This window comes from Brasilonema angustatum, assembly GCF_059505445.1.
This window is the reverse complement of record NZ_JCACKO010000136.1, coordinates 115,343-165,679: the sequence shown is the minus strand read 5'-3', so window position 1 is coordinate 165,679 and position 50,337 is coordinate 115,343. Positions and strand designations below refer to the sequence as shown.

The following is a 50,337-nucleotide window of genomic DNA, read 5'->3' as shown; positions in this document are numbered from 1 at the left end:
GCGGTGACTTGTTTTTGTGTCCGCGCTTCAGGCACTTATTCAATATAGCGAACCCGCTCTTGCCTGTCAACTATTTTCTGAAACTTTTTTTGAGAATTTTTTGCTGTCTTCTGGAAAGTATATATAGCAAGCACTGTAGGCTATAGTAATTCTGGAAGTTGAGAAGGGAACAATAAAACTATGAGTCATTTTGGTGTTTTGCCACCCAGGCTTGTTTTAGATAGGTTGTTGCACGATTGGTTGTTGGAAGATATCGGTCGGGGCGATCGCACAACCCAAGCCTTGATAACTAAGGAAGTACGACAAGCGAAGTGGATGGCGAAAGCATCTGGAGTTATAGCAGGTTTACCAATCGCGGCAAGAGTGTTTCAACTTTTAGATGAAAAAGTTAGCTTTATTCCTGTTGTAGCTGAGGGTAGTTCTTGTGAGGTGGGAGAAGTGGTGGCCCAAATCGATGGTCCGCTAGATGCCCTCCTGATGGGAGAACGCGTTGCTCTCAATATAGTTATGCGACTCAGTGGCGTCGCCAAGCTCACCCAAAACTATGTAGAGCAAATTGCTGATTTACCTGCAAAACTGGTGGACACGCGCAAAACCACTCCTGGGTTAAGGTTGTTGGAAAAGTACGCAACTACAGTAGGAGGGGCAGTCAATCACCGAATGGGATTAGATGATGCAGTTATGATTAAGGATAATCACATCGCAGCTGCTGGGGGAATTGGGAAGGCTATTGTTCAAATTCGCTCCTCAATTCCTTATCCCTTAACTATAGAAGTAGAAACGGAAAGTTTAGAGCAGGTACAAGAAGCTTTGCAGCATCGATCTGACATTATCATGTTGGACAATATGCCTGTTGATTTGATGCGTCAGGCTGTGGACATAATTCGTCAACACGATAGTCACGTTAAAATTGAAGCTTCTGGCAACATTACTTTAGACACTATTCGTGCTGTTGCTGAGACAGGAGTGGATTACATTTCTAGTAGTGCACCAATTACGAAATCCTCTTGGTTAGATTTAAGTATGAGGATTGAATGATTATCCGGTTGGCTCAAAGCATTGCAGTTTCAGCAAAAACCAGAATCACCAGGCAAGTCATTTTGTAGCAAGAGCACTCAGCAAGGTTAGTTTTTCGCACAAGCGCACCAGAAAGCAGCTAGATTATTATTCGTACAGATGAACCATTAGCTCAAGTTGTCGTTCCAGATAATTAAAAATTAACTATAGGAACTCTACGAGGAATCATTAGAGATAATGGTTTGATTATGGAAGAATTTGTATGTTTGTTGATAAATAAAAATTTCTGACAGGTTATCATAACTAAAAAAATAAATATGAAGGATACACAAGAACAGCTAAAACTTAAGTTACAGGAAGCTTTGGATGCAGCTTTTGGCAGTGATTACAGTAAGGTAGATCCAGTCTTGGTTGCTGCGAGCAATCCTAAATTTGGTGATTATCAAGCAAACGTAGCTTTAGCGCTAGCAAAGCAATTGGGACAGCAACCAAGGGCGATCGCACAACAAATTGTTGATAAACTTGATGTATCTGATATTTGCAAGCCACCAGAAGTTGCTGGTCCTGGCTTTATCAATTTGAAGCTAAAAACAGAATACCTAGAAGCACAACTCAAGGCAATTCAAGGAGATCCAAGGTTAGGAGTCGCACAAACTAACAATCCCAAGCGAGTTATTGTAGATTACCCCAGCCCAAACATCGCCAAAGAAATGCACGTAGGACATTTACGTCCAGCAGTGATTGGAGATTGTCTGTCTCGAATTGTAGAATTTGTTGGTCATAAAGTCGAGCGGATTAGCCATGTCGGAGATTGGGGAACGCCATTTGGAATGCTTATCGCTTATTTAGAAGAAGCGTACCCAGAAGCTTTAACCACTACTGAAACTTTAAATTTGGGTGACTTATCTTCATTTTACCGTCAAGCAAAGGCACGATTTGATGCAGATGCAAATTTCCAACAAGCAGCACGTCAGGCTGTGGTAAAACTACAGGCAGGAGATCAAAAGACACTACTAGCATGGAAGATAGTTTGTCAACTCTCCAGTCGAGCCTACCAAGTTATTTACGACTTATTGGAAATTGCTCCTTTTGTTGAACGAGGTGAATCGTTTTATAATGCTTTACTGCCTGAAGTCGTAGAGGAATTAGATAAAAAAGGTCTGCTAGTGGAAAATCAGGGTGCAAAGTGCGTTTTTTTGGAAGGCTTTACTAACAGGGAAGGTGAGCCTTTACCCTTGATTGTGCAAAAATCAGATGGAGGATATAACTACGCTGCTACAGATTTAGCGACAATTCGCTATCGAGTACAAGTAGATAAAGTGCAGCGGGTGATTTACCCAGTTGGTATAGAACAAATAAATCACTTCGCTCAGATTTTTCAGGTAGGAAGAAAGGCAGGCTGGATTACAGACGATGTAGAATTTGTGCATGCCCCATTTGGGTTGGTGCTAGGGGAAAATGGTCAAAAATTGAAAACTCGTTCTGGGGAAGCTGTGCGGTTGGGAGATTTATTAAATGGTGCGATCGCCCACGCCCGTGCAGATATAGAAAACAGAATAAAAGAAGAAGCGCGTCAAGAAACTGAAGAGTTTGTCAGCAATCTTGCACAGGTGATTGGCGTTAGTGCGGTTAAATACGCCGACTTAAGCCAAAATCGTACCAGCAACTACATTTTTAGCTACGACAAAATGCTAGCGCTTAAAGGCAACACTGCACCATATATGGTTTATGCTTATGTTAGAACTCAGGGCATTAGTCGTGAAGGTAATATTGATTTTGAAAAACTGGGAGCAGACGCTCCAATTGTTCTGCGGCAAGAAACAGAGTTAACTCTGGCGAAGCACTTGTTACAACTTGATGAAATTATCAGTGAAGTCGAAAAAGATTTACTACCAAATCGCTTGTGCGAGTATTTGTATCAACTGAGTGATAAGTTTAATAAGTTCTACGAAAATTGCCCTGTTCTCAAAGCCGAAGAACCTGTGCGGACATCGCGCCTAATACTGTGTGATTTAACGGCTAGAGCTCTGAAGTTGGGACTTTCATTGCTGGGAATCAGGGTTGTGGAAAGAATGTAGGTGGACTGAGTGCGATCGCTCTTTTTCTCCCCCCTATTCCCTTTTTCCACTCATTTGTGCAACAGTGGCTTTGTTGTTACACCTATGTATCTTGAAACAAAATTCTAAAACCCTCTTGAGCAAAATGCCTATCGTGGGTCAATACATCGATAATTCCTAATTGCTTCATCGTTTGCATAGAAATACAGTCTGTAAGGCTGTATTCTTTGTCAAGACGACTTTCGTACAACTCCAAACCCTGTAAAAAAGATTCACGAGTTTGTTGCATCACCTGAATATTAGGATTAGCAATGATATCTTTAATTAATTGAACGTTGCGTTGTCGCATTCGGTTTCCATAAGTGCACAGGAAGTTCAGCACTTCAGTCAAAACTTCATCTGTGGTCACAATTTGAACCAGTTCTAAGGTTCTGGTCATCTCTATCGCTTTTCCATGCCAATTATCTCTTGAATTTATTAATGCTACCCAATAGAAAGTATCTGCAAAAACAAGCTTCATTAGAATTTTTTCGGTGTTCCATAAAGATAATGGTCATGTTGTTCAGCTGCATCCGTCGGGAGTTGGCTTAGCTCCTCATCGCTCATATAATTTGTAAAACTTTCAACCATTTTTAGTATAGATTCACCTGTATTATTGTTTGAAGCATCAGCTTTTTTCATATAAATAGTGATTGCTTCTTGAAGTCGTGCAAACGCACTATCAAGAGAATTATCCTGAAATTGATATTCTTCTAGTTCCGGACAAGATATAAGGTATCCTGACTCGTTCTTTTCAATCACTATATTAACTTTCTCTGAGGACATTTTATTTGGCTCCTATTTTATCCGTTTAATATTGTTTGTTAATTATTTATTGCGCCAAAGATTCGCCCACTCTTTTACGATTTTCCTCCTTTCCTGGATAGGGTTGAGTTGTTTTTAATGCACCGTAAAATTCGCTAAGTCTTTTTTTGGGATTTGTATCAACTTTTTGAGTACGGAATTTGATAAATTCAATAAAATCAGCTACAAGTTCAAATTGTTCTTCACTAAGCTTGTCTATTTCTTGTTTAAGACTTTCTTTCGTTGTCATTGTTTTCTGGCTAGTTGCGTTTTCAGATTGTGTGAATATTTTAATTTTACATTTCTGCTTCTTCCACTGCGCCTAAAGCTTTGAGTGTAGCTTTCTCGGCTTCGGTTAAACCTTTAACGCCTGTGATATTCATATGCTCATATGGTCTATCTATCAGAGTTTTTAGGCACTCACCCGTGTTAACATCCCAAAGCTTTATTGTTTCATCCCAACTCCCACTTACAAGAGTTTGACCATTCGTGCTGAAAATGACTGAATTTACCCAATGTGTGTGTCCCTGCAAAATTTTCAGGCATTTCCCACTGTGAATATCCCATAATCTGACTGTTTTATCGTTACTTGCACTGGCAAAAGTCTTACCATCAGGACTAAAAGCAACGGAGGGTATCCAACTGGTATGTCCTTGCAAGGTAATTAGGCATTCACCACTGTGGATATCCCATAGCTTTACCATTTGGTCTTCACCACCAGTGGCTAAGGTTTTACCATCAGGGCTGATTGCTACTGAATTATTCCTAATGGTATGTCCTTGTAAGGTTTTGAGACACTCTCCTGTGTGGATGTCCCATAGCTTCACTGTTTTGTCATAACTTCCACTAGCTAAAAATTTACTGTTAGGACTGAATGCTACTGACCATAACCAGTCGGTATGTCCTTGCAAAGTTTTGAGACATTCTCCAGTATGGATATCCCATAGCTTTATTGTTCTGTCTGCACTGCCACTAGCTAGGGTTGTACCGTCAGGACTGAAAGCCACTGAATTTACGCATCTTCTAGATCCCTGCAAAGTTTTCAGGCATTTTCCTGTGCGGATATCCCATAGCTTTATTGTTTGGTCATAACCGCTACTGGCTAGGATTCTACCATCAGGACTGATTGCTACTGAATTTACTCGACTGGTATGTCCCTGCAAGGTTTTCAGGCATTCTCCTGTAGTCGTATCCCAAAGCTTTACTGTTGGGTCTTCACTGCTACTGGCTATGGTTGTACTATCTGAACTTATTGCTATTGACCTTATCGGACAAATAATACCCTGTAAGGTTTTCAAACATTCACCAGTGTTGATACTCCATTGCTTCACTGTTTGGTCATCGCTACCACTAATTAGAGTTGCACCGTCAGGACTGAATGTTACTGACCGTACCCAGTTGGTATGTCCCTGTAAAGTTTTTAAACACTCTCCAGTATGAATATTCCACAGCTTCACTGTTTTGTCATAACTGACACTAGCTAAGGTTGTACCATCAGGACTGATTGCTACTGAATTTACTCGACTGGTATGCCCCTGCAAAGTTTTCAGACATTCTCCTGTGCGGATATCCCAAAGCTTGACTGTTTGGTCATCACTGCTACTGGCTAAGGTTGTACCATCTGAACTTATTGCTACTGATCGTACCCAGTTGGTATGTCCCTGCAAGGTTTTGAAACATTCTCCTGTGCGGATATCCCAAAGCTTAACTGTTTGGTCATCACTGCTACTAGCTAAGGTTGTACCATCAGCACTAATAGCCACTGACTCTACCGAACCAGTATGCCCTTGCAAAGTTTTTAAGCATTTCCCAGTGTGAATATCCCAAAGCTTAACTGTTTGGTCATCACTGGCACTGGCTAGGATTGTACCATTGGGATTGATTGCTACTGAATTTACCCGATTGGTATGTCCCTGCAAGGTTTTTAGACATTTTCCCGTACGGATATCCCAAAGCTTCAATGTATCGTCAAAACTAGCACTGGCTAAAGTTACACCGTCGGAACTGAAGGCGACTGATCGTATCCAATCGGTATGCCCTTTACAGAGCAAAATTTTTTTACAATCTGCAACTTGCCACAAGCTAATCTCGCAATTAGCATCACCTGTAGCAAACAGCTTGCCATCAGGACTAAACGCCACACAAAAAACTGCACCGAAAACTTTGGGAAAAACAGATTTAACTAGATTCGCCTCAGCAAAATTGACACGACGCAGGCTAGCATTACTAAAATCAGCACCTTTAAGCACAGCACAGTTGAGGTCTTTATCTTCCAAAGCAGCTTTATGAACCTTCACCAACAGCGTCGCCGCATTTCCTCCGGTGTAATCCACTTGAGCTTCGGTTTTGCCGCGTGTCGCTTCAAGAATTTTGATCATTGGGTGATAGGGTGATGTGATGGAGGTATTAATATCCAGCATCGGCAAAAGCAGATCTATCACCGCTTTTGTTAAAGGCGCTTTCCCAAAACTCTCCCTCAACTTCTCGAACGACTCACCTGCAAATCTCCTCAATGGTGCACTTGGCAAAATCTTCCCCGCCTCATCCACCTGGCGACGAAAATAAGATGACCAAGTGTAATCAACTGGTGATGCATCATTATTTATATGTGACTGCGCCTGCGCCAATTCAATAAAATCATCAGCCAACGCCCCCAACTCAGCCGCAAACTTGTACGCGACAAAAAACTCTAACAGCGAACGATGCGCGGGAGTATAATCACCATCGGCATTACGAATCAGCATTGTCTGCCCCATCATGTCATAATGCCAGTGGTCTAAATCTTTCTCCTCCTGAACAACATCACCAAATAAGCGACGAATTCTATCGGGAAAAAGGCGATAATTTAAACTCATCTGGTCAGTAGACAGCATTTCCCAGGAAAGTTCAGATAAAAAGTAAAGCTTATCTGCCAAAGAAGTAAAAGTTCGCTCTGCTTTGATGTCTCGTTCCATCTTCCGCCGCACTGCATACAGATAAACCCGCGACATATCAACGGGCTTACCTGCTTCAATATCTGGCAATGCTTCCAAAATTAACTCTGTCATCACCGGACGACGTGCCAAGTCCAACAGTTGTGGATTGTCCATCACATGGTCAACTGTGGTAGATTCTGCTTGGAATGACAACACCTGCCGGATTTGCTCGTCGTTGAATTTTTCTAATTCCAGCACTTCAAACTGGGGCGTTTCACCTGTCAGGTTGGCGGTAGAAGCTTGCAATTCCGCGTTGAGTAAAGCACGTCCTTCTTTTGCTTCTGGAAAATGTTCGGTGCGACAAGTCAGGATAACTTTAGCACCGGGAACGACGACTTTCGCCAATTCCCAAAAGTTGTTGATCATTTGTTGGCGATCGCACTTTGCTGCCATTTCATCAAAGCCATCGAAAATCAGCAGCAACTTACCCATGCTGTTAAGCTGGTCAAACACCTCGCTATTTAAGCGAATATTATGTTGCGTAAAAAAGAAACCTGCCAGAACATTCTCAACATTGAGTGCTTTGGCATAGTCGCGCAGCGTAATTATCAGAGGAAGCCGAGGACGTTCAACGCCGCGTTTTTGCGCATCCCGATAACGTTGTAGTGCAATCCACGCATAATGAAAAGCAAACCAAGTTTTTCCAGTGCCAAATTCCCCTAAAATAGAGATATGCTCCTTAGCAGGGTCATCTAACCACACATCAAGATAACCATCAATCCAGCCGTCGCGTTCATCGTAACGACTGACTCCTATCCTGCGCTTGCTAAGTGAGTCAAATTCTTCTTTAGTACAAGCCAACGGCACATATTTTTTGTCGATTTCTCGTCGTTTAACTTCCGCTTCTAGCCAGTCGAGATAATCACCGAAGTCAGCATCCTGATCTATCAGTTCGTCAAAAGTATAACAATCAAGCTGGCGATTTTCTGGTTTCTCCACTTCATCACGCGCCGCCCGTGAAATTCGCCTTGCCGTTACCAACCAACCTTCATCAGTTCTTTGCGCCTCCACCGACTCACGCAAAGCCATGACATCACTCAATCCCGCCTCACCTTCAATTCCACGTACAAGAATCCGGTCATATCGATTACGTCGTGCCGGAACGTCAATAATCCACTCAAAATAATTGTCTTCCCAAACTTCATACTTTTCAAAGCGGTAGCCCAAGGTTTCAAACCAGCCTTGCATCTGCTGGGCTAAGGCTATGGCTTTACATTTCTTTTCATTTAGAGACGTTGCATTCGACGTCTTTACACTCTGTGCTGCTAACCGCGCCATCTCTGTTCTAATGCCTTCCAGTGTCGGCAACCTTTCGAGTTGTTCTTGGATACTCGCTATCCTTTTATGTAGAGAACCTATCTGCTGGTTCATCAAAACATCAGCAGGTGTCCGGCTGCGCTTGGCAACTTCGATAAAAACCGTGGCAAATGCGGCGATTTCTCGCCTGATGTTAATTCCCAAGGTTTTGATTTCATCACCCAAGGCATAGGTATCGAGAAAAACATCAACTTCAGACAGAAGAATTGAGGGGTTGTTGTGGTCTAGTGCTTTACGGAAAGCTTGTTTGATTTTTTCTTCGCGGAAAAGTTCCAGGAATGCCTTGGGTTTACCAACGCCGTATTCTACCAAGGTATAGGCGTAAACACCACTGAAATCAGCGGGAGGATGCTCAGGATCAAGGTTAAATTGCTTTAATAATTTGATGACTATTTCGTTACGCAGAAGCTTTTCTTTAATGATTGGGTTGGCAATACCAGTAATTGCGCTGATGAGCGAGTCAAGATTAATCGGTATCACAGGTACTTTTTGTAGAAAAGGGAAATTTTTATCTTGCTTACTTTTATGTTAACGCCTGGTCATTTCACTGTGGTTTAGTGCTCAAATATTTCATGGAAGAGCGATCGCCTCACTCTAAAATTGATTGCTACCAGGTCTTGATAAAGTTGCTCCAGATTGTCTATGGTAATTTTGCCATCCAACCATAGCTTCCTAATCACAGCTAAAGCAAAAAGACCTGGCGATTAGAAATCGCACGCCAGTTGCTACAACGGGGGGAACCCCCGCAACGCACTGGCTCGGCTACACAGGCGAAGTCCACCTACGTGGACTGATTCTAGCCTGCGGAGGCAGGCTTTGTTTGTGTAGCCCCAGACTTATAGTCTGAGGGCAATTTAAACATTTGGGATGCTCCCAGTTTGCTTCGGCGCAGTGGGAGGCTTTGCAGTTAGGTGAATCTCCAGCCATGTGACTTATCAGAGATTCTTTAAGCATTTTTGTAAGTAGAAAGTAACCGGATTTGCTCAACTTCTTGGAATTTTGTGTCAAATGTAGCGGTTTCAGTACAGCTTGCTTGCTTGTTTAACTTCACAATAAGATAGTCCGAGAAATCAGCTTTTCCCTTTTTCATGTCCTGTACCGATAACCAAGCCGTTTCTCTGTTTTCAAAGTCAAATGCATCCGTTCTCAGTATTTTTTCAAGAACGTCGATAATTTCACTTCTGCTGAGTTTATAGGAACTTTTGAGTACCCAAACGAGTTCACAAAGAACGATGTTGTTGATGAAACAGGTTTCACCACTTGCCTTAACGTGCTTGATGTACTCCGCCGCAAGTCTACCTTGTTCGATGTCATCTTGAACTAGATAACGAACTAGAACGTTAGTATCTAGTCCATTCATGACAAGTTATTAGCACATTGCTCAATTGCTTCATTCATTTCCTCGAAAGAGACTGGTTTCCTTTCTGGCTTATGGAGGATACCAGACAATTCCTCAACTTGAATATTCACCGGCTGAATGTAGACTTTGCCGTCTGGTTCAATAATGAAATTAATGCGATCGCCTGGACGCAAGTTTAGTTTCTCCCGAATTTCCTTTGGGATAGTTGTCTGACCTTTACTAGTAATTGTAGCAATGGACATGAATTTTCCTTACTTTTATAAAAATTCCTACTTTATTGTAAGGAATTAACTAGTTGACAGTCAACCAGAGGCGATAGCGTCCTTTGAGTGCGCCCCCTATGCCTGCGGCACGCTATGCTCATTGCGGGACTAGCGCTGCAGCAAAGCTGCAGATCGCGCGTAGCAAGAGACGCCTTCAGGCGTAACGCATCACTCTAAAATTGATTGCTATCTCAAGTGAATTAGCGTATTACATGAATAAGACAAAAGTTGGTTTGAGATAAGCAGTAATTCAGAAATTAATTACTTAAGATAAACTTGCTCCCTTATTTCCTTAAACTACTGAATCAATGAGCAAAGAAGCAGTCAAAGTAATCTTATGGGAAGAAAACCAAAAGGATTTTCTAAAAAAATTCTATGATCTAGAGTTTATTCCCAGAATAGGAGAGGAAATTTACCTAAAAAAGGAGAACTGGATAGTAACCAGAATTGAGCATGATATAGAAGTTAACGAGATTAATGTTTACATGGAATTAAAGAAAAAAGACAAGCAGCATAAAGGAACCAAAAGTTCTTCCCTTTGGCAGGAACAAATGCACCAAAACGATGGCCTCTAAAGGATGGTAGAGTTTTTTGTGCAGTATCCGGATGTACAAAAAATCTAGCTTTTGCGGTGGTCAGTTAGTTTTAGAAAAAACATCCGTAACCGCTACATAGCAAGCATTATCTCGGTGTTCTGCTAGAGCATCCTAGGGTGTTACGAATGCTTGCTATGTTATAAAATAAAATCCCTCACCATCAAAGGCGAGGGGCATAGAAGACGAGAGGAATTAAGAAACCCGATGGTTAGGGCGGGTAGTGATGTACTCACCTGCCTTTTATTAGGTGCAGAAAAATTAACTTATGCACATGCTTCTCACCTCTAGTGTTAGAGTGCTACTGCGTTATCGCTCGAAGAATACCTATTTGAATGAACCGCGTTAGCGCAGCGTGTCCGCAGGACATAGACGCGAAGCACACAAAGAAAGAAGAGAAGAAGAACGGTAATCTTATGGTAGGAAGGGAGTAATTGGGAGAAAGTTCTAAGGAAGCGCACTCCCTTAGTGCCCAAATTGTGATTCCAATTTCTTAAATTGTTGGTACTGTTTATCTTTGGATTCAACGTATTTATTTACTGCTGTTTTAGTTGCTAAAGCGTTTTCGCACTCCTTGCCACCTTCAATCAGTAGTCGTTGTTTCACACGCTTACGAATATCTGAAACAATCTTGCCATTAACCAGCCTGGTCTGCGCCCAATCTAAAATTGGTGATGGGTATAAACCATGCTCTATATACTTGCCTTCAAGAATTTCAGGTAAACTATATCCGAGTAACTTCGGTATCCAGTGGTAAATGAAGCGCAAATCTGAGTCTTTTTCTTCAATATTCTTATTGGGATTATATATGCGGAAAGTGTCACTGAGGGGATTAGTAATACCAGCTTGCATCTGCCATTGCCAATTGTTAATAGCTAAATCGCCATCTACCAAGCAGTTCATGTAATGTTTTGCTCCATGATGCCAAGAGATACCGCAATTAATAGTCAGGAAAGTAGCACACATCGCTCGCATGCGGAAATTCATCCAGCCCATTGCTTTAAGTTGACGCATACTCGCATCAAGCATTGGAAAACCAGTTATACCCTCTTGCCAAGCATGAAATAATTCTTGCTGCTGTTGAGTAAGTTCATCTAGTCGGTAATACTCATCAAACTCCGGATAAAAGTTTGTATGTGCTATTTCTGGATGAAAATACAACCGCTGCGTAAAACTATCGTGCCAACGCAGGCGATCGCGAAATGCTTTTAAGGAAAATTCTGCTTTGGGTGTATCCGCAAATTCTGTAGCTCGTGCCTTTGTACGCTGGTACACATTTCTCACAGAGATTGTACCAAATGTTAAATGAGGGGAAAGATGGGACGTTGCCTTCTGTTGTGCCGCCCACGGGCGGGAGAGTTTCCAATGATACCCATAAAATCTTTTGGTAAGAAATGAGTCTAAAGTTTTTTGCGCTTGCGTTTCTCCACCTTTGAAGTACACTTTCTTCGTTTCGTAAAAAGCGTGGTACTTGTGTTTGAGTTCAGTAAAAGTAAGTTGGGGTAGGTTGAAAGATATCTGTGGGGTGTTAATGTGAATAGGAGTTGGGTGAGATGTTTGTCTAACGTAGGTATAGTATTCGTCAAACCATTGGTCGCGGTGATCATCGTCGATTTGCACAAAGTTGTTTAGACCAATGTGGTAGTCAAGGTTAAGTTGTTGGTAGAAATTAACGATAGTGCTATCGCGTTCAATTCCGTATTCAACCTGTACATCACGGTTGAAGTAAAGTTTCGGTTTGTGTCCTTGCTGGATCAATTGTTGAGTCATTTCTTGCAGAATATTTACGGAGTCCCCTTCAAAGAAGTACAGATGACTACCTAAAGAGCGTAAATTTTGGTCAAGGTTCTCTAAAGATTCAAACAAAAATCTTACCCGTGCTTTACCCACGTCTGTCCATTTTTGATAAAACCACGGGTCGATTATAAAACAGGGCAATACGGGGGCGTCATTGGCTGATGCTTCTGCTACGCATTCATTATCAGTTAATCGTAAATCTCGTCGAAACCATATAATTTTCATGGTTCAATTGTACTATAATTTGAGCTTCAGCTAAGCTTACCTGCTATAGGAATCATATTTTATTTAGAAAAAAGAGTACGAGATAATACGGCTAAATATTGTCTTATATAAAAATATAATAAACCAGCATCTACAAGTAGCAATTGCGCGGAGCGCAGACGTCAAATGGCGTATCGCAGAATGACACTAAAAATTTACGGATAGTTTCCGGGTATATTATGTCTTTTTTGTAAAAAAGAAATATGTAATAACATTATACTTTTCTTAGGAGCTGTTCAAATGCCAATTGCAGAAAAATTTCCGCAATATCTAGAAGTGCCACAATATGTAGAAGTGTCACAATATCTAGAACCGATTCAAAAGTATTTAGAATCACATTTAGAGAGATTACAAAGCGAATATAAAATTAAAAGAGGGGAATTACCGCCACCGAATGAATTTTCTCAATTGACTGAAGCTATCGAGAGTGTAAAATCTCTTGGATTAATACAGGAAATCATCCATCAATATAGGGCTGAATTAGGCGAATAGCTGTAATTTCAACATTACAAGACAAGTGTAGTAAAAAATTATTACGCTTGTCTGCTGAGTTTGCCTCCTTTAAGTGGGAGGCTTTGCAGTTAGGTGAATCTCCAGAATGAAACGCGGTGAAGTCTTTTGCTTCATACACCAGAACTTTCCAGCACTTCCGACAAACTCTTCAGCATCCAATAACAAGAAGTCGCCCCTGGATCTTCATGTCCTATGCTGCGTTCTCCCAAATAACTCGCTCGTCCTTTTTTGGCAATCATCGGCGCAGTATATTTCACCCCCTGTTCTGCTGCTGCTACAGCACGTTGCATTGCTTCCAATGTACCCTCCCCCTGACTAACAGCTTCTTGAAAAGCGATAACTGCCGGAGTTAGGACATCTATCATCGTTTTGTCGCCAACTTGTGCTTTACCACGCCCAAGGACACCATCTAATCCTGCTTTGAGCATTTGAAGTACATTTTCAGCAGTGAGTTCTTCCTTTCCAGCTACGGCTGTACTTGCTCGTAGAAAGAAAGTCCCATAAAGAGGACCACTTGCACCGCCGATTGAGGAAATGAGAGTCATGCTCACCGTTTTCAAAATGCTACCGATGTCTTTATCTGCAACAGTCGGTAACTGAGCGATCGCCTTTTTGAAACCGCGATCCATATTGATCCCGTGATCAGCATCTCCAATCGCCGCATCTAATTCTGTCAAATAATCTTTATTTTGCTCTATCTGGGTTGCAAATGTTTGCAACCATCGTAAAATCTGCTGTTTTGTCACCATACATCAAACTCCCCATCGCAGACTTGGTGTTTTTACAGGTGCATCCCATAACCGAATCATCTCATCATCCAACTTTAGCAGTGTTATCGAACAACCTTGCATATCCAAAGAAGTGATATAAGGACCAATCAGGTTTCGCACAATCTGCAGTCCCTTCTTTTCGCAGATTTCAGCCAGTTTGCGGTAGATGATATAAAGTTCAGAAATCGGAGTACCCCCCATACTATTAACGAAAGCTAGTACTTTATCACCTTGCTGAAAAACCGGATCAATCAGTTCCACATCCATCCACTCGCCTTTTTCTTCATCCCACTCGCGCACTGTCCGGGTATAGGGTGCATCCTCGATAATTGATAGCGCCAGCATCTCAGTTATCTCATCGGCTGATTTGAGGTTAATGCGTTTGCGTCCTGGTTCACCGTGGATACCGATGCCCATTTCGATTTCGCGATCGCCTAATTCAAAGGTAGGTGTCATCCGCGCGGGTACTGTGCAGGAAGTCAGCGCCATTCCCATACTTCGACCATTTTTATTAATATAACGACATAAATCTGCAATCTTGTGCAAATCATACCCCTGCTGTGCCGCCGCACCACAAATTTTTTCTGCTAGGACTGTTGTGCCTACACCACGGCGTCCCTGAGTATAGAGGCTGTCCTTGACTGCCACATCATCATCAATCAGAATACTTAATACATGGATACTCTCGCTACGGGCTAACTCCGTTGCCATCTCAAAGTTCATCACATCGCCGCTGTAATTCTTGACGATATAAAGGATACCAGCCCCACCATCTACTCTCTTTGCAGCCTCCAACATTTGGTCTGGGGTAGGAGAAGTGAAAACCTCTCCTGGACAGGCGGCATCCAGCATTCCCATCCCCACAAATCCAGCGTGCATTGGCTCATGACCGCTCCCACCACCAGAAATAATTGCTACCTTACCTAGTATTGGTGCATCGGCTCGATAAACAAAAGCAGGCTCATAATGTACTTTAATCAAATCGGGGTGAGCCGCAGCCATACCCTCTAAATTTTCGCGTATAAAGTCTTCAGGTTTATTAATAAGCTTTTTCATAGTCTTGTCGCTCCTCATTTAGAAGTTACTAAAACCAAGAATAAAGCACTGTTGCTCCTTCGTCATTTCTGAGAGCTTTGTAAAGTTAAGTAAAACTTAATGATTGTTGTTAAGAAATGTTGCAAGTACTTGATCCCCTTGCTAGCGTATGCAAAGACAGTTGGTTCTGGTAGACACTTATATCTAAAAGAGGTGCCATCTATGCTACACGTAATTGTTGGCTTTTCACTGATTCACTGATTGTAGTGTTGTCCGAAAGGTATTTCTCTAACTGGTTTACACCAATTTTCCGGTAAGACAGCTAAGAGATATTTCTGTTGCTCGTTTGGCTACACTAAAGACGACTTGAGACAGTTGTTAATTTGCTTGATTGTTACATATTGCCAGTCCAACTCAAAGTTTACTGAAATCTGACTAAATATATACCCAAAGTTTTTCTCGAAGAATGCGGTAAGAGAAGCTTTCTTACTGCCAAGGATTTGGTTCAACCAGTTACCAGTTACCAGTTGTCAGCTATCAGTTACCAGTTATCAGTAGTTGTTGTCATTTGAAATTTTGATAACTGTTCACTGTTCACTGATTTAACTCACGAGGTTTTAGTGATGAATATTCAAGGAAAGACGGCTCTTGTTACCGGAGCCTCACGTGGTATTGGGCGAGCGATCGCCTTTGAATTAGCAAGACAAGGAATAAAACGCTTGTTGTTAGTTGCACGAGACAGTGCTTGTTTAGCTGAAGTAGCCTCTGAGATAGAGATGCTTGGTGTGGAGGCTATTACCCTACCTTTGGATTTGTCTGAAGTGGTGGAAGTGAATATTGCGATCGCCCAAGCTTGGCGAGATTATGGACCAATAGATCTACTTGTTAACTGTGCTGGAGTTGCCCACCAAACACCCTTCTTAAAGTCTCGACTACCAAATGTGCAGGTAGAGATTAACGTCAATTTAATCGGAATGTATACCATGACTCGTCTAGTTGCCCGACGCATGGTAGCACAAGGCTCAGGGACAATCGTTAACGTATCTAGCTTGATGGGCAAAGTGGCTGCACCAACAATGGCGACTTATTCAGCCACCAAGTTTGCAATTGTAGGATTTACTCAAGCCCTACGCGGTGAGCTAGCCAAACACAACATCCGAATTGTAGCCTTGTTACCATCCCTGACCGATACTGATATGGTGCGAGAATTAGAGTGGTTTCGCTGGGTAGTACCCATAACTCCCCAGAAAGTCGCTCAGGCATTGATTAAAGGACTACAAAGAAATTCACCTGAAATCTTAGTAGGATGGCAAAGTCATGTAGCCGTGTGGTGTAACCGCATTGCTCCTTGGCTATTGGAAAAAGTTTTATTGATGACGGTTCCCCAAGACAGACAACCGCGTTATCAAAGATTCAGAGACGCTAGAGCAACGTCACGTTGAGGTTTTTTATAGAGCTTCTGGCTTTGTTGTCATAGAGTCGGAACCCCCCTCAAGCGATCGCTCAACAGGATCTCTTGGGACTCAGCGTGGCACGAATGTGCTATAAATTCCACAGGTGTAGAGACGTTGATGCAACTTCTCTACATTAAGCTTTTAATCTGCCTTTTTATGCTCGTGATTTCGGTGTCCTTAATATTCTCTCAAAAATCAAATATTTCTATCGTTCTTACATAATTTAAGATTCATAAAAATATATAAAAATGTATTGTTAGGATGCTATTATTCAAAACAATAGTCTATCTCGAATAAACATCAGATAACGAAGTATGTGATGAGTGCGTACTAGAAATAGAAAAGCATTTTTAAAATCATTCAAATGAAAAAACAGACTTGCGTATCAATAGATTATTCTAGATAGACATAGATTAAACCCAGGTAGAACAAATGGAAAGTATCAAAGTAGAAGATTTAGATAACGAGCCAATTAGTTTTGATTTAACTGAAGAAGACTTGCAATCAATAAAAGGTGGTAGTACTACCACAGATAAAATCTCTAATGGGGAGAAAACCCACTTTCCAATTCGGATTGTCGCTATTCCTCCAAAACGTCCTTTCCAAATTCTCATTGTCGCTATTCCTAAGAGCTCATAGCCTTGAATCAAGTGGGAGTTAGTCACTCTTAAAGGAGACGATTTGCTGTTGGCATTGCTTAAGGAGAGTTATGAATATTGTCAGTGAGTTAGCGTTAAATTACCTCCAACGTTATGACTGCCAAATTTTTGGGGATTATAAAACTGTTCTCATTGAAGCGTGTGAGATTCACCCACCACCGCACGGCATGGCATGGTACGGTAATTTATATCGTCAGTTCGCCCGTAATCCTGAGTGGTTCACTAACTCCTTAATGGTGAATGCGGCTGAAGAAGGAACTGGATCAAAAGAAGTTTGGCAATTTTCGCAGGGGATCGAAAATCAGGAGTTTGCTGAGTTGGTTCGCAATCACTCCATTGATGAGTCGCGCCATTCCCTCATGTTTGTAGCGCTACTCAATATTCTGTTTCCTACACAAATAGAGGCGGATTTCCGAGCTAAGTTGCAAGCTTTTTCGCCTAAATACTATCACCACAAACATCCGCCCATAGAAACACCTTCTCCTGAGAAGACTATGGACGAATTATTGGTGATGGATGAAATTATCCAAATTAATTTTTTGGAAATACGGGCATTAATCTTGCAACTTTTGCTGCGCCCTGTACTGCAAGCCTATGCCACACCTGAGGATTTACCAAAGGTAACTCGGATGTCCGATTTGTTAATTTACGACGAAACGAAACATATTGAGTATTCTGCCTACTGCATTGGTAAATACATTGAGCAAGGTCATTCTTCTTGGGTGCGACAGATGATGATTGACCGCCAAAAAACCATCAACGAAATGTTTTTGGAGGATATAGAATTAGAAAATTCTGTTGGCACAACTGTTTTGAAAAGTAGCCGGTAAACGGTTCTTGTGACACCACAGTCGTCACCCCAACCGGGTTTTGGCTCTTACCAAAACCTCACCCTGCCCGATAGGGCAGGGTGAGGTTTTGTTAGCGTAGCGTCTCGTAGAGAGGGAGTTTTGAGTAATTTGATGCCCAACCTGCAATCATCCTCACGCCTGCTAATTGTGTTAATTCATTAACTTTGATTTTTTAAAAAACAGCCTTTCAATTAAAATCATTTTTATTACAGCGTTTTTCATCTATTTGAACCACAATCAATCGTTGGGGCGCAATGCCTTGCGCCCCTACAGTGTGGTCTATTTACCCTAAAATTGCTGTAACATACAACCATTTTAAATTTATGAAATATGATAGGCGTTCGCGTAGCGGCTGCTTTGCAGCATCGCACCCTGCGCGGCTCCCCTTGGTAGCATCGCTTAGCAGCTGCAATGGAGCATCGCGTAGCATTTGTCAAGCATATTCGCTCTTTTTAATCACTTTACCCCTATGCGCCATAGGGGGTTTGACTACTTCTATAAACAGCGTCACAGCCCAACAGGTGACTTCTGATGGAACTGTATCTACTACAGTTACCACTCCTGATGGCAAAAACTTCAATATCAATGATGGGACAACAAGGCAAGGAAACCTTTTTCACAGCTTCAAAGAATTTTCTGTACCTACAGGTGGTTCGGCTAACTTTAATAATGCAGCTGATGTGCGAAACATTATCGGTCGAGTGACAGGTGGTTCTATTTCTAATATTGATGGTGTGATTAGAGCACTAGGCAAGGCAAACTTATTTTTACTCAATCCTGCCGGGATTATTTTTGGACCAAATGCCAGTTTGAATATTGGTGGTTCCTTTTTGGGGACCACAGCGCACAGTTTCCTGTTTGACAATGGGTTTGAGTTTAGTGCAACTGATCCGCAAGCACCGCCGTTGTTAACTATAAATGTTCCGATTGGGTTGAGGTTTCGGGATAATCCGGGAAATATCACTAATCAGTCCAATCAGCCGACAATTGTTGATAATAATGGTAATCCTATTGGTCTTGCTGTTCCTTCTGGAAACTCTTTGGTATTAGTTGGTGGTGACATCAACTCAGATAATGGAAAAATCACAGTACCAGGCGGACGAGTGGAGTTAGGAGGATTAGCTGGAGTAGGAACAGTTGGACTAGATGTTAATGGTAATACTTTTAAACTTAATTTCCCTAATGGTAGTTTGCTGTCGAATATCACCCTGGCGAATGATGCACGAGTGGCTGTACGGGGGAATGGAGGAGGAGACATTGTAGTTAATGCAAATACTTTTAGTGCCACCAATGGTGGACGCTTGGTAGCTGGAACTGAGGGAGTGGAAAATGCAGGGGATATTACTGTTAATGCAAATAATTTTAATATCTCTGGTGTTGGGCTGAGTCAAAGAAGCGCTGGTGTAGCCAACCAGACAATTGCTGGTGCTTCTGGCAATGCAGGTAATATTTTCATCAACAGCAAATCTTATAACGCTTTATCGGGTGCAGCTGTGACCAATGATGTACTGGCAACATCACAAGGCAATGGTGGCAATATCAATATTACAACTGGCTCCTTCTCTTTAAGCGATGGCGCGCAATTGCTTGCCAGCACCTATGGACGAGGAAATGCAGGCAATGTGTCGGTGCGAGCGTCTGATGCTGTTGAGCTTGCAGGCAGTAACAGTTACATCCTCACCACTGTGGAAGCAGGAGGTGTGGGCAATGGTGGCAATATCAACATTAATGCTGCTTCACTTTCACTCAAGGATGGTGCTCAACTGATAACCCTAGTTCGCGAAAAATCTTCTACCCAGCCAGCTGGAAGGGGGAATGCAGGCAATGTCACAGTGAATGTTACAGGACCAGTGACGATTGCTGGAGTTGGTGGCGGATTTTCCAGTGGGATTTTCAGCTATGTGGACACGGGGACGACGGGTAATGGGGGTAACATTACTATTTCTTCTGGCTCCTTGTCTTTAAGGAATGGCGCTCAACTGACTGCCAACACATATGGAGAAGGAAACGCAGGCAATTTGTTTATTAAAGTCGATGAATTAGTAGAAGTAGTAGATACTAGGGGAAAAATTGAAGGGGACACTTTTGTGACCACTGATGTGGGACCAGGAGGCACGGGAAAAGGAGGAGATTTAACCATCAACACTAAGCGTTTGGTTGTCCAAAATTCACGAGTATCTGCTTCAACTTTTGGCAAGGGAATTGCTGGAAACCTCACAGTAAAGGCTTCTGATTCAGTAGAATTGAGCGGAGATATACCGATAATACCAGATAGTAGTACAGGTGCTCCTGGTGGTTTATTTGCTCAAGCTGACTTAGGAAGTCAAGAACCAGCAAGAGGAGGCACACTGACAGTTGAAACAAAGCATTTGAGTATTAGTAACGGTAGCAAAGTACAGACTGCGACTTTTGGAAGAGGAGATGCAGGAAATGTAATCATTCGTGCCTCGGATATTGATATTTTCAATACACCAGATGCGAATAATTTCTTTACTACGGGTATATTTTCGGGTATTCAATTAGATCCTAGGAATACAGAAGTCAATAGAGGTGCAGGGGGAAGCGTAACTATTGCAACTGAAACGTTAAAAGTAAGAAATGGAGGAAAGATAGATACATCTAGTTACGGTATAGGAAATGCAGGCAAATTAACAATTCGTGCTTCGGATTCAATAGAAATAATAGGTGTAGATAAATACACAGATCAAAGTTTGATAGGTGCACCTGTCACTAATGTAGGGGTAGGAAATGCTGGTGATGTATATCTTGAAACTCGACGCTTGCTTGTGCAAGATGGTGGGCGAATATCAGTTCGTACACTAGGAGAAGGACAAGGGGGCAATTTAGCAATTAAAGCAAATCAAATAGACGTTTCTGGGATAGGTATAGCCCAAAATCAAAACTATCCAGCAGAAATAGCTGCAGGAGTGGGCGGAAATAGCATAGGTAAAGGGGGAAACTTAACAATTGACGTAGGAAAGTTGAATGTGAGAAATGGCGGTATAGTCAGTGTAGGTACGGAAGGGTCGGGAGATGCAGGTAACCTAGGAATTACAGCGGATTCTATTCGACTGGACAATAAGGGAGCAATTAGTGCCAATACAACCGGCGGACAAGGTAACATTCTTATAAACTCTAAGGATTTGGTATTGCGTCGCAACAGTAACATCACTACCAACGCCACAGGAGAAAACGTTATTGGTGGCAACATCAATATTAATACCGGTGTCCTGGTTGGCTTTGACAATAGCGACATCACTGCTAACTCTGCTAATTCCCGTGGTGGTAATATTAAAATCAATAGCCGAGGTATTTTTGGCTTTCAGTCTCGCAATCCTACTTCCCCAAACACAAGTGATATCACCGCCACAGGGGTAAATAGCCAGTCGAGTGGTAATGTGCAAATTAATGTAGTTGATATTGACCCCACCCAAGGGTTATTTGAATTGACAGAAACTGTGGTTGATCCGGCACAGCAGGTTGCCCAAAATCCCTGCATAAAAGGTTTTGGTAGTACTTTCACCATAACCGGACGCGGGGGACTTCCAACTGATCCAAATAAAATCCTTAGTAGTGACAATGTGCGCGTTGATTTAATTAAACCTGTCGCCAGTACGGTAAGTTCAACAAGTACAACACAAAAGCAGCCATCTCAAAAGCCACCAGTCAAAGAGATAATACCAGCACAGGGTTGGATATATAACGAAAAAGGTGAGGTGGTCTTGGTAGCTTATGATCCTACCAAGACTGGTCCACAACGATCGCAGCCAGCACCTACTAGTAACTGTGCTGCGGTGAGATAGTAATGAACGCGAATCCAACGTAGGGTGAGGACTTTACCCACTTTCCTCGTTCCTTGGCTCTGCCAAGGAATGCATAACTTGAGGCTTCGCCTCAATATAATCATTCGGAGGCGCAGCCTCCTTTGAGGCATTCCCATACAGAGCATAGGAACGAGGGATCAAAAGGTTCAAGATGCCAAAACTTCACTGAGGACAACAACGGGTAAATCAACAATATGACGGAAGCCTTTATCGTTACTCAGAAATTGGGTACAATTTACAGACAAAGCTGTAGCAGCATGAATGGCATCGGGTGTTTTAAGATTAGTGGTTGCCCGGAGATTTGCAGTTTCTCTTAGCACAGGTTTCCTGATAGGAATTAATTGTATTTTTGATGAAAAAAGCAGTTGTTCATAGTCTGCAATGAGAGATGTATCTACATTTCTCAATGGCAAGACTAATACTTCCATAATTATGATTTCGCTGCTAACAATTTCAATTTCACCTAATTGAAATTTCAACCATAAGGGTTGGAGTAATGAATAATAATCAGGATGACCTTTTATAGTATAAATCAAGACTGATGTGTCTACATAGACAATACCAGATTTGGGAAGTACTAGCTTTCCCATGAATCTCGTTCCTCTTGCAGTTATCTATCTATATTCTCCGTAGTTCTAAACGGACGTTTACTACGGATTTGTTCTATTAACTCTAGAACAGAACTTCGTTTTGATGGTGGTTTGTCAGGCAAGAGGACAAAGATATCAACTGTGTCACCTTCTTTTGCTTCTGGAATTTGAATTTCTATTTTGTTTCCTGGTAAAACATGGGTTGTAATGTGTAAAGCAGGTTGCATAATTTATTTAACTTTATCCAGTTAGCACGTTTTCATAGATTTCCGCCATTATACCCAAGATTTGCAATGACCAGAGCACGGCTAGCCTTTGCCCCTACAAATAACACGGCAGTAGGGTGGGCACTCTACTCACCTTGCAATTGTCTTTGTGATTGATGTACAGTGCCCAACGCCAGTGCTGCAGGAGGGTTTCCCTCCTGCAGCACTGGCTCCCCTACAAATTAACTGGTTTTTTGAATTTTGTTCGCGCAGCCTGCCCGTTCGCGCAGCGTGTCCTCTGGATATAGGGCATATTTTGAATTTTGAATTACTTAAGGCTACCCACCTTTTACTCTTTACTTGACTGTGCTTGACTCGTAGCGTGCAATTTAAGAAAACTATCAAAAGCGTACCAACCTAACACATACCAAGGAATAGTTTCCAATTGCAATCCCTTTGTCAATAACTGCCGAATAGAAAACACACCCAGCCCCAAAGGAAAAAGCAAGCGCAAATCAACAGCATTATTCGTCGCTTGTCTAACTCGCTTATTCAAGTCAACAACCGCATTTGATACTTCTGCTGCTGCCTCAGATTTTCCTAATGCAACATCACCAAAAATAATTCCTAAATCACGTAATGTCGCGTAAAGATTGTCAAGACTTGCATCGTCACCATCATGATTGATGACGATACTGCCATTTTGAATATTAGTCCGTACTTGGTTAATATTAGGATTTGCTTGCAGCGCATTGGCAATCCGTTGCATGTCACCAGATTGACGGTGTGGCTGTGCAACTCTCAAACGCAGTCTTCCTGGAGTAGAACTGACAACCCGCGTAGATATTGGTTGAAAAGCTTTTTTTATAGATTTTTCTTCAATAACTTTTGGCATATCAGTGAGATTAATATAACCATTTTTTGACACGTAATTATCCTCCTAATTCAGGAATTCGTAATTCGTATAACAGGGAACAGGGAACAGGGAACAAGGAGTGGATGAGTCCGTTTCCTACCTGATAACTGATAACTGTCAAGAACTACGAATTTCCTTGGTGTTCCCTGGCTCAGCCAAGGAACACGAAATGAATCGAAAGCTATGCACCATTATCGAGCGTATGGTCAACAGGGGAACCCGCAACATCAACTGCTGGTAGCTGTCTTCCTTCAGCAAGTTCTGCTCTTGCTTCGGCTACCATATCCTCCCAACTTTCGCCAACTTCTGCAACGGCTCCCTTGCTTTTTTCAAAAAGAACAAGTCCGCCTTTGATGATTGATTTGGCAATGGGTTTACCAATACCTGTCACAATCGGAATAACGACAGGTGCGAGGAGTACTGCTCCAATACCGGCTATAATACCAGGTGCGCCAGCGTCTTCAACAAAATCAGTAATTTTAGGTGCCATGATTATTTTCCTCCTGTGAACGGGAAAAATTTGATAAAGTTGTTTAGTCTACTATCGTTAAGATAGCTATCATCTTATCTTGCTGATGGTAGAGCTTTTTGTTTGCGGTTTTTAAGAATTGGGCGCAAACCATTAACTCCGGCAACAACTGTTGAGCCATTGTTAACTACAGTTGCTGCTAGGGGGTTAAGACCAAACAAAACTGCGATCGCTAATGCTGCTACGTTAGGAACAGCAATAAGACCTGTGTTTTGCTGAATTATTTGCCTAGCATTGCGGGCAATTTCAATCGCCTCCAACAAACCATGCAAGTCATTCTGCATCAGCACTACGTCTGCTGTTTCGCGAGCGATTTCAGAACCATTGGCGAAGGAAACAGAAACATCAGCATAGGCTAAAGCTGGCGAATCATTGATTCCATCACCAACAAATGCAACTGTCTTACCTTGTTCGTGTAGCTCACGGACAACAGTTGCTTTCTGCTCAGGAAAAGCTTCTGCGTGGGTGTGCGTTGGAGGAATTCCCAATTGAGAGGCTACAGCGCTAGCAGTTCGTTTGTTATCCCCAGTCAGCATGTGGACTTCCACACCTTCGACTGTCAACAGCGCTGTGATAACTTCTCGGCTTTCTGAACGGAGTACGTCACTATACTCTATCATACCTTGAAGTTGACCATTGCTAGCAACATAAATGACTGAAGTTGCCTGCTTTTGATGTCCATTGAGATCCATCTCAACGCCTTCTTGACGCAGATACCGCTCACTACCCACGTAAACAGTTTCCCCGTCAATATCTGCACGGACACCTAGACCAAGTTGGTAGTCCCACTTACTACGGGAAAGCGTTTGTATTCCTTGTTCTTGAGCATAGCGGACGATCGCCTCCGCCACTGGGTGAGTCAGGCGCTGCTCAGCCGCTGCTGCAAGTTCCAGCACTCGTGTTGTTGATGTTGCAGGATTTCGACTTTCGACACCAACAACAGCCACTTCACCTTTCGTCAGTGTGCCTGTTTTATCAAACACAATCGTGTCAACTTCTGCAAGTTTTTCTAGTGCTCGTCCGCTACGAATCAGAACACCGTGCCGCGCTGAGTATGTTAGTGCTGCTAATACCGTTGTTGGTATTGAGACACGAATTCCCGTGCATAAATCGAGAGTGAAGATACTGGCTGCTCGTGCTGGGTTACGAGTTAGGGCAAATACTGCACTGCCAAGTAGCAAAGTTGGCACAACTGCTTTTTGAGCAATATTCAGAGCATAATTTTCCATACGGGTATCGTGGACGGGAGCTTCTTGCATTAACCGAATGCTCTGTCCAGCACAAGTATCATTACCTAGCCGTTCCGCCGAAATATAAATTCGTCCCTCGCGCATGAGAGTTGAGGCGTAAACGGTTTGTCCCTTTTTCTTCAAGACAGGCATAGACTCACCAGTGAGTTTCTGCTCATCCAGTAGCGCTTTACCTCGTAGAATAGTACCATCAACTGGAACTTGTTCGCCGGGGTAAACTATGACTGTATCGCCTCGCACCACATCTTGGATCGGAATTTGCACCTTTTCGCCATCGCGTTCCACCCAGACAAACTGTCCGAGAGAACTGAGTAGATCCAGAGTTTGTTGAGCTGAAGAACGAGCCGTGCGATCGCGTATATTCTCGCCAATTTCAATCAAACTCAACATCAGCGCAGGTGTGAGAAATTGACCCTGGACTGTGGTAATGGCAATAGCAATAAAATCTAGAAAGTCAATATTCAGTTTTCGCTCATCCCTGATTCCCTCCCAAGCTCGTTTAAAAACAGGTAATGTGGCAAGGGTTATGCTTCCTGCAACCATAACAGGCGGAATAGACCATCCTAGCGGTCCACTCAATACAGCTAAAGTCGTGGCCAAAGCCGAAAGTTGCATTCCTGGCCAAGGTTTTTCTTCTGCATCCGATGCAGGTTGTGGCTGGGAGGGTTTAACAACGACGACTTCACTAGCTGCTTGAATTAAATGATCCAGATGCGAATATATCTTAGTATCTGAAACTTTGCTGGATTTATAAGTCACTGTTAGTGACGCCGCTGCACGGTTAATACGAACACTTGCCACAAGGGTGTCAGCTTCTAATAACACTTGTAGACGCTGTGCATAATCCGCATCATAAAGCAAACGAGGTACTCGCAACCTCAGTCTTTCCGGGAGCCTATGCACAATAGTGTATGGAACTTCGCAAGACTTAACCAGTGGGTGTCCATTTGAGTGTCCATTACTCTCAACTCTAGAAATCCCATTTTTTGCTGTTACAGCTACTTGGGATACATCACTTCTGGAAGTTGGTAGTTGCACACTGAGTTTTGCCATTTCTTCTCTCTTATACAAAGTTTGTTCAAATCGGACTTTTAAAAATCTGCTGTTTTGAGATTAAGACAGGGTACTTCAGGCAGTTCAAAGACAACTGCCTTGAGACTTGGTGGGGCTTGAATTTGACTGCCTTATTTGCAAAAGTGAGTAAGAGTCTCTTCTGGTTGACTCATGGAAACTACACCATCGCTAGCAGCAGATTCAATTAGAGTGGATAAATATGATATGACCTGTTCCAAAAGGTTTAAAGAACGTTTTTTGGAATTGGGCAAAGTTCTGGACTTGTAGGTAATGACAATTGAGGCTGCGGCGCTATTCACGCGATGGCGCAGAACGCCCACCCCGAAGGCGCTATCGCCAGTGACAAAAGGATCTCCTTTAAGCAACGCCTCCAACCGTTGGACGTATTTTGAATCTTTGGCTATTCGAGGTATACGAAAACGTACTCGTCCTGGAATGGCATGAGCAATGCTATATGCTACTTTTGCTGGTTGCTTTGTTTTGTTGTCAGTCTTCTCAGGAGTATGATTGGACTGGTTTGACAACTTCGGTATCTTGTCTACTCCTTTTAATTGGGGGCTTGGGGATACTTTCGCTGTCTCTAATTTAGAGTCCAAAGATGTTTCCATCCTGACAAGTCCAGGATCAGATAAGACGTTTGCCCCCACAGGTTCATAACCATTCTCTTTTTCTTGTGCAACACTCGGACAACTAGCTGCTTGAGATACGAAGGATGAACTGGCTGGCTTTTCTTCTGGTTTGCCTGCAAACTCAATAATACTAGCCAAACACAGACGCATCTCCACATCTGGCACTCCAGGTTGGTAATCTATGACAATAGATCCTGCGTTCTTGTTAACTTTGTGACTTATAACCCGAGGATCACAAGCAAGCAAAGTTAGCAAGCGCTGCACATATGTGGGATCTACAGATATTTGAGGGACACAAAAGCCTACGCTACCAGAAGTTGCATAGACAATACTGTAAGCGATCACACAATTTGCCTTTGCTGTTGGATAACTAGTCTGTTGTTCTACGATCTGAGATTCTCTATATGATTGGGATGCTAATTGCGTTGTTAAACCAGCCATTTATGTCCTCCAGTATTCCTTGGTCTGAAACACGGTCTAATGGAAAGTTCGCCATGAAGGATAGAGCTGTATTCAAAGCTGGAGATTTAAAATCAGACCACAGACCAGCTGTTTCTACTATGGGTTGCTCTTTTAGCGTTGTTGATTTCGGAGGTTCTTGGCTGGGCTGATCAATTGGTTGTGTCAACGCTTGGTTTGTTTTTCTCTTTCTGGCGTTTGTTTGCGCAGTTGATTTGGCAAGTTCTTCGCCCTGTTGAGCAACTGGTTGTGTCAGCGCGTGGTTTGTTTTTCTCTTTCTAGCGTTTGTTTGCGCAGTTGATTTGGCAAGTTCTTCGCCCTGTTGAGCAACTGGTTGTGTCAGCGCGTGGTTTGTTTTTCTCTTTCTAGCGTTTGTTTGCGCAGTTGATTTGGCAGGTTCTTCGCTGTGTTGAGCAACTGGTTGTGTCAGCGCTTGCTCTTCTATATTTATGGGGTTTGTTGGCGCAATTGTCTTGTCTGCCAATAGCATCAAACCAACCCAATGAGATACTGGAATCTCTGATTTATAGGTAATAGCAATAGATGCAGCATCCGAACTGACGCGTACGTTTGTCACTTGGGGTTCTGTTTTGAGTAACCTTTCGAGTCGTCGTGCATAGGCGCGATCGCGTCCAATTCGAGGCACATTCAACCGAATACGTCCTGGAATCGCATGAACTACGCTGTAAGCAATTTCTGCTGGCTGTGCTGCTGGTTCAATAGATTTATCCTCCACTTTCGATAATGAAGGTTGGTCAGTTGTATTAGGTTTTATCGAAGACTTATTATCCTTTGGTTTTTGCGAAGAAGGGGCTGCACCTGTTTGTGATTTTGATTGGAGTTCGTCTATCACCCGACGAGTCGCATTTGCTGTCACATAGTAAACTGGAATCGATGCCAAACCACTGATTCCGAGTCCTCCAGTGACTGCCAATCCCGTGAATAAGGGAATAAACGAAATGCCTTGCTCTTTCCAAAAATTAGGAGATTTCCATGCCGCGAAAGGGTCTTTCAGACTTCCTGTCTGAGGCGAAGCTTGCAATGGATATATATTCAATTGCTGGAGTCGTTCCAACATTTGAGCCAAGGGCAGTTTCTTCTCATCAAAGTTAACAACTAAACTGCCTGTTTGCTCATTGACAAAGACTTCCCTCACCCCGTCTTGCTTTCGTAAGTGTTGAGAGATGGTTTCAAATATCGAGTTATTACTACCGTCAGTAGCGCGGATTCTAACACGTCCTGTTGTTGCATGAACAACTTGCAATTCAACTATGGGTGGCTGCATCAGTGACTCTGCACCAGATTTCTTAATAGTTTCACTTGATTCATCGCTTAATTGCTGAGACAAGAATAAATCCACAGGCTCTTTTTCCTGAGGACTTACTCTCTCGCTACTACTGAGAGTTTTGACCATTTACCCGATTACTGCGTCAAGCCAGATGGTTAACAATAGGTTAAGTGTACCTTAATTTCTTAGGTGAATATTCATTCTTCAGAATGATTTATAGTTAAGTATTGTTAACAAGTTGTTTCTGATATTGCTGTTCTGTGATTATATCCAGAGTACTTTCCAGCCTATCCAGAAAGATTATACCATCAAGGTGGTCATATTCATGTTGGAAAATACGAGCGACAAAATCAGTAAATTCCTGCTTTTGCGTTTTGCCATGTCGGTCTGTGTATTCCACTTCAATTTCTTGGTATCTGGGAACTAGCCCCCTAATTCCTGGAACACACAAACAACCTTCCCAGCCTTTGACTATCTCCGACGAATGGGCAATGATTTTGGGATTAATCATCGCAGTTGGTTCCATTTCTGGAGCATTGGGATATCTGGGATTGGGGCGAGAGGCAACAATAAATAAACGACAAGATTCGGCTACTTGAGGTGCAGCAATACCAACACCGTTAGCCTGAGCAACTGTCACTATGAGATCGTCAATCAGTTTTTGAATATGCTCATCGTTGATGTTTTCAACAAAGGAAGCTTTTTGACGTAGTATTGGCTGGCCTAGTTGAAGAACTGATAATAATTCACCCATGATAACTCTTAATAATAGCTTTCATCGAAAAAATTTATGAAAGAGAAAATATGAATCAGGAATATTTTTGAATTCATCATTCATACTTTATCATTTTTGCTCTATTATTATGGCGGGCGCATAAATAAACATACCATTCAAATGAGCGCGAAAAGCTTATAAGATGAGCTTCTTGTAAAAGTAAGTCGGTGCAAAAAAATCAAACTGTGTAAAGAAAAGTAAATAAGGCTCAAACTCTTTCTCTCCCTACTCCCTGCTCCCTGCTCCCTGCTTTATTCCAACAAGAATTATTTACGCCGACCTACTAAGTGCGTCCCCGTAGAGCATGTTTGAAATGAGCGAATAAGCGAATTCTGCTTTTCGCTGTACTAACTTCCACGTCGAACTGGTAAAGGTGCGGGTTGAATAGCTATTTGTGTTATTTGCCCATTACGTAGTACTTGCAATTCTAAAGAAGAGCCAATTTTACTCTTCTCGACTATCTTTTGCACTTGTTCTATTTTAGTGACTGGCTCGTTACTAATGCTTTGAATCACATCTCCTGTTTTCAGTCCAGCAGAGGCTGCGGGAGAACGGGGGACAACATCAATTAATAAAACTCCTTTATCTGTTGTCAAGTTAATGCCAAATTTGGAATTCACTTGTTCTTTAATATCTGGAGTCAAAGTCGCCATTGTAATACCTAAATAAGGATGTTCAACCTTACCTTTTGCTATTAATTGCTGAGCAATCCCCTGGGCGGTATTAATAGGAATGGCAAATCCTAACCCTTGAGCGCCGCGAATGATGGCTGTGTTCATCGCAATCACATCCCCGCGAGCATTTAACAGTGGTCCACCAGAGTTACCAGGGTTAATAGCAGCATCAGTTTGAATGAAATCAACACGTTTATCAGTAACACCAATGTCACTGCTAGAACGACCTATCGCGCTGATAATGCCAGATGTGACTGTATAGTCCAAACCAAGAGGATTACCGATCGCAATCACCGCTTCTCCTGGTTGTAATAATTCAGAGTTACCTATAGAAACAGTTGGCAGGTTATTTGCCTCTATTTTAATCACAGCGACATCTGTTACTGGGTCTTCACCCATTACGCGCCCCTTAAAAGAGCGACCATCTTTCAGTTTTACTGTCACGCTTTGAGCACCGTTAACCACATGGGAATTGGTCAAGATTTGACCGCCAGCGTTAATAATGAACCCAGAACCGCTACCCTGTTCGATTCTTTCTCTTGGCTGTGAGCTAAAAAACCGCCGAATAACTGGATCGTCAAATTCCTCAGGAACTTGAGAAACGATAGTCCTTGCAGCATCAATGCGAACAACTGCGGGTCCTACTTTTTGTACAACCCCAACCACAAAGTTAGGATTATTGGACGAGGAGACAACAGGTAAAATACTTGGGGGGGTGTTATCTGTTGTCTTTTGGACTGACGTTTGAGCCTGAGCATCTGTTTTTGTAGCATTAAGGGTACCAGCAGGGATGGAACAACCCCCAATAGACATCATTGCCCCACTACCAAGCAGCACGACCAAAATACCATTTATTGACCACCTTTGGGACAAATGCCCTTTTGGGGACACGGAAACGTGGAGACGGGGTGAGTGAGGTAGGGAGAAGGATGAGGAGAGAGCATCTCCCCTGCGGCTCTGTTTTCTTTGTTCTCTTCGCGGCTGAAAATCATAGTCTGTAGTCTTCATTTGTCTTTGTTTCTCCGTATGAATCTATGGGTGATAAAATCTTGGCTACCGGGGGTAGAGCAAGAATGATGACAACTCAACGGCTTGTTTCAGGTCTAAAATGTTGTTTGCACTTCCTTGTACTTGCTCATATCTTCATTATTATTGTGACCATTGCCGAGCATTGGTGGTAAATTATGGAAATGCCCATAGAAAATCTGTGGAGTCAGGTACTAGAACGCTTACAACTAGAGCTATCTCGTCCCACCTTTGAGACTTGGATCAAAACCGCGAGCGCTGAGCGATTGGAAAATAATTGCTTGGTAATTTTTACTGCTAACCCGTTTGCTCGTAATTGGTTACAAAAATATTACATAAAAACGATTGCTAATGTTGTACAAGATATTCTTGGTTATCCTGTAGATATTTATATCACCGTTACTCAAGGTGATGAAGTTTATCATGTTAAGGAACAAGAAGTTTCTTGGGGATCTCCGGTTCAAACCAGTCCAACAGATGCGCTGACTCAAAACCGACTAAAAACGACAGAATTAAACCTCAAGTATGTTTTCTCTCGATTTGTAGTTGGTGCGAACAATCGTATGGCTCATGCTGCAGCATTAGCTGTTGCTGAATATCCTGGAAGAGAGTTTAATCCTTTATTTTTGTGTGGTGGTGTGGGTTTAGGCAAAACTCACCTGATGCAGGCGATTGGTCACTATCGATGGGAAATTAGTCCAGATTCAAAAATATTTTACGTTTCTACTGAGCAATTTACGAATGATCTCATTGCTGCGATTCGTAACGACAGTATGCAAAGTTTCCGAGAGCATTACCGTGCTGCTGATGTCCTTTTAGTGGATGATATTCAGTTTATTGAAGGTAAAGAATATACTCAAGAAGAATTTTTCCATACTTTTAATACTTTACATGAAGCTGGTAAACAAGTCGTCTTAGCTTCTGACCGTCCTCCCAATCAAATTCCTGGCTTACAACAACGTCTGTGTTCTCGATTTTCTATGGGATTAATTGCTGATATCCAACCGCCAGATTTAGAAACGAGAATGGCTATTTTACAAAAAAAAGCTGAGTACGAAAATATTCGTCTTCCCAGGGACGTTGTTGAGTATATTGCTTCTCGCTATACTTCCAATATTCGAGAGTTGGAAGGAGCACTAATTCGTGCATTAGCGTATATTTCAATTTGGGGTTTACCAATGACGGTAGAAAATATTGCACCCGTTTTAGAACCACCAACGCAGAAGGTAGAAGCTACACCAGAAGCAATTTTATCAGTGATAGTTGAGGCTTTTGATGTATCAATAGAAGACCTTAAAGGAAACTCGCGGCGACGAGAGATTAGCTGGGCACGTCAAATAGGAATGTATCTTATGCGACAGCACACAGACCTGAGTTTACCAAGAATAGGAGAAGAATTTGGTGGAAAAGACCATACAACGGTCATGTACAGCTGTGAAAAGATTACCCAACTGCGACAAACAGATCAAAACTTAGTGAAAACACTGCGTCAATTGAGCGATCGCATTAACATGGCTAGCCGTCCCTACAAATCATCTTGATAAAAACAAACAAAATAAGTAAAAAAGCACGAACAAATCAAGCTATTACCAATGACCAATGACCAATGACTAATGACTGCCTTGACGAGTAAACTTTATTTGTACCAACCAACTTATTGTGTTTTCCACAAGAAACGCTTACCTCAAGTGTTAAGTTAAGTATAAAGAATCTTTAAAATAAAATTGCTTTGTGGAAAGTTTTTTATTTTTTGTGGAAAACTTTCCACAAATCTGTGGAAAACTTACTTAAGTATAAATACTCTGTGGAAAAACAGGGTTAGTTTTCCACAAGTTTTCCACATTTTCCACAGGTACGACGACTGAATAACTAAAAATAATAAAGTTGACCATGAAATTAGTTTGCACCCAAAGCGACCTTAGTACTAACCTCTCACTCACCAGCCGTGCTGTACCTTCACGCCCAACACATCCAGTACTTGCCAACGTACTACTACAAGCGGATGCTGAAACTAACCAAGTCAGCTTAACAGCATTTGATCTGAGTTTGGGTATCCGTACAAGTTTTAGCGCCGAAGTATTGCACTCTGGAGAAATTGCGATCCCCGCCAAGCTGCTTAATGACATCACTACTCGCCTTCCAGAAGGTGAAATTACTCTAGAAAATGAATCAACTTCTACAGATGATCCCTTAGCAGGGGAAGGCTCAATTGTGACTCTGATACCCAAAAGCGGGCGTTATCAAGTACGCGCAATGGGAGCACAAGAGTTTCCAGAACTCCCTGTTATTGAAAATACTCCAGCACTACATATTCCTGCTGGTGCATTAATTGAAGGATTACGAGGTTCTTTATTTGCAACTAGTGCAGATGAAACAAAACAAGTTCTTACCGGCGTACATTTAACAGTTCAACAAGACACACTGGAATTTGCAGCAACTGACGGACATCGTTTAGCTGTCGTACAGACGACTAATGAGAGTCCAGATACAAATACGGAAACTCGTTTAGAAGTGACAGTACCAGCTAGAGCTTTAAGGGAATTAGAACGGATGCTGGCTCACGCGAACTCAGAAGAGGAACCTGTAGCGTTGTATTTTGACCAAGGCCAAGTTATTTTTGAATGGCAAAATCAAAGACTGACAAGCCGTACTCTTGAAGGACAATATCCTGCTTACCGTCTACTCATTCCCCGACAATTTGAGCGAGAATTGGTTTTAGATAGGCGACAATTCTTGAGCGCTTTAGAACGAATTGCTGTATTCGCAGATCAAAAGAATAATGTTGTTAAGGTGAGCATGGATAGCGAAGAACAGGAGATTACTATATCCTGTGAAGCTCAAGATGTTGGCAATGGTAGAGAATCAATGTCAGCACAGATATTAGGAGAAGATATAGATATTGCTTTTAATATTAAATATTTGATGGAAGGTTTAAAAGCATTGCCATCTGTTGAAATTCATGTGCAGCTAAATGGAAACTTGACCCCAGTGATTTTCACTCCAGTTGGTGGTTTTAAGATGACTTATTTAGCGATGCCGGTTCAACTTAGGAATTAAATCAGTGAACAGTTAACAGTTAACAGTTAATAGTCAACAAGGGCGTATGGTGGAGGGATCGTTACTCAATGATGAAATTGATAACTCATAACTGTTAAAACCTTGGCGTTATTAGTGTCCTTCTCGTTCCTTGCCAGAGACAAGGAACGAGAAGGACAACAGAGCCTATTACACTGCAGCAAAACGGATTTTGAGATAGTCTCCGTCCATTTTTGCCCCTCCAGGTTGCAGTGCGGCCAAAGCTTGCGGTAAAACTAAATTTCGGCGATGATTACCAATTGTAATGTTTAATTCATCTCCACTTTTACTGAGTTGAACTTGATTTTTAGGAATGCCTGGTAAATATAATTCCAAACTGTATTGATTATTTTCTTGAACAACTCTAATTGTGGTTTCTTTGTAATAAACCTGAGTTGGATCTTCATCTTTATACAGTGTTTCTTTGAGACGTTCTAAAGCAGCCAAACCACACATCTCTTCAGAAAACAGTGGAACTTCCTTGACAGGTAACGGGTGGAAGTTTTCATGAATTTCGTGGCGATACTGCTTTTGATTCTCTTTCCAGCGTTGGAAAAAGGGGTCTTGTACTGCTTCGGGAATAATTCGATTTGCGACGACTAAATCTGTTGCAACGTTATATAAGCTCAAATACGCATGAGCACGAAGAGATTCTTTAATCACCATTTTTTCAGGATTGGTGACAAGGCGTACAGAGGTTTGAGTGTTATCTGTTAATACTTTTTCCAAAGCTTCTATTTGTTGATAGAATTCATAAGGTGCGTCCATCACCTCTTTGTCTGGTAAAGAAAAACCAGCAATTGGTTTAAAAAAAGGTTCAACCAAAGGTCTAAGTGCAACAGAAATGTTTTGAAAAGGTTTGTAAAAACGCCGCATATACCAACCACTAACTTCTGGTAAACTCAACAGACGTAGTGCGGTGCCAGTAGGGGCTGAGTCAATAATCAAAACATCAAACTCCCCCTCATCGTAATGGCGTTTCATTCTAACCAAGCCAAAAATCTCATCCATGCCTGGTAAAATAGCTAATTCCTCTGCCTGCACCCCCTCTAAACCGCGTGCTTGTAAAACTTGAGTAATGTAGCGCTTTACAGCACCCCAGTTTCCCTCTAGTTCTAATAGTGCATCCAGTTCCGCACCCCACAAATTGGCGCGAATTTGTTTCGGTGCGTGTCCCAGTTCTAGATCAAAACTGTCTGCCAGAGAATGAGCAGGATCTGTACTCAAAACAAGTGTACGATAACCCAGTTCTGCACAACGAAGTCCAGTGGCGGCGGCTACGGAGGTTTTTCCTACGCCGCCTTTGCCTGTCATTAGAATTACACGCATGGATAGTTTGGTCCAAGATGAGAAGTATTTACATTTATTTACATTATGAACTCTTTAAGGGAAATAAATGCTGTTTCAGTACATCTAGGCGCGAACAATGCCAATAATCTATGTGAGACACAATTAACCCTTGAGGGTTGAAACGCAATTCACTCCAGCCTGGGATAGAAATACGTGGCTTCCAAGGAAGGGGGGTATTCCAGCTGAGTGTCCACTCAGTTTTGATTGTGTCTCCCTCTGTGCGAATATCGTGCAAGTCCATTTTGGGATTTAAAAACCAAGTGTCGATGAATTTAATCATCTGCTTGTATCGTTCAACACCACGAAATTTGTTGAGCGGGTCTTGAAAATAAACATCTTGAGCGTAGACGCTGTATGTCTGATTATCAGGAAATCTTTGATAGTCTTGTTTGAGAATTTCAATGAGATCCATAATGAAATAATCCAAAAGACAAACTGAAAAAACTTAAAGAATGAATATCTTATATATCTTATAAAGAATAATCGATGCTCAACACATGAAGTCATTTCCACTGTTCTGCCAATTCATGCTTCCTTTCCACAGGTGCAAGATGTCAAGAACAGTAAATTTATGTATCAAGCAAAAAGAATCTAACTTCGGCAGCACAAGCCTTAAATGATGTTCAAAATAAGCTACAAGCAGCTACCAAGCAAGCAGAAGATGCTGAACAACAACTTACTCAGTATTCTTCAGGCGGGTTGAGTCAAGGCGAGTGCAGATCCTTTCGGGTGGTGAAACATTTGCTACTTCCTTATCAATGGCATTGGCACTCTCAGAAAAACTTTCGATGGGTGCAGAATTAGGTAGTTTGTTTTTTGATGAAGGATTTGGAACTCTGGATTGAGATACGCTCTTAAACGTTACCCAAATTCTGGAATCCTTACGACAACAAGACAAATTGATAGGAGTAATTACTCATGTTAAAGCACTCCGAGAGCGATTGCCCACACAAGTTAAGGTTCGCAAGTCTCCAGAGGGCTCCAAAATAGAAGTTGAGACATTTTAAAATTCATGTTTAAGTGTCAATGCTGATGAAATGAAGTTTCTAAAATTTTTACACAGAATTAGAATCAACTTCATTCCACAGCCGCTGTAACTGATAACGCCATGCAGCTAAAACTTCCTCTCTGGCTTGTGCACTTTGATCTAGTTCACCCATCAATCCTTCTGCATAAAAGCGTTCTAAGTTTTGCATAGTGGCTTCAAAAGACTGATTCTGCTGTTTAGCCGCTATAACAATCTGCCGAATGCGTTTTTCAATCAGCCGGTTAAAAACACTATCTAAACCATTTTGATAGAGAGAAATCAGTAGGGCGATCGCATCTGCAAAATCTTCTGGCGTTAAACTCTTGCAGTTGTGCTGAAATACCCCCCATAAAGCCCCTTCCTGCAAGGCATAACGTACATCCTGAGTTTCTTCAAAGTTTGCTTCTAAAAACTGTTCTACAAAAGGTAGAGCCTCAGAGATTGGCATAATGGGTAATAAAATGCGTAACCCGCTTTCATCATCCGATAGCAAAACTAGCAGTCGGAACTTGGGAGTTTGTACTTGCCAGTAACCTGGTGCAATAGCATTGACAGACGCTGCACTAAATAATTCTTTGAGCGTATCCGCGATTTGCGAGGGTGTCATAGTCTTTTTTTTTTGCTTCAGTTTCTAGCGTACCTTTTTCAGCTAGCAATATTATCTGCTTTACTCATAAGTCTTTCTTTTGACGTAGCTGTCTTTTCATTAATTGCTATTTTTTTATTTGATTGACTTAAGAGCTTAATTAATTCTTTAAATGTTTCTTATAAATTAAAAAAACTGAACCAATTGATCCTGGGTTTTCCACATAAATTTTATTATTATAGTATAGTCCTGGGGACATTCCTCCATCAAATAACATTCCTTCTTGAATCTTGCCTAAACAGTTATTACGAGCAATTCCTTCAAGAACATCATCAAACATATCTGGTAAAAGCTCTTGATTAAGTTGAGACACTTGAATATCGGAATTTGCCTTAATGTCATTAACTAGTAAAATGACATATCCTTTTTCAGATATAGCTACAAGAGAGCGATTTCTAGCTTGTTTACAAGCAAGTTCTCCTAAATCTTGACAAATATCTTTAAACCTGCCGTTACGATAAAATCTGCCATTGCCTCCCACTAAATTATAGTTAAGAATATGATCCCTTCTTCTTCCTACTTGAAGAGTTGCTTGACGCTGCCTTGGTTTAGCTGCTGATATACCGAAAGAAGAGCGTTTATTCTTAAAATCTCCTGAATATTCAACTCCCCGAGAAATATTTAAGCCTTGAGGTTTATTATTAGTATCGATGTAATCGGCATTAATTGCCGCAATTGGTAGTTGGCCGTTTAATTTTGCGTTTTCATTACTTACGAGTTCATGAAATAATTTTGGTATATATTCTTGACGAAATTTACCTTTATTGTCTTTTGCATAAAGCGGATGAGACAAACCCAAATTGACTTTAAAGTCTAAGGATTCTGATTTTGGGTGAAAAATAATGACATGGTTAATACCTTTTGTATATCTTTCGCCCTGATTATTGGTTTTGAAGAAAGCAATACTGAATTCAGAATTTTCTCCTAAACAAGTTTGGGAGGCTTCACTTGATGCATTGAAGTTAATATATTGACAGCCAGCTAAAAAACCAATAACGATTATAAATATAAAAAAGAAAATTCTTGTATTTTTATAAAAAAGACAAAACTTAGTCATCATAACTAAACAATATCATTATCATAGAAACAATGAAAAGCTCACATACATAATTTTTATATAGAAGAATTTAGTGAGCGAACTATCAGTTGATTAAGTATCATGGCAATTTATAATATCAGGACTAGCTCAATGATGAAAGAGGTGTTCGCGTAGCGGCTGCTTTGCAGCGTCGATCCTGCAAGAAAAAGGGATCTTCTCTCTCAAAAGGCGATTTCTAGCCCCTAAGAGGGGCGGCACTCTCGGACGGAAAGCTACGCTTAACGCTCTTGTGTTCGACAAAAGCTATATAGCAATCCATGCCGGAGTTGTGAAATTACTCGTTGAGGCAGGGAACGCTTAACGCTTAACAGGAAAGAATAAAGTACATTTGTACTTTATTTCTTACAAATGAAATAGGATTGCTATATATACCTCAAAACTTGTATAAACTTGCAAGCATATTTTACAGTACAAGGAGTTCCAGACATGATGGATTCTTTATTGCGGCGCTCACTTACAGAAAAACTTTCCTAGAAGATGAAACCGTTTGACTATATAGACGTGGGCATCTGGACTAGGCTAAGCTAATATACAGTATCTACTTATACCAATTCCCCATGATAGCTTGCGTGGCGTAGCCATATAGGACTCGTGTTTGATTTTTGACGAAGCTAGGTACACTTTTATTGCTTCTTAAGCGTTCCCTGTTCCCTGTTAAGCGTCTCTACTTTGTAATTCACCCTATGGCTAACGCCACGCCTTACGGTGAGACCAGCACTGGTCTGACCAAATCAAACCGGATTCCTATAGATGAGTTTAATGCTTCTTAATAACTTTGTCTGGAAAACTTACACACTGTAGTTGTTTGTCACCAAATATTAAGTAAAAGTTTACTCCAGAATTGGTATTACGAAACTCAGTTCATAATTAGATATAAGTTAAAATCTTTGCTAAAACAAAAATATTGTGAGCTACTGCATTAACCCCTGGTGTCAACAGCGCCAAAATCCTAATTATGTGGAGCGTTGTCAAAGCTGTGGGAATAGCTTATTTGTAAATGAGCGATATCAGTTAGTAAAACCGTTGCGCGAATTGCGCCAACAACAATATACTGAAGTCTTTGAGGTAGATGATCGGGGCACACGAAAAGTCCTAAAAGTTCTCAAAGAAGATGATCCGAAGTTGATCGAAATGTTGCAGCGAGAGGCAAGCGTCTTAAGCACTCTCAAGCACCCAGGAATTCCTAGAATCGACCCGGATGGATACTTTACCTTAACCTTAAACCTTGGCTACGGTTCTAGGATATTGCACTGTTTAGTGCTTGAGAAAATTGAGGGGCAAAATTTATGGCAGTGGTTAGAGCAAAATCAACCAATTTCTCAAAGGCAAGCTCTGGTTTGGTTGCAACAAGTTATAGAGATTCTAGCTTTAGTGCATGAGAACAAGCTTTTCCATCGGGATATCAAGCCATCTAACATCATGCTCAAACCTGATGGCCAACTTGTGTTAATTGACTTTGGTTCTGTTAAATATGGTACAAAAGCTTATTTAACTAGTATACGTAAGGGTTTTGAAGGTACGATTATATTGTCATCTGGTTATACGCCGCCAGAACAAATCAAAGGCAAAGCTGTCAAGCAATCAGATTTTTATGCACTAGGACGGACATTTGTCAACTTAATAACGGGCTACCCTCCAAGTGCATTTGCTGAGGATTCGACAACAGGTCAGTTGATTTGGCGAGATAGCGCTCCTGGGATCTCAAAGCCATTGGCAGATTTAATTGATTCCCTGATGGCTTTGTCTCCAAATCACAGACCTGAAAATACGCGGCTTATTTTGCAAAGACTAGAAAAGATTAGTCGCGAAACTGATGAATTGATGCAAGCTATAGAGTCATCAATTCATTCAAGTTTGTCACAACTGCCTCAACCGCTAAAATTTTTTACTGAACAAATTCTCAAAAATAAACTTCAGCGGTTGGCCAAGCAAAGTAGAATTCCTAAAATAGCTCTTTACGGGCGTTCTGGAGCGGGTAAATCATCTCTGATTAATGCCATTTTAGGACGGAGTGTTACCGAGATTGGTTTAGCCAAAGCAACAACACAAATTACTGAAATATACGATTATGAGCGCAATGGGTGGAAATTAAGATTTGTAGACTCACGTGGTGTAGGTGACTCACGCGATCATGCAGCCTTTGAACAAGCCATTAACGATGTCGTCCAAAACAAAGTAGACATCCTGTTATTTGTGATTCCAGCTGATGAGCGAGCATATGTGCCTAGCGATATTGATTTTCTCACTGAACTGAAATCAACGCACAAGCGAAAACATGGAATTGAACTACCAGTTATTTTGGTTTTAAATAAGATTGATCGAATTCAACCTACCTCAGAGTGGAATCCGCCCTACAACGTTTTTGACTCCCAAATTCGTGACACTAAATTCAAAACAGCCAGACAGCAAGCAAAGGAAGCAAATATTCGTGATTGCGTTATGGCGAGAATCACCGAGTACAAAACTCTGAGTTCAATTTATGTTTATATTTGTACTTTATGGGATGAATACGACGATAAACGGTACAACATAGAAGAACTCGCTCTACGAATATATAAGTGTATTCCTGACGAAGCCGGTAAACAGGGCTTTGGAGGAGCAACCGCTGCGATCGCACTCAAAAAAGCTGTTGCTCGGGACTATACATTTGTCGCAGCATGTTTGGCATTTCTTACTGGTTGGTTTCCTTTTGGTAACGAAAAGGGAGTATTGTCCATACAAAGTCGCTTGGTCAGTATGATTGCCCAAATTGCTACTAACGCAGATCAAAGCAATGAAGCGGAAAAATTATTAAGACAATTAGGTGTTCAACAAGCTGATATGAAATCACCTTTGTCTACGACATTGGCAATTGGTGAAGCGGCGATTCGCTACTTTATTGAGCAAGACAGCACTATTGAACAAGCCCAGCAGGCTTTTGTCCAAGAAAAAGAACGACGAGAACCAGAATTTCAAGAAGCACTCAAGGGAGGAACTAACAAAGTAGTGAGCAAACTGCGAGAGATAGATCAAGAACTGTATGAGCGCTACGGCTTGCCACGTATGTATGAGGATGATAAGGATGATATATTGTGAAACTTGACAGAATATGAAATTAGACAAACCAAAACTCAAAGAATTAAAGTGCAAAAAAAGCTGGCTGTCACTGAATTGGAAATTCAGCTTACCCTTGGCAGCTATCATTGTGCTGATTTTGAATTACGCTGCAGTTGCCCAAACTTCCACATCCCCAGTACAACCCTCTCTAAACTTACAAGTGGCTGTGGACACGGTATGGGTGCTGTTCACTGCCTGTTTAGTGTTCTTTATGAATGCTGGCTTTGCAATGTTGGAAACAGGCTTGTGTCGCCACAAGAATGCCGTCAATATATTAGCTCAAAACTTCATTATATTTGCACTGGCAACAGTGGCTTTCTGGGTAATTGGCTGTGCGCTTATGTTTGGGGACAACACAAACCCATTGTTTGGAACAAAAGGTTGGTTTTTTGATGGAACAGACCAACAGATGTTTAAATCCCTCAAGTCTGATGTACCTCAGTCAGCTCTATTTTTCTTTCAACTCGTTTTTGCAGGCACCGCAGGAACTATTTTTACTGGAGCGGTTGCTGAACGGATTAAGTTTATTGCATTTTTTATCTTTGGCTTTTTACTGATTGCTATTTCCTACCCAATTACTGGTCACTGGATTTGGGGAGGTGGTTGGCTAGCCAAATTAGGCTTCTACGATTTTGCTGGTTCGACTGTGGTTCATTCGGTTGGTGGTTGGGCGGCTTTAGTGGGAGCTTGGCTGTTGGGACCACGGTTGTACAAACTTGAATCACGTGGTGCACCGATTTATCGCTATCTAAAAAACGGTAGCAACATTGCCATGCCTGGGCATAATCAGAGTATGGCTACTCTGGGGGGCTTTATTCTTTGGTTGGGTTGGTTTGGCTTTAATGCAGGCTCAACGCTCAAAGCTGATCCTGGTGCGATCGCTCATATTTTCCTCACAACCAACATGGCAGCTGCAACGGGTGGTATTGCAGCAACCCTGATTTCCTGGAGGCGCTTTGGTAAACCTGAACTTAGCATGATCCTCAATGGAGTCTTGGCAGGTTTGGTATCCATTACAGCTTCCTCTGCCTTCGTTAGCATTCGCAGTGCGTTTTGGATTGGTCTGATTGCAGGAATCCTTGTGTTCTTCTCAGTACTTTTTATAGACGCAAACTTAAAAATTGATGACCCAGTGGGTGCTATCTCAGTTCACCTTGTCAATGGTATCTGGGGAACATTAGCTGTGGGCTTATTTAGCGTCGGTATAGAAGATAAACTACGCAGTAATGCTGTGCTATTCGCGCCTGGTCCAAAACCAGGATTATTCTATGGTGGGGGTTTAGAACAATTATTGATTCAGTTACTTGGTATTATCTCAGTGGGTATTTTCACGTTTGTGTTCTCCTGGCTTGCTTGGTCGGGAATTCAAGCTATAGTTGGTCTGCGAGTTTCAGCCCAAGCAGAACTTGATGGTTTGGATATTAGTGAGCATGACATGGATGGTTACCACGGATTTGAGAAAAAACAGGTATAGCAAATCTTCACTGCTTACTCAGGTATCTTACTTCCTCTATACATTAAAGGATTGGAAAATTTACCAGGCTTATTAGTAAGTTTTGATACAGATTCTTGCAATTTTGTCTGATTCGAGTCTGTGCTCTGAGACTCCTCATCTTTGAGTACAGCGTTCAACTTCTCTACAGTGCGATTGATATCTACAAGTAGCATCCCTTCTGGAATATTACTGGCAATGACTAGTAAGAAAACATCAGGGCTACAGGTGGTTAAAATCACATAACCGTCTGCACCTTTAACCGAAATCTGCTCAATCCCCTCCCATTGCACTTCCTTACGGGTGCGGTTAGCCAAATAAATCATTGTTCCCGCCATAATCAATGCGGAATCATCATTCATCCCAATTGTTGTGATCGGCTTACCCTCAGAATTCACGAGTGCTGTACCCTGAAAGCCCATCATACTACTAGCAAATTTTTTTAAAATTGCCTTAATCTCATCTATATTCATGATTCGCTATATGTTTTGTTCTGCTAGAGGATATCACTTATTTGATGATAACCTAGCAAATTTTCGGAGATTGATCGTTACTCCACGGCGATCGCTAATGAGGATAGGACACAAGAGTTAGGAGTGATCAGTTCAAAACTTATAACTCCTAACTAATAGCTATTATTAGCTATTATTTCAATCACCAAGTTGGGTCACTAAACAAATTTATCGTCAACTCTTCGCGTCTTGGCGGTACTGCTGTAATGCAGGCACGAATGGTGTGTCCATCCTCAACTTCCACACTGCAAGCGTGACATGATCCCATTAGACACCCAGTGGGAATAAACACACCCGCTCGGTCTGCTACGTCGAGCAGGGGTTCTCCCACTTCAGCATCAACTGTAACATCATCTGGTAGGAAGCGGACGCGAACAGTCATGAAAACTACCCTCAAGGTAAAAACGGTGTTAAGTCCAAATGGCGTTCAACTTCAGCAGCGACAGAGTCTAAAATATGCTCTCTTTGTTCCCGGTAATTGGCAACTCCTGTTGGCAAAGATTTTAAACCCCGCTGTTGACGTAGACGATTTAACCAAGCACGTCTCCAAGGACCATTGTCAAAAATACCGTGGAGATAAGTACCCCAGACCGATAAGCAATTATCCACCAAACCTAAATTAGCATCATCGAATAAAGTATGGTAGTTTTCGGTTTCTGTTGGAGGAATTTCTATACGCGATCGCCCTTGATGAATTTCAAATCCGATCACAGGTAAGCCCATTTGTGGAAAATGCGAGTTGACTTGGCGTTGACGAGCGACTTTCTGTCCTGTGATCACAGTTTTTATCGGTAATAACCCTAATCCTTGATATCTGCCTGCTTGTCCTTCAAGTCCCTCTGGATCGGCTATCATCTGACCTAATATTTGGTACCCACCACAGATACCCAAAACTGTACCGCCTGCTGCTGCATAGTGTTGAATTGCTTCTGCCATACCACTTTTTTGCAGCAATATCAAGTCAGGAATTGTTGTTTTTGTACCAGGAATAATCAGTGCATCAGGATGTCCCAATTCTTGCTTGGGACTAATATATTTTACCCCTACTGTAGGTTCTGATTCTAGTGGATCAAAGTCAGTAAAGTTAGAAATTCTCGGTAAGCGAATCACACTAATACTGAGTTCAGTTTGTATCTTTTGTACTCTCCGTTCTAACAGGTCGAGGGAATCTTCCGCAGGATATAACTCTTCCAAGTAAGGGATAACACCGACAACAGGAATACCAGTGCGTTCTTCCAACCATTTTATTCCGGGTTCTAGGAGCGATCGCTGTCCACGGAATTTATTAATTACAATACCGCGAATTAAAGCACGTTCTTCTGGTTCGAGTAACTCCAGGGTTCCTATGATATGGGCAAAAGCACCACCTCTATCAATATCAACAACCAATAGAGTTGATGCATTCAAGTATTTTGCTACCCGCATATTGGTTAAATCTCGGTGCTTGATGTTAATCTCCGCAGGGCTACCAGCACCTTCGCAAACCAACAAATCAAATTCTGTACTCAAATGCTGTAGAGATTCTTCAATTGCCCGCCACCCTAGCTCAAAATATTGTTCGTAGTACTCTACAGCGCCGACTCTACCCATAGGTTTTCCCTTGATTATGACTTGAGAAGTCATATCTCCTTGTGGTTTGAGTAAAATAGGATTCATTTCTACCCAAGGAATAACTCCCGCAGCCCAAGCTTGTACCGCCTGGGCGTAGCCAATTTCTCCACCATTTGCGGTCACATAAGCATTTAAAGCCATATTTTGACCTTTGAAGGGAGCCACTCGCCAGCCACGACGCGATAGTATACGACAAATAGCTGCCGTTAACAGTGATTTCCCGGCGTGGGATGTTGTTCCCACTATCATAATTGCTTTCATTTCAAACCTCCAGGAGACCCCCGCTTAATTCGGTATATAAATGAGAACCGCTATATACTCTTAATTCTAAAAGGGTAACCTAAACCAACGAATAACAGCATTGTATAGGTTATCACTCAATGTAGGAGCCCGCCAAGATTTTGTTTGAAATTGTTCTACTATCTGACGACCAACAGGAGTGAGGCGAAAACTATCTGTAATTCCTTGACCATCTACTTCGCGCCGCAGAACACCCACTTGGATCAGCCACACAAGTGCATTATCTGCTACTAACTCGGAGATAGAATGTTTAGTGTAGCCATTTTGCACACCAGCACTAGCAGTCATTTCACTTAATGCTACTCGACGAGAGCGCATTGTTTCAAACAAGCAAGGATTGAAGGGAGAACACACTAAGGCTCGTTCGGCTCGTTCTAGGGTGCTGCGAGAATAAGTAAAGGTTTTCTGGTTTTGAGAATCAATACGAGGCATTTTGTAACTTTGAATACTTTTTAGCTTGGAATCTCAAACTGCTAAAACATGAGAAAACATGAGCTAGTAAAATCTTACTTCATGGTTTGACATCTCCCCTCCTGAGAAAAGAAGGGAGTTGAGTTTTTAATAGGACTTACGCACCATTTGCCACCAAACCGATTTCTCCGTTCGTATTTGCTTGCGAAACATAGGATTTTTGGTATGAACCGGGTTTGTTTGCGTAAGTCCTGTTTAATAAGCCCATACGCTTCTATGCATGAATCTCACAGCTTCTATGTGTGAGTGTTTTAAAAAATATTAGCAAATAGTTAACAATAGCATAAACTATCCAAGTCAACACAGGCAGGTGCGTTAACATCCTATTAATGTAAATCACATTACACAAAGCTTATGGAACCAGATTCTCTACCAACTGAGGTGATTCTGACGCATTCGCGTCAGTCCCTCGGGAGTATGAAACTTGATTGGGCACCACAACCTGGAAATTATCTTGACTTTGAAGGCAAAACATATGCAGTTTTAGAGCGCCGCCACCGTTATCAATTCAAGGCAGGGCGCTATCGTTTGCAAAAAATTGCTTTATACGTACAGTCCGCTATAAGACCAAGTGAAAAAAGTCTTGTAGCAGGACGCTGGGTGATCGGCGATGCCACCTGCCGCTACAATGCTTGTTCAGAAATCATGCGCTGTGCGGTTAACCCAGATGGACCATGTGAAACATGCCGCTACTACGAGAGTGCTTAGTGCTGAGAAAAATAAAGGAAATTTGGAAACAATCACTCATCACTCATCACTCAGCATTCCCAAATACCTCTGTCACAGCTAAACGCGAACCATTAACAAAATCCCATCCTGACTGGGGACGTTTGCCTGCACTTTGAACTTCTCGCAAGAGCAATAAACCCTTTCCAGTTTGGACAATTGCTCCCATCCCCTTGATGATGCTTACAACTTCCCCTGGACTACCCGATACAGTTGACAAATTAGGTAATTGATGCATTATGTCTTGGAGATCTGCTGGTAGTTCATAACCATCAGCATCATCAAGGGGAGCAGTGGCAGTAATTTTCAGTGGTTGGTTGCGGAAGGTAGTGATACAGTCTGGAAAAAACCCTCTGATTTGATTGTGTAATTGTATAGCGCTCTTTGACCAATCTAATTGATAATCCTCTTTCTTAATCAAAGGCGCATAAGTCGCTTGAGAATTATCTTGAGGAATTGGCTGAATTTCCTGGTGTTCCAGCTTGCACAAAGTCTCTACCAACAAATCTGCACCCAAAACCGCAAGTTTTTCTGCCAAATTATGAGCATTATCTAGTAATTCTATCGGTGTTGTGGCTTTGAGAAGCATTGCACCAGTATCCATTCCTGCATCCATTAACATTGTTGTGATACCGGTTGCAATCTCGCTGTTATACAAACACCACTGAATCGGAGCAGCACCTCGATACTTAGGTAAAATTGAGCCATGCACATTAACACAACCCAATTTAGGCATATCTAAAATTTCTTGAGAGAGAATTTGCCCATAGGCAACGACGACAAACACATCAGCGTCTGAGTCTTTGAGTTTCGTTAAAGTTTCAATGTCTTTTTTCACCCGCTGAGGTTGCCATACAGGGACATTAGCAGAGGTGGCGACAGCTTTTACTGGTGAGGGTATCAGTTGATTTCCACGTCCCCGACGTTTATCAGGCTGTGTTACAACTGCCAAGACATCAAATTCTGGATGATTCAGTAGTTTTTCCAGAGTTGGTACAGCAAAACTAGGAGTGCCAAAGAATACGATTTTCATCAGTAATCAGTTATTAGGAGGCAGTGCTCGAAAACGGGTTCGGTCAGGCTACTGGACATGTGCGAAGGGAAACGCTTTGCCGACTTAAAACACAAGCGCGTCACCTGCCCTTCATTAGGAGCCACTGCGTTATATCGTACTCCAACTGACTTGATATCCTGTTTTTTCCTAGAGTTGTTAAGATAATAGGACTTACGCACTGTACAAACAGACAGAACTTACGCAACGAGATCCAGCAGTTTGGGAGGGTGTAAGGGGGTAAGGGTTTAGGGGTGTAAGGGTTTGAAACACCTACACCCGTGGCTTCCCTATACCCCTATACCCTTGCCCAAACCCGCTTATTTCTCGTTTTCATGCGTAAGTCCTAAGAGAAAATAATGTGGATTAACTAAAGTACAACCTTAATGACGTTTTTCTTTAAAAGAATTTACAAAATCCTCACAAAATCCTCATATTTCATATATATGTTGGAAATGACAATTCTCATTAAGCCGAAATCATGCCTCTTAAAAAAAGTTCAAACCGAAGATTTGACTCAATCCACATAATCAATTTTTTGACAATGCGTAAGTCCTAGATAATTCATCAAGCGTTGTATTCTTTTCATCTTCGATCATTTTTGCGATCACCCTTTATGCTTTAATGGGTCAATTAACATTTGTGTATCCCTACCCCAAAAATATTGGGGAATTCTCTAAGATGTTGTACAAGCGATTTACGGAGCGGGTTTATCAGTCGTCCTAATTTGTTGGTTTTGTTAAACCTCTTAAGATCCGCCTGAGTGATGGTTTCCAATTTTTTGGTTTACTACCGTTCCGAAAAATCCTGTAGGCAGAACGGGTACTACTAATGACTCAGTTTTGTAAAAGTATGCGAAATTTGAGTAAACTATATCGTTAAAACTGCTAGTTCCTTGTTATACATATAATGATAGCTTGCTCTATTGCTGCATCCCTGTCTGCTCCTCACACAGCAACCGCCCTCTAGGAAGTCAACAAATGCTTAAACACCTTATGCTGTCTGGATGGTTCCGTGCGCAACCATTCGTTAAGTACCTCATTTTTGTGATGCTGATCGCGCCCTTGACTGCAGCATCAGAACACATGACTTCGGCACAACAAATACAAGTCGCTAAAGTTCCTTCTGTAACAACACAGCCAGACTCTGTAGCGGTTCACTCCCTGTTAAAGGCAACGGCTGCAGTTGATCAAGCTAACTTCATTTCAGTACCAAAAGCAGCGCCAATCAACTCCTTTACAGAAAAATCTGACTCTATAGCAAAGTCTGTAGGTGCGGTTTCTCAACCGCAAACACAAATAATAGATGAACAAACAAATCAGATTGATACTTTAACAGTAAAAGATAGTTCTGGATCAGTTGAGAAGCCCGATAATAATTCATTGGTACTAGTTGATCTAGCGTCACCACCAAAAGAATCTGAGTCGGCATCAAACGAGATGGCAGCTAGTCAACACAATTTAGTGCAACGATTGAAAGCCTCTAAAGTTATAGCGTTGGCAACAAACAATGTGTCTGCATCTGGGGAAGTGCTTGCTGCTAAAACATTGGAAACAGTTAAGATTGACCCTTTCAAAAAAGGACAACAAAAGTCAACAGCAGTGCCTGTTGTAGAACAACCAGGAGAACAAGCTCAAGGCGCACAGCAAGATCCTATAGGAAGTCCTCATCCTATTCCTTGGACTTGGATACAGGCGACTCAAGATGCTATTAGTTCTAGAGGTGTTGCTGGAGTGCGTTACTACCGCAGTATGCCTGTTATTTCTGCAGATGGTAGATATGCTATGTACAGCCGGGTACAACTGGAAGTCAAACCACAAATGTACAATAGCCGCGTGACTAGCGTTCTATTTGTAGAAGATAGGCAAACTAAGAACTTGCGAGTGGTTAGCTCAACTGCTCCCATTAACGATCCCCTATTAAAGGTTCAGGTTTCTTCACCAAGTGATTCACAAGGAACTATTGCGGTATTGGTTCCTGTTAGCTGGTCACAAAAAGGCGATCGCTTTTTAGCACGCAAGTTTGAAGGAGCGATGAACACTTCTGATGTCACAGATTATGCAGTCATATGGGATCGGGAACAAAATCGCTCTGAGAATGTCACTCCTTCACAAGAACAATACAAACACGACATAGCTGTGTTGTTAGGTTGGAGTAAAACTCACCCTGACCAAGTGGTATTTCGTGCCGGCGAATTGGGTGAAGAACAATGGCCCTTGATGACAGTTGCTTACGATGGCAAAACTACAGCTGCTACAACTACAGAGCAGCCAGTTATTTATGGTCAAAGGATAACAGACGTCTGGGCTGGTCCACAAGTCGCCTACAGATAGATCATATTTGTCCAGTTGCCCATAACTAGGACTAACACAGAGAAAATCAAACCTTTAATTTAGCGACTGAGTGAAAATATTCGGGTTCAAGAGCAATAATTCAATCACTTCAGTCGCTTAACTAGTTTTTACAAATTGTAATCTGAGCCTGAGAAAGAGCAGAAATCTAGAATAGAAAATCTCTACTTTGACAGGCTCAACCTTCAAAAATGATAAAAAAAGTTAAGAAGCAGGTGGATAAAACTTCTGCATTTTATTTGCCAATTTAATAAGCACCTGTTTTGTTCAGAACAACTTGAACAGTTTTGAACAAAATTTTCACATCTAGCCAGATTGACCAATTTTCAATGTAAGATAGATCTAACTTGACTGCGTCTTCAAAGTTATCGATATTGGAACGTCCAGAAATTTGCCACCATCCAGTAATACCGGGCAACACTTCTTGACGGATATAGTGTCCTGTTTTGAATTTTTCTACATCTCTTAGAGGAAGAGGACGCGGACCAACCAAACTCATTTGTCCGAGTAAAACATTAAAAA

Annotated in this window: 44 protein-coding genes (1 of these 44 running past the window's edge); 15 read left to right on the top strand and 29 right to left on the bottom strand. The window is 41.8% G+C overall.

Going from position 1 to position 50,337, the window contains the following annotated elements:
- Positions 1 to 180: 180 nt before the first annotated feature.
- Together nadC and argS are read left to right on the top strand one after the other, a co-directional pair.
- On the top strand, positions 181 to 1,038 hold the full coding sequence (nadC, locus tag AC5JM2_RS25490) for a carboxylating nicotinate-nucleotide diphosphorylase (RefSeq protein WP_495837611.1): 858 nt from the start codon (positions 181 to 183) through the stop codon (positions 1,036 to 1,038).
- Between the two features lie 296 nt (positions 1,039 to 1,334).
- Complete coding sequence (argS, locus tag AC5JM2_RS25485; protein WP_495837610.1) at positions 1,335 to 3,095, top strand: arginine--tRNA ligase; 1,761 nt, start codon at positions 1,335 to 1,337, stop codon at positions 3,093 to 3,095.
- A gap of 82 nt (positions 3,096 to 3,177) precedes the next feature.
- Here the strand turns inward: argS and AC5JM2_RS25480 are convergent, their stop codons facing one another.
- The 6 genes from AC5JM2_RS25480 to AC5JM2_RS25455 all read right to left on the bottom strand — a co-directional run bounded on the left by AC5JM2_RS25480 (position 3,178) and on the right by AC5JM2_RS25455 (position 9,811).
- On the bottom strand, positions 3,178 to 3,594 hold the full coding sequence (locus tag AC5JM2_RS25480) for a type II toxin-antitoxin system VapC family toxin (RefSeq protein WP_495837609.1): 417 nt from the start codon (positions 3,592 to 3,594) through the stop codon (positions 3,178 to 3,180).
- Positions 3,594 to 3,899 (bottom strand): type II toxin-antitoxin system HicB family antitoxin, encoded by a 306-nt coding sequence (locus tag AC5JM2_RS25475; protein WP_495837608.1) that lies wholly within the window; start codon positions 3,897 to 3,899, stop codon positions 3,594 to 3,596. Before AC5JM2_RS25475 ends, AC5JM2_RS25480 begins: the two co-directional genes overlap by 1 nt.
- Before the next feature lie 46 nt (positions 3,900 to 3,945).
- Positions 3,946 to 4,167: a hypothetical protein gene (locus tag AC5JM2_RS25470; RefSeq protein WP_495837607.1), complete on the bottom strand. Its 222-nt coding sequence runs from the start codon at positions 4,165 to 4,167 to the stop codon at positions 3,946 to 3,948.
- A 46-nt stretch (positions 4,168 to 4,213) separates the two neighbouring features.
- On the bottom strand, positions 4,214 to 8,689 hold the full coding sequence (locus tag AC5JM2_RS25465; protein WP_495837606.1) for an NACHT domain-containing protein: 4,476 nt from the start codon (positions 8,687 to 8,689) through the stop codon (positions 4,214 to 4,216).
- Positions 8,690 to 9,155: 466 nt separating this feature from the next.
- Positions 9,156 to 9,569, bottom strand: coding sequence for a type II toxin-antitoxin system VapC family toxin (locus AC5JM2_RS25460; protein WP_495837605.1), 414 nt, complete (start codon positions 9,567 to 9,569; stop codon positions 9,156 to 9,158).
- Positions 9,566 to 9,811, bottom strand: coding sequence for an AbrB/MazE/SpoVT family DNA-binding domain-containing protein (locus tag AC5JM2_RS25455; RefSeq protein WP_495837604.1), 246 nt, complete (start codon positions 9,809 to 9,811; stop codon positions 9,566 to 9,568). The genes AC5JM2_RS25460 and AC5JM2_RS25455 overlap by 4 nt, the downstream gene beginning before the upstream one ends.
- A 329-nt stretch (positions 9,812 to 10,140) precedes the next feature.
- Here AC5JM2_RS25455 and AC5JM2_RS25450 point away from each other — a divergent pair, with 329 nt between their 5' ends.
- Entirely contained in the window at positions 10,141 to 10,407 is a 267-nt protein-coding gene (locus tag AC5JM2_RS25450; protein ID WP_495837603.1) for a hypothetical protein, read from the top strand.
- Between the two features lie 483 nt (positions 10,408 to 10,890).
- Here the strand turns inward: AC5JM2_RS25450 and AC5JM2_RS25445 are convergent, their stop codons facing one another.
- Entirely contained in the window at positions 10,891 to 12,447 is a 1,557-nt protein-coding gene (locus tag AC5JM2_RS25445) for an FAD-binding domain-containing protein (protein WP_495837602.1), read from the bottom strand.
- Positions 12,448 to 12,726: 279 nt separating this feature from the next.
- Between AC5JM2_RS25445 and AC5JM2_RS25440 the strand changes: the two genes are divergently transcribed.
- Positions 12,727 to 12,978, top strand: a complete 252-nt coding sequence (locus tag AC5JM2_RS25440) for a hypothetical protein (protein ID WP_495837601.1) — start codon at positions 12,727 to 12,729, stop codon at positions 12,976 to 12,978.
- Positions 12,979 to 13,109: 131 nt separating this feature from the next.
- Here AC5JM2_RS25440 and dhaL read toward each other — a convergent pair whose 3' ends face one another.
- Together dhaL and dhaK are read right to left on the bottom strand one after the other, a co-directional pair.
- Complete coding sequence (dhaL, locus tag AC5JM2_RS25435; protein ID WP_495837600.1) at positions 13,110 to 13,748, bottom strand: dihydroxyacetone kinase subunit DhaL; 639 nt, start codon at positions 13,746 to 13,748, stop codon at positions 13,110 to 13,112.
- Between the two features lie 3 nt (positions 13,749 to 13,751).
- Entirely contained in the window at positions 13,752 to 14,825 is a 1,074-nt protein-coding gene (gene dhaK, locus AC5JM2_RS25430; RefSeq protein ID WP_495837599.1) for a dihydroxyacetone kinase subunit DhaK, read from the bottom strand.
- 602 nt (positions 14,826 to 15,427) lie between these two features.
- On the opposite strand from dhaK, the gene AC5JM2_RS25425 reads away from it, so the two are divergent.
- The 3 genes from AC5JM2_RS25425 to AC5JM2_RS25415 all read left to right on the top strand — a co-directional run bounded on the left by AC5JM2_RS25425 (position 15,428) and on the right by AC5JM2_RS25415 (position 17,747).
- Entirely contained in the window at positions 15,428 to 16,246 is an 819-nt protein-coding gene (locus AC5JM2_RS25425) for an SDR family NAD(P)-dependent oxidoreductase (protein WP_495837598.1), read from the top strand.
- Between the two features lie 444 nt (positions 16,247 to 16,690).
- Positions 16,691 to 16,897: a hypothetical protein gene (locus AC5JM2_RS25420; RefSeq protein WP_495837597.1), complete on the top strand. Its 207-nt coding sequence runs from the start codon at positions 16,691 to 16,693 to the stop codon at positions 16,895 to 16,897.
- Positions 16,898 to 16,967: 70 nt separating this feature from the next.
- Positions 16,968 to 17,747 (top strand): hypothetical protein, encoded by a 780-nt coding sequence (locus AC5JM2_RS25415; protein WP_495837596.1) that lies wholly within the window; start codon positions 16,968 to 16,970, stop codon positions 17,745 to 17,747.
- 304 nt (positions 17,748 to 18,051) lie between these two features.
- On the opposite strand, the gene AC5JM2_RS25410 is transcribed toward AC5JM2_RS25415, so the two are convergent.
- Entirely contained in the window at positions 18,052 to 18,198 is a 147-nt protein-coding gene (locus tag AC5JM2_RS25410) for a hypothetical protein (RefSeq protein ID WP_495837595.1), read from the bottom strand.
- Between the two features lie 55 nt (positions 18,199 to 18,253).
- Between AC5JM2_RS25410 and AC5JM2_RS25405 the strand changes: the two genes are divergently transcribed.
- Entirely contained in the window at positions 18,254 to 21,571 is a 3,318-nt protein-coding gene (locus tag AC5JM2_RS25405; RefSeq protein ID WP_495837594.1) for a two-partner secretion domain-containing protein, read from the top strand.
- Positions 21,572 to 21,738: 167 nt separating this feature from the next.
- Here AC5JM2_RS25405 and AC5JM2_RS25400 read toward each other — a convergent pair whose 3' ends face one another.
- The 9 genes from AC5JM2_RS25400 to AC5JM2_RS25360 all read right to left on the bottom strand — a co-directional run bounded on the left by AC5JM2_RS25400 (position 21,739) and on the right by AC5JM2_RS25360 (position 30,990).
- Positions 21,739 to 22,182, bottom strand: coding sequence for a type II toxin-antitoxin system VapC family toxin (locus AC5JM2_RS25400; protein ID WP_495837593.1), 444 nt, complete (start codon positions 22,180 to 22,182; stop codon positions 21,739 to 21,741).
- Between the two features lie 20 nt (positions 22,183 to 22,202).
- Positions 22,203 to 22,409: a hypothetical protein gene (locus tag AC5JM2_RS25395; RefSeq protein WP_495837592.1), complete on the bottom strand. Its 207-nt coding sequence runs from the start codon at positions 22,407 to 22,409 to the stop codon at positions 22,203 to 22,205.
- A gap of 328 nt (positions 22,410 to 22,737) precedes the next feature.
- On the bottom strand, positions 22,738 to 23,316 hold the full coding sequence (locus AC5JM2_RS25390; RefSeq protein WP_495837591.1) for an HMA2 domain-containing protein: 579 nt from the start codon (positions 23,314 to 23,316) through the stop codon (positions 22,738 to 22,740).
- A 169-nt stretch (positions 23,317 to 23,485) separates the two neighbouring features.
- Positions 23,486 to 23,794 (bottom strand): DUF5132 domain-containing protein, encoded by a 309-nt coding sequence (locus tag AC5JM2_RS25385; RefSeq protein WP_495837590.1) that lies wholly within the window; start codon positions 23,792 to 23,794, stop codon positions 23,486 to 23,488.
- Between the two features lie 74 nt (positions 23,795 to 23,868).
- Positions 23,869 to 26,136: a heavy metal translocating P-type ATPase gene (locus tag AC5JM2_RS25380; RefSeq protein ID WP_495837589.1), complete on the bottom strand. Its 2,268-nt coding sequence runs from the start codon at positions 26,134 to 26,136 to the stop codon at positions 23,869 to 23,871.
- Between the two features lie 131 nt (positions 26,137 to 26,267).
- Positions 26,268 to 27,227 (bottom strand): hypothetical protein, encoded by a 960-nt coding sequence (locus AC5JM2_RS25375; protein WP_495837588.1) that lies wholly within the window; start codon positions 27,225 to 27,227, stop codon positions 26,268 to 26,270.
- Positions 27,187 to 28,659: an HMA2 domain-containing protein gene (locus tag AC5JM2_RS25370; protein ID WP_495837587.1), complete on the bottom strand. Its 1,473-nt coding sequence runs from the start codon at positions 28,657 to 28,659 to the stop codon at positions 27,187 to 27,189. Before AC5JM2_RS25370 ends, AC5JM2_RS25375 begins: the two co-directional genes overlap by 41 nt.
- A gap of 94 nt (positions 28,660 to 28,753) precedes the next feature.
- Positions 28,754 to 29,287 (bottom strand): peptide deformylase, encoded by a 534-nt coding sequence (def, locus tag AC5JM2_RS25365; protein ID WP_495837586.1) that lies wholly within the window; start codon positions 29,285 to 29,287, stop codon positions 28,754 to 28,756.
- A 368-nt stretch (positions 29,288 to 29,655) separates the two neighbouring features.
- Positions 29,656 to 30,990 carry an HhoA/HhoB/HtrA family serine endopeptidase gene (locus AC5JM2_RS25360; protein WP_495837585.1) on the bottom strand — a complete coding sequence of 445 codons (1,335 nt, stop codon included), beginning with the start codon at positions 30,988 to 30,990 and terminating at the stop codon, positions 29,656 to 29,658.
- A 176-nt stretch (positions 30,991 to 31,166) separates the two neighbouring features.
- Between AC5JM2_RS25360 and dnaA the strand changes: the two genes are divergently transcribed.
- Both dnaA and dnaN read left to right on the top strand, forming a co-directional pair.
- Positions 31,167 to 32,549: a chromosomal replication initiator protein DnaA gene (gene dnaA / locus AC5JM2_RS25355; protein WP_495837584.1), complete on the top strand. Its 1,383-nt coding sequence runs from the start codon at positions 31,167 to 31,169 to the stop codon at positions 32,547 to 32,549.
- A gap of 349 nt (positions 32,550 to 32,898) precedes the next feature.
- Entirely contained in the window at positions 32,899 to 34,065 is a 1,167-nt protein-coding gene (gene dnaN / locus AC5JM2_RS25350) for a DNA polymerase III subunit beta (RefSeq protein ID WP_495837583.1), read from the top strand.
- 168 nt (positions 34,066 to 34,233) lie between these two features.
- On the opposite strand, the gene AC5JM2_RS25345 is transcribed toward dnaN, so the two are convergent.
- Together AC5JM2_RS25345 and AC5JM2_RS25340 are read right to left on the bottom strand one after the other, a co-directional pair.
- Entirely contained in the window at positions 34,234 to 35,412 is a 1,179-nt protein-coding gene (locus AC5JM2_RS25345) for a TRC40/GET3/ArsA family transport-energizing ATPase (RefSeq protein WP_495837582.1), read from the bottom strand.
- Positions 35,413 to 35,455: 43 nt separating this feature from the next.
- On the bottom strand, positions 35,456 to 35,845 hold the full coding sequence (locus AC5JM2_RS25340; protein ID WP_495837581.1) for a C6orf136 family protein: 390 nt from the start codon (positions 35,843 to 35,845) through the stop codon (positions 35,456 to 35,458).
- Between the two features lie 301 nt (positions 35,846 to 36,146).
- Between AC5JM2_RS25340 and AC5JM2_RS25335 the strand changes: the two genes are divergently transcribed.
- The gene (locus tag AC5JM2_RS25335; RefSeq protein WP_495837580.1) at positions 36,147 to 36,278 is read left to right on the top strand and encodes an SbcC/MukB-like Walker B domain-containing protein; all 132 of its coding nucleotides are present in this window, start codon (positions 36,147 to 36,149) and stop codon (positions 36,276 to 36,278) included.
- 210 nt (positions 36,279 to 36,488) lie between these two features.
- Here the strand turns inward: AC5JM2_RS25335 and AC5JM2_RS25330 are convergent, their stop codons facing one another.
- The gene (locus AC5JM2_RS25330; protein WP_495837579.1) at positions 36,489 to 37,067 is read right to left on the bottom strand and encodes a hypothetical protein; all 579 of its coding nucleotides are present in this window, start codon (positions 37,065 to 37,067) and stop codon (positions 36,489 to 36,491) included.
- Positions 37,068 to 37,206: 139 nt separating this feature from the next.
- A complete protein-coding gene (locus AC5JM2_RS25325; protein WP_495837578.1) occupies positions 37,207 to 38,166 on the bottom strand; it encodes a phosphodiester glycosidase family protein in 960 nt (319 codons plus the stop codon).
- A 945-nt stretch (positions 38,167 to 39,111) separates the two neighbouring features.
- Between AC5JM2_RS25325 and AC5JM2_RS25320 the strand changes: the two genes are divergently transcribed.
- Both AC5JM2_RS25320 and AC5JM2_RS25315 read left to right on the top strand, forming a co-directional pair.
- On the top strand, positions 39,112 to 41,280 hold the full coding sequence (locus AC5JM2_RS25320) for a protein kinase domain-containing protein (protein ID WP_495837577.1): 2,169 nt from the start codon (positions 39,112 to 39,114) through the stop codon (positions 41,278 to 41,280).
- 13 nt (positions 41,281 to 41,293) lie between these two features.
- Positions 41,294 to 42,775: an ammonium transporter gene (locus AC5JM2_RS25315; protein WP_495837576.1), complete on the top strand. Its 1,482-nt coding sequence runs from the start codon at positions 41,294 to 41,296 to the stop codon at positions 42,773 to 42,775.
- A 14-nt stretch (positions 42,776 to 42,789) separates the two neighbouring features.
- Here the strand turns inward: AC5JM2_RS25315 and AC5JM2_RS25310 are convergent, their stop codons facing one another.
- From AC5JM2_RS25310 to AC5JM2_RS25295, 4 genes are all read right to left on the bottom strand, one after another.
- Positions 42,790 to 43,266 carry a roadblock/LC7 domain-containing protein gene (locus AC5JM2_RS25310; RefSeq protein WP_495837575.1) on the bottom strand — a complete coding sequence of 159 codons (477 nt, stop codon included), beginning with the start codon at positions 43,264 to 43,266 and terminating at the stop codon, positions 42,790 to 42,792.
- A 181-nt stretch (positions 43,267 to 43,447) separates the two neighbouring features.
- Positions 43,448 to 43,687, bottom strand: coding sequence for a 2Fe-2S iron-sulfur cluster-binding protein (locus AC5JM2_RS25305; protein ID WP_495837574.1), 240 nt, complete (start codon positions 43,685 to 43,687; stop codon positions 43,448 to 43,450).
- Between the two features lie 11 nt (positions 43,688 to 43,698).
- Positions 43,699 to 45,177, bottom strand: coding sequence for a cobyric acid synthase CobQ (gene cobQ / locus AC5JM2_RS25300; RefSeq protein ID WP_495837573.1), 1,479 nt, complete (start codon positions 45,175 to 45,177; stop codon positions 43,699 to 43,701).
- 66 nt (positions 45,178 to 45,243) lie between these two features.
- Complete coding sequence (locus AC5JM2_RS25295; RefSeq protein ID WP_495837572.1) at positions 45,244 to 45,648, bottom strand: Npun_F0494 family protein; 405 nt, start codon at positions 45,646 to 45,648, stop codon at positions 45,244 to 45,246.
- Positions 45,649 to 46,041: 393 nt separating this feature from the next.
- Here AC5JM2_RS25295 and AC5JM2_RS25290 point away from each other — a divergent pair, with 393 nt between their 5' ends.
- Entirely contained in the window at positions 46,042 to 46,395 is a 354-nt protein-coding gene (locus AC5JM2_RS25290; protein ID WP_495837571.1) for a DUF6464 family protein, read from the top strand.
- A 46-nt stretch (positions 46,396 to 46,441) separates the two neighbouring features.
- Here the strand turns inward: AC5JM2_RS25290 and fmt are convergent, their stop codons facing one another.
- A complete protein-coding gene (fmt, locus tag AC5JM2_RS25285; protein WP_495837570.1) occupies positions 46,442 to 47,446 on the bottom strand; it encodes a methionyl-tRNA formyltransferase in 1,005 nt (334 codons plus the stop codon).
- A 998-nt stretch (positions 47,447 to 48,444) separates the two neighbouring features.
- Between fmt and AC5JM2_RS25280 the strand changes: the two genes are divergently transcribed.
- Entirely contained in the window at positions 48,445 to 49,797 is a 1,353-nt protein-coding gene (locus AC5JM2_RS25280; protein ID WP_495837569.1) for a hypothetical protein, read from the top strand.
- Between the two features lie 265 nt (positions 49,798 to 50,062).
- On the opposite strand, the gene AC5JM2_RS25275 is transcribed toward AC5JM2_RS25280, so the two are convergent.
- Positions 50,063 to 50,337 carry the final stretch of a sugar transferase gene (locus AC5JM2_RS25275; protein ID WP_495837568.1) on the bottom strand. It continues 1,153 nt past the right edge of the window, so the window shows 275 of its 1,428 coding nt (coding positions 1,154–1,428); its start codon lies off the right edge, out of view; the stop codon is at positions 50,063 to 50,065.

Coding starts and splice junctions, on each gene's coding strand:
- AC5JM2_RS25325 (WP_495837578.1), bottom strand. CDS start 38,166: ATGATGACTAAGTTTTGTCTTTTTTATAAAAATACAAGAATTTTCTTT.
- AC5JM2_RS25280 (WP_495837569.1), top strand. CDS start 48,445: ATGCTTAAACACCTTATGCTGTCTGGATGGTTCCGTGCGCAACCATTC.
- AC5JM2_RS25400 (WP_495837593.1), bottom strand. CDS start 22,182: ATGGGAAAGCTAGTACTTCCCAAATCTGGTATTGTCTATGTAGACACA.
- AC5JM2_RS25470 (WP_495837607.1), bottom strand. CDS start 4,167: ATGACAACGAAAGAAAGTCTTAAACAAGAAATAGACAAGCTTAGTGAA.
- AC5JM2_RS25395 (WP_495837592.1), bottom strand. CDS start 22,409: ATGCAACCTGCTTTACACATTACAACCCATGTTTTACCAGGAAACAAA.
- dhaL (WP_495837600.1), bottom strand. CDS start 13,748: ATGGTGACAAAACAGCAGATTTTACGATGGTTGCAAACATTTGCAACC.
- AC5JM2_RS25360 (WP_495837585.1), bottom strand. CDS start 30,990: ATGAAGACTACAGACTATGATTTTCAGCCGCGAAGAGAACAAAGAAAA.
- fmt (WP_495837570.1), bottom strand. CDS start 47,446: ATGAAAATCGTATTCTTTGGCACTCCTAGTTTTGCTGTACCAACTCTG.
- AC5JM2_RS25315 (WP_495837576.1), top strand. CDS start 41,294: ATGAAATTAGACAAACCAAAACTCAAAGAATTAAAGTGCAAAAAAAGC.
- AC5JM2_RS25345 (WP_495837582.1), bottom strand. CDS start 35,412: ATGCGTGTAATTCTAATGACAGGCAAAGGCGGCGTAGGAAAAACCTCC.
- AC5JM2_RS25375 (WP_495837588.1), bottom strand. CDS start 27,227: ATGGCTGGTTTAACAACGCAATTAGCATCCCAATCATATAGAGAATCT.
- AC5JM2_RS25455 (WP_495837604.1), bottom strand. CDS start 9,811: ATGTCCATTGCTACAATTACTAGTAAAGGTCAGACAACTATCCCAAAG.
- AC5JM2_RS25475 (WP_495837608.1), bottom strand. CDS start 3,899: ATGTCCTCAGAGAAAGTTAATATAGTGATTGAAAAGAACGAGTCAGGA.
- AC5JM2_RS25295 (WP_495837572.1), bottom strand. CDS start 45,648: ATGCCTCGTATTGATTCTCAAAACCAGAAAACCTTTACTTATTCTCGC.
- AC5JM2_RS25305 (WP_495837574.1), bottom strand. CDS start 43,687: ATGACTGTTCGCGTCCGCTTCCTACCAGATGATGTTACAGTTGATGCT.
- AC5JM2_RS25410 (WP_495837595.1), bottom strand. CDS start 18,198: ATGCTACGCGATGCTCCATTGCAGCTGCTAAGCGATGCTACCAAGGGG.
- AC5JM2_RS25450 (WP_495837603.1), top strand. CDS start 10,141: ATGAGCAAAGAAGCAGTCAAAGTAATCTTATGGGAAGAAAACCAAAAG.
- AC5JM2_RS25480 (WP_495837609.1), bottom strand. CDS start 3,594: ATGAAGCTTGTTTTTGCAGATACTTTCTATTGGGTAGCATTAATAAAT.
- AC5JM2_RS25340 (WP_495837581.1), bottom strand. CDS start 35,845: ATGGATCTCATTGAAATTCTCAAACAAGACTATCAAAGATTTCCTGAT.
- cobQ (WP_495837573.1), bottom strand. CDS start 45,177: ATGAAAGCAATTATGATAGTGGGAACAACATCCCACGCCGGGAAATCA.
- AC5JM2_RS25420 (WP_495837597.1), top strand. CDS start 16,691: ATGGAAAGTATCAAAGTAGAAGATTTAGATAACGAGCCAATTAGTTTT.
- AC5JM2_RS25440 (WP_495837601.1), top strand. CDS start 12,727: ATGCCAATTGCAGAAAAATTTCCGCAATATCTAGAAGTGCCACAATAT.
- dnaA (WP_495837584.1), top strand. CDS start 31,167: ATGGAAATGCCCATAGAAAATCTGTGGAGTCAGGTACTAGAACGCTTA.
- AC5JM2_RS25415 (WP_495837596.1), top strand. CDS start 16,968: ATGAATATTGTCAGTGAGTTAGCGTTAAATTACCTCCAACGTTATGAC.
- AC5JM2_RS25330 (WP_495837579.1), bottom strand. CDS start 37,067: ATGACACCCTCGCAAATCGCGGATACGCTCAAAGAATTATTTAGTGCA.
- argS (WP_495837610.1), top strand. CDS start 1,335: ATGAAGGATACACAAGAACAGCTAAAACTTAAGTTACAGGAAGCTTTG.
- nadC (WP_495837611.1), top strand. CDS start 181: ATGAGTCATTTTGGTGTTTTGCCACCCAGGCTTGTTTTAGATAGGTTG.
- AC5JM2_RS25385 (WP_495837590.1), bottom strand. CDS start 23,794: ATGGCACCTAAAATTACTGATTTTGTTGAAGACGCTGGCGCACCTGGT.
- def (WP_495837586.1), bottom strand. CDS start 29,287: ATGGGTGAATTATTATCAGTTCTTCAACTAGGCCAGCCAATACTACGT.
- AC5JM2_RS25460 (WP_495837605.1), bottom strand. CDS start 9,569: ATGAATGGACTAGATACTAACGTTCTAGTTCGTTATCTAGTTCAAGAT.
- AC5JM2_RS25290 (WP_495837571.1), top strand. CDS start 46,042: ATGGAACCAGATTCTCTACCAACTGAGGTGATTCTGACGCATTCGCGT.
- AC5JM2_RS25310 (WP_495837575.1), bottom strand. CDS start 43,266: ATGAATATAGATGAGATTAAGGCAATTTTAAAAAAATTTGCTAGTAGT.
- AC5JM2_RS25425 (WP_495837598.1), top strand. CDS start 15,428: ATGAATATTCAAGGAAAGACGGCTCTTGTTACCGGAGCCTCACGTGGT.
- AC5JM2_RS25370 (WP_495837587.1), bottom strand. CDS start 28,659: ATGGTCAAAACTCTCAGTAGTAGCGAGAGAGTAAGTCCTCAGGAAAAA.
- AC5JM2_RS25445 (WP_495837602.1), bottom strand. CDS start 12,447: ATGAAAATTATATGGTTTCGACGAGATTTACGATTAACTGATAATGAA.
- dhaK (WP_495837599.1), bottom strand. CDS start 14,825: ATGAAAAAGCTTATTAATAAACCTGAAGACTTTATACGCGAAAATTTA.
- AC5JM2_RS25380 (WP_495837589.1), bottom strand. CDS start 26,136: ATGGCAAAACTCAGTGTGCAACTACCAACTTCCAGAAGTGATGTATCC.
- dnaN (WP_495837583.1), top strand. CDS start 32,899: ATGAAATTAGTTTGCACCCAAAGCGACCTTAGTACTAACCTCTCACTC.